The organism is Hydrogenophaga pseudoflava NBRC 102511 (assembly GCF_001592285.1).
Taxonomy (GTDB): domain Bacteria; phylum Pseudomonadota; class Gammaproteobacteria; order Burkholderiales; family Burkholderiaceae_C; genus Hydrogenophaga; species Hydrogenophaga pseudoflava.
The window spans coordinates 221,657-276,058 of record NZ_BCWQ01000003.1; the positions used below are offsets into that span (position 1 = coordinate 221,657).

At 69.1% G+C, this 54,402-nt stretch carries 55 protein-coding genes (2 of these 55 only partly in view); 35 read left to right on the top strand and 20 right to left on the bottom strand.

What is annotated here, in order from left to right; genetic code table 11:
- The 3 genes from HPS01S_RS05865 to HPS01S_RS05875 form a co-directional block, all read left to right on the top strand.
- Window positions 1–492, top strand: partial view of a homocysteine S-methyltransferase family protein gene (locus HPS01S_RS05865; RefSeq protein WP_066152345.1) — the end only. It extends 555 nt beyond the left edge of the window; the window shows 492 of its 1,047 coding nt (coding positions 556–1,047); its start codon lies off the left edge, out of view; it ends in the stop codon at window positions 490–492.
- A gap of 296 nt (window positions 493–788) precedes the next feature.
- On the top strand, window positions 789–1,739 hold the full coding sequence (locus tag HPS01S_RS05870) for a TerC family protein (RefSeq protein ID WP_066152588.1): 951 nt from the start codon (window positions 789–791) through the stop codon (window positions 1,737–1,739).
- Between the two features lie 131 nt (window positions 1,740–1,870).
- Window positions 1,871–3,430 carry a methyl-accepting chemotaxis protein gene (locus HPS01S_RS05875; protein ID WP_084397094.1) on the top strand — a complete coding sequence of 520 codons (1,560 nt, stop codon included), beginning with the start codon at window positions 1,871–1,873 and terminating at the stop codon, window positions 3,428–3,430.
- Window positions 3,431–3,450: 20 nt separating this feature from the next.
- On the opposite strand, the gene HPS01S_RS05880 is transcribed toward HPS01S_RS05875, so the two are convergent.
- The 3 genes from HPS01S_RS05880 to HPS01S_RS05890 are packed head-to-tail and all read right to left on the bottom strand — an operon-like array spanning window position 3,451 to window position 5,869.
- A complete protein-coding gene (locus HPS01S_RS05880) occupies window positions 3,451–4,071 on the bottom strand; it encodes a cyclic nucleotide-binding domain-containing protein (protein WP_066152348.1) in 621 nt (206 codons plus the stop codon).
- Between the two features lie 57 nt (window positions 4,072–4,128).
- Complete coding sequence (locus HPS01S_RS05885; protein ID WP_066152350.1) at window positions 4,129–4,995, bottom strand: pirin family protein; 867 nt, start codon at window positions 4,993–4,995, stop codon at window positions 4,129–4,131.
- A 1-nt stretch (window position 4,996) separates the two neighbouring features.
- Window positions 4,997–5,869, bottom strand: coding sequence for a pirin family protein (locus HPS01S_RS05890; RefSeq protein WP_066152352.1), 873 nt, complete (start codon window positions 5,867–5,869; stop codon window positions 4,997–4,999).
- Between the two features lie 75 nt (window positions 5,870–5,944).
- Here HPS01S_RS05890 and HPS01S_RS05895 point away from each other — a divergent pair, with 75 nt between their 5' ends.
- The gene (locus HPS01S_RS05895; protein ID WP_066152355.1) at window positions 5,945–6,997 is read left to right on the top strand and encodes an RNA methyltransferase; all 1,053 of its coding nucleotides are present in this window, start codon (window positions 5,945–5,947) and stop codon (window positions 6,995–6,997) included.
- 40 nt (window positions 6,998–7,037) lie between these two features.
- On the opposite strand, the gene HPS01S_RS05900 is transcribed toward HPS01S_RS05895, so the two are convergent.
- Both HPS01S_RS05900 and HPS01S_RS05905 read right to left on the bottom strand, forming a co-directional pair.
- A complete protein-coding gene (locus tag HPS01S_RS05900) occupies window positions 7,038–7,424 on the bottom strand; it encodes a hypothetical protein (RefSeq protein ID WP_066152357.1) in 387 nt (128 codons plus the stop codon).
- 77 nt (window positions 7,425–7,501) lie between these two features.
- Entirely contained in the window at window positions 7,502–7,993 is a 492-nt protein-coding gene (locus HPS01S_RS05905; RefSeq protein WP_066152360.1) for a hypothetical protein, read from the bottom strand.
- A 91-nt stretch (window positions 7,994–8,084) separates the two neighbouring features.
- On the opposite strand from HPS01S_RS05905, the gene HPS01S_RS05910 reads away from it, so the two are divergent.
- Both HPS01S_RS05910 and HPS01S_RS05915 read left to right on the top strand, forming a co-directional pair.
- Entirely contained in the window at window positions 8,085–8,486 is a 402-nt protein-coding gene (locus HPS01S_RS05910; protein ID WP_066152363.1) for a transcriptional regulator, read from the top strand.
- 104 nt (window positions 8,487–8,590) lie between these two features.
- Entirely contained in the window at window positions 8,591–9,673 is a 1,083-nt protein-coding gene (locus HPS01S_RS05915; RefSeq protein ID WP_066152366.1) for a Fic family protein, read from the top strand.
- A 6-nt stretch (window positions 9,674–9,679) separates the two neighbouring features.
- Here the strand turns inward: HPS01S_RS05915 and HPS01S_RS05920 are convergent, their stop codons facing one another.
- Window positions 9,680–10,615: an MBL fold metallo-hydrolase gene (locus HPS01S_RS05920; RefSeq protein ID WP_066152368.1), complete on the bottom strand. Its 936-nt coding sequence runs from the start codon at window positions 10,613–10,615 to the stop codon at window positions 9,680–9,682.
- A gap of 228 nt (window positions 10,616–10,843) precedes the next feature.
- Here HPS01S_RS05920 and metH point away from each other — a divergent pair, with 228 nt between their 5' ends.
- Window positions 10,844–13,594: a methionine synthase gene (gene metH, locus HPS01S_RS05925; protein WP_084397096.1), complete on the top strand. Its 2,751-nt coding sequence runs from the start codon at window positions 10,844–10,846 to the stop codon at window positions 13,592–13,594.
- Between the two features lie 112 nt (window positions 13,595–13,706).
- Window positions 13,707–14,564 (top strand): zinc ribbon domain-containing protein, encoded by an 858-nt coding sequence (locus tag HPS01S_RS05930; protein WP_157576113.1) that lies wholly within the window; start codon window positions 13,707–13,709, stop codon window positions 14,562–14,564.
- 4 nt (window positions 14,565–14,568) lie between these two features.
- On the opposite strand, the gene HPS01S_RS05935 is transcribed toward HPS01S_RS05930, so the two are convergent.
- Window positions 14,569–16,122: a YifB family Mg chelatase-like AAA ATPase gene (locus tag HPS01S_RS05935; protein ID WP_066152374.1), complete on the bottom strand. Its 1,554-nt coding sequence runs from the start codon at window positions 16,120–16,122 to the stop codon at window positions 14,569–14,571.
- Window positions 16,123–16,399: 277 nt separating this feature from the next.
- On the opposite strand from HPS01S_RS05935, the gene HPS01S_RS05940 reads away from it, so the two are divergent.
- From HPS01S_RS05940 to HPS01S_RS05980, 9 genes are all read left to right on the top strand, one after another.
- A complete protein-coding gene (locus tag HPS01S_RS05940) occupies window positions 16,400–16,738 on the top strand; it encodes a P-II family nitrogen regulator (RefSeq protein ID WP_066152377.1) in 339 nt (112 codons plus the stop codon).
- 31 nt (window positions 16,739–16,769) lie between these two features.
- Window positions 16,770–18,230, top strand: coding sequence for an ammonium transporter (locus HPS01S_RS05945; protein ID WP_066152379.1), 1,461 nt, complete (start codon window positions 16,770–16,772; stop codon window positions 18,228–18,230).
- Window positions 18,231–18,371: 141 nt separating this feature from the next.
- Window positions 18,372–18,599: a hypothetical protein gene (locus tag HPS01S_RS05950; protein ID WP_084397097.1), complete on the top strand. Its 228-nt coding sequence runs from the start codon at window positions 18,372–18,374 to the stop codon at window positions 18,597–18,599.
- An 85-nt stretch (window positions 18,600–18,684) separates the two neighbouring features.
- The gene (glcE, locus tag HPS01S_RS05955) at window positions 18,685–19,812 is read left to right on the top strand and encodes a glycolate oxidase subunit GlcE (protein ID WP_157576115.1); all 1,128 of its coding nucleotides are present in this window, start codon (window positions 18,685–18,687) and stop codon (window positions 19,810–19,812) included.
- A gap of 7 nt (window positions 19,813–19,819) precedes the next feature.
- Entirely contained in the window at window positions 19,820–21,052 is a 1,233-nt protein-coding gene (gene glcF, locus HPS01S_RS05960) for a glycolate oxidase subunit GlcF (RefSeq protein ID WP_066152388.1), read from the top strand.
- A gap of 195 nt (window positions 21,053–21,247) precedes the next feature.
- A complete protein-coding gene (locus tag HPS01S_RS05965; protein ID WP_066152393.1) occupies window positions 21,248–21,667 on the top strand; it encodes a DUF3597 domain-containing protein in 420 nt (139 codons plus the stop codon).
- Window positions 21,668–21,763: 96 nt separating this feature from the next.
- On the top strand, window positions 21,764–22,141 hold the full coding sequence (locus HPS01S_RS05970) for a VOC family protein (protein ID WP_066152396.1): 378 nt from the start codon (window positions 21,764–21,766) through the stop codon (window positions 22,139–22,141).
- 72 nt (window positions 22,142–22,213) lie between these two features.
- Window positions 22,214–22,819: a DUF6151 family protein gene (locus tag HPS01S_RS05975; RefSeq protein ID WP_066152398.1), complete on the top strand. Its 606-nt coding sequence runs from the start codon at window positions 22,214–22,216 to the stop codon at window positions 22,817–22,819.
- 5 nt (window positions 22,820–22,824) lie between these two features.
- Complete coding sequence (locus tag HPS01S_RS05980; protein WP_066152400.1) at window positions 22,825–23,517, top strand: helix-turn-helix transcriptional regulator; 693 nt, start codon at window positions 22,825–22,827, stop codon at window positions 23,515–23,517.
- Here HPS01S_RS05980 and HPS01S_RS05985 read toward each other — a convergent pair whose 3' ends face one another.
- The 4 genes from HPS01S_RS05985 to HPS01S_RS06000 all read right to left on the bottom strand — a co-directional run bounded on the left by HPS01S_RS05985 (window position 23,518) and on the right by HPS01S_RS06000 (window position 28,905).
- A complete protein-coding gene (locus HPS01S_RS05985; RefSeq protein WP_066152402.1) occupies window positions 23,518–25,056 on the bottom strand; it encodes a SpoVR family protein in 1,539 nt (512 codons plus the stop codon). It lies immediately after the preceding gene.
- Window positions 25,053–26,333 (bottom strand): YeaH/YhbH family protein, encoded by a 1,281-nt coding sequence (locus tag HPS01S_RS05990; protein ID WP_218016587.1) that lies wholly within the window; start codon window positions 26,331–26,333, stop codon window positions 25,053–25,055. Before HPS01S_RS05990 ends, HPS01S_RS05985 begins: the two co-directional genes overlap by 4 nt.
- Before the next feature lie 31 nt (window positions 26,334–26,364).
- Window positions 26,365–28,287, bottom strand: a complete 1,923-nt coding sequence (locus HPS01S_RS05995; RefSeq protein WP_066152405.1) for a PrkA family serine protein kinase — start codon at window positions 28,285–28,287, stop codon at window positions 26,365–26,367.
- Between the two features lie 135 nt (window positions 28,288–28,422).
- Window positions 28,423–28,905, bottom strand: coding sequence for a glutathione peroxidase (locus tag HPS01S_RS06000; RefSeq protein ID WP_066152408.1), 483 nt, complete (start codon window positions 28,903–28,905; stop codon window positions 28,423–28,425).
- Between the two features lie 175 nt (window positions 28,906–29,080).
- Between HPS01S_RS06000 and HPS01S_RS06005 the strand changes: the two genes are divergently transcribed.
- Window positions 29,081–30,115, top strand: a complete 1,035-nt coding sequence (locus HPS01S_RS06005) for a response regulator transcription factor (RefSeq protein WP_066152410.1) — start codon at window positions 29,081–29,083, stop codon at window positions 30,113–30,115.
- On the opposite strand, the gene lplT is transcribed toward HPS01S_RS06005, so the two are convergent.
- The gene (lplT, locus tag HPS01S_RS06010) at window positions 30,112–31,395 is read right to left on the bottom strand and encodes a lysophospholipid transporter LplT (protein ID WP_066152413.1); all 1,284 of its coding nucleotides are present in this window, start codon (window positions 31,393–31,395) and stop codon (window positions 30,112–30,114) included. The genes HPS01S_RS06005 and lplT overlap by 4 nt on opposite strands.
- Window positions 31,396–31,640: 245 nt before the next feature.
- Here lplT and HPS01S_RS06015 point away from each other — a divergent pair, with 245 nt between their 5' ends.
- The 11 genes from HPS01S_RS06015 to HPS01S_RS06060 all read left to right on the top strand — a co-directional run bounded on the left by HPS01S_RS06015 (window position 31,641) and on the right by HPS01S_RS06060 (window position 43,185).
- Window positions 31,641–32,369: a hypothetical protein gene (locus tag HPS01S_RS06015; protein ID WP_218016588.1), complete on the top strand. Its 729-nt coding sequence runs from the start codon at window positions 31,641–31,643 to the stop codon at window positions 32,367–32,369.
- Window positions 32,370–32,375: 6 nt separating this feature from the next.
- Window positions 32,376–33,395 carry a DUF6976 family protein gene (locus HPS01S_RS06020; RefSeq protein WP_066152418.1) on the top strand — a complete coding sequence of 340 codons (1,020 nt, stop codon included), beginning with the start codon at window positions 32,376–32,378 and terminating at the stop codon, window positions 33,393–33,395.
- 115 nt (window positions 33,396–33,510) lie between these two features.
- Complete coding sequence (gene alr, locus HPS01S_RS06025) at window positions 33,511–34,644, top strand: alanine racemase (RefSeq protein WP_066152419.1); 1,134 nt, start codon at window positions 33,511–33,513, stop codon at window positions 34,642–34,644.
- A gap of 95 nt (window positions 34,645–34,739) precedes the next feature.
- A complete protein-coding gene (locus HPS01S_RS06030) occupies window positions 34,740–35,978 on the top strand; it encodes an MFS transporter (protein ID WP_066152423.1) in 1,239 nt (412 codons plus the stop codon).
- 86 nt (window positions 35,979–36,064) lie between these two features.
- The gene (locus HPS01S_RS06035; protein WP_255284166.1) at window positions 36,065–37,192 is read left to right on the top strand and encodes an efflux RND transporter periplasmic adaptor subunit; all 1,128 of its coding nucleotides are present in this window, start codon (window positions 36,065–36,067) and stop codon (window positions 37,190–37,192) included.
- Window positions 37,193–37,201: 9 nt separating this feature from the next.
- Window positions 37,202–40,459 carry an efflux RND transporter permease subunit gene (locus tag HPS01S_RS06040; protein ID WP_066152425.1) on the top strand — a complete coding sequence of 1,086 codons (3,258 nt, stop codon included), beginning with the start codon at window positions 37,202–37,204 and terminating at the stop codon, window positions 40,457–40,459.
- 35 nt (window positions 40,460–40,494) lie between these two features.
- Window positions 40,495–40,722 (top strand): YgaP family membrane protein, encoded by a 228-nt coding sequence (locus tag HPS01S_RS06045; RefSeq protein WP_066152427.1) that lies wholly within the window; start codon window positions 40,495–40,497, stop codon window positions 40,720–40,722.
- 9 nt (window positions 40,723–40,731) lie between these two features.
- Window positions 40,732–41,775 carry an SLAC1 anion channel family protein gene (locus HPS01S_RS06050; RefSeq protein WP_066152429.1) on the top strand — a complete coding sequence of 348 codons (1,044 nt, stop codon included), beginning with the start codon at window positions 40,732–40,734 and terminating at the stop codon, window positions 41,773–41,775.
- 18 nt (window positions 41,776–41,793) lie between these two features.
- Window positions 41,794–42,087 (top strand): metal-sensing transcriptional repressor, encoded by a 294-nt coding sequence (locus tag HPS01S_RS06055; RefSeq protein ID WP_066152432.1) that lies wholly within the window; start codon window positions 41,794–41,796, stop codon window positions 42,085–42,087.
- Window positions 42,088–42,182: 95 nt separating this feature from the next.
- Window positions 42,183–42,416 carry a hypothetical protein gene (locus HPS01S_RS21725; protein WP_133155517.1) on the top strand — a complete coding sequence of 78 codons (234 nt, stop codon included), beginning with the start codon at window positions 42,183–42,185 and terminating at the stop codon, window positions 42,414–42,416.
- A 16-nt stretch (window positions 42,417–42,432) separates the two neighbouring features.
- A complete protein-coding gene (locus tag HPS01S_RS06060) occupies window positions 42,433–43,185 on the top strand; it encodes a sulfite exporter TauE/SafE family protein (protein ID WP_066152604.1) in 753 nt (250 codons plus the stop codon).
- A 7-nt stretch (window positions 43,186–43,192) separates the two neighbouring features.
- Here HPS01S_RS06060 and HPS01S_RS06065 read toward each other — a convergent pair whose 3' ends face one another.
- The 4 genes from HPS01S_RS06065 to HPS01S_RS06080 are packed head-to-tail and all read right to left on the bottom strand — an operon-like array spanning window position 43,193 to window position 45,340.
- Window positions 43,193–43,798: an exopolysaccharide biosynthesis protein gene (locus HPS01S_RS06065; RefSeq protein WP_066152437.1), complete on the bottom strand. Its 606-nt coding sequence runs from the start codon at window positions 43,796–43,798 to the stop codon at window positions 43,193–43,195.
- Between the two features lie 22 nt (window positions 43,799–43,820).
- A complete protein-coding gene (locus HPS01S_RS06070) occupies window positions 43,821–44,231 on the bottom strand; it encodes a hypothetical protein (protein ID WP_066152442.1) in 411 nt (136 codons plus the stop codon).
- Between the two features lie 4 nt (window positions 44,232–44,235).
- On the bottom strand, window positions 44,236–44,625 hold the full coding sequence (locus HPS01S_RS06075) for a hypothetical protein (RefSeq protein WP_066152447.1): 390 nt from the start codon (window positions 44,623–44,625) through the stop codon (window positions 44,236–44,238).
- A 34-nt stretch (window positions 44,626–44,659) separates the two neighbouring features.
- The gene (locus HPS01S_RS06080) at window positions 44,660–45,340 is read right to left on the bottom strand and encodes a Bax inhibitor-1/YccA family protein (RefSeq protein ID WP_066152450.1); all 681 of its coding nucleotides are present in this window, start codon (window positions 45,338–45,340) and stop codon (window positions 44,660–44,662) included.
- A 103-nt stretch (window positions 45,341–45,443) separates the two neighbouring features.
- Between HPS01S_RS06080 and HPS01S_RS06085 the strand changes: the two genes are divergently transcribed.
- Window positions 45,444–46,331 (top strand): LysR family transcriptional regulator, encoded by an 888-nt coding sequence (locus HPS01S_RS06085; protein WP_066152452.1) that lies wholly within the window; start codon window positions 45,444–45,446, stop codon window positions 46,329–46,331.
- A gap of 10 nt (window positions 46,332–46,341) precedes the next feature.
- Complete coding sequence (locus HPS01S_RS06090) at window positions 46,342–47,208, top strand: heme-dependent oxidative N-demethylase subunit alpha family protein (protein ID WP_066152455.1); 867 nt, start codon at window positions 46,342–46,344, stop codon at window positions 47,206–47,208.
- On the opposite strand, the gene HPS01S_RS06095 is transcribed toward HPS01S_RS06090, so the two are convergent.
- From HPS01S_RS06095 to HPS01S_RS06105, 3 genes are all read right to left on the bottom strand, one after another.
- Window positions 47,195–47,524: a YegP family protein gene (locus tag HPS01S_RS06095; protein WP_066152458.1), complete on the bottom strand. Its 330-nt coding sequence runs from the start codon at window positions 47,522–47,524 to the stop codon at window positions 47,195–47,197. The genes HPS01S_RS06090 and HPS01S_RS06095 overlap by 14 nt on opposite strands.
- A gap of 158 nt (window positions 47,525–47,682) precedes the next feature.
- Window positions 47,683–48,018 carry a flagellar basal body protein gene (locus HPS01S_RS06100; protein ID WP_066152460.1) on the bottom strand — a complete coding sequence of 112 codons (336 nt, stop codon included), beginning with the start codon at window positions 48,016–48,018 and terminating at the stop codon, window positions 47,683–47,685.
- A gap of 72 nt (window positions 48,019–48,090) precedes the next feature.
- Window positions 48,091–49,071 (bottom strand): helix-turn-helix transcriptional regulator, encoded by a 981-nt coding sequence (locus tag HPS01S_RS06105; protein WP_066152462.1) that lies wholly within the window; start codon window positions 49,069–49,071, stop codon window positions 48,091–48,093.
- 68 nt (window positions 49,072–49,139) lie between these two features.
- Between HPS01S_RS06105 and HPS01S_RS06110 the strand changes: the two genes are divergently transcribed.
- Entirely contained in the window at window positions 49,140–49,796 is a 657-nt protein-coding gene (locus HPS01S_RS06110; RefSeq protein WP_066152465.1) for a LysE family translocator, read from the top strand.
- Between the two features lie 80 nt (window positions 49,797–49,876).
- Window positions 49,877–50,377 carry an acyl-CoA thioesterase gene (locus HPS01S_RS06115; RefSeq protein ID WP_066152467.1) on the top strand — a complete coding sequence of 167 codons (501 nt, stop codon included), beginning with the start codon at window positions 49,877–49,879 and terminating at the stop codon, window positions 50,375–50,377.
- Here HPS01S_RS06115 and HPS01S_RS06120 read toward each other — a convergent pair.
- Complete coding sequence (locus tag HPS01S_RS06120) at window positions 50,370–51,305, bottom strand: LysR family transcriptional regulator (RefSeq protein ID WP_066152470.1); 936 nt, start codon at window positions 51,303–51,305, stop codon at window positions 50,370–50,372. The two genes, HPS01S_RS06115 and HPS01S_RS06120, sit on opposite strands and share 8 nt — an antisense overlap.
- Window positions 51,306–51,519: 214 nt before the next feature.
- On the opposite strand from HPS01S_RS06120, the gene HPS01S_RS06125 reads away from it, so the two are divergent.
- Together HPS01S_RS06125 and HPS01S_RS06130 are read left to right on the top strand one after the other, a co-directional pair.
- Window positions 51,520–53,184 carry a DUF1302 domain-containing protein gene (locus HPS01S_RS06125; RefSeq protein WP_066152471.1) on the top strand — a complete coding sequence of 555 codons (1,665 nt, stop codon included), beginning with the start codon at window positions 51,520–51,522 and terminating at the stop codon, window positions 53,182–53,184.
- A gap of 14 nt (window positions 53,185–53,198) precedes the next feature.
- Window positions 53,199–54,402, top strand: partial view of a DUF1329 domain-containing protein gene (locus HPS01S_RS06130; RefSeq protein WP_066152474.1) — the 5' portion only. The gene runs 143 nt beyond the window's last position; 1,204 of the gene's 1,347 nt are visible here — the first part of the coding sequence; it begins with the start codon at window positions 53,199–53,201; its stop codon lies off the right edge, out of view.

The following is a 54,402-nucleotide window of genomic DNA, read 5'->3' on the forward strand; positions in this document are numbered from 1 at the left end:
TTCGACACGCTCAACGCCAAGGCCGCGCTGTTCGCCATCGACGAGTTCTTCGAGAAGAGCGGCGAGCGCCTGCCGGTCATCATCAGCGGCACCGTGACCGACGCCTCCGGCCGCATCCTCAGCGGTCAGACCGTCACCGCCTTCTGGGCCAGCGTGCGCCACATCCAGCCCTTGGCCGTGGGCCTGAACTGCGCGCTGGGCGCCACGCTGATGCGCCCCTATATCCAGGAACTGGCCAAGGTGGCGGGCGACACCTTCATCAGCTGCTACCCCAACGCCGGCCTGCCCAACCCCATGAGCGACACCGGCTTCGACGAGACGCCCGACGTCACCAGCCGCCTGCTGCGCGAGTTCGCAGCCGAGGGCCTGGTGAACATCGTGGGCGGCTGCTGCGGCACCACGCCCCAGCACATCGGCGCGATCCACGACGCGGTGGCCACGCAGGCGCCGCGGGCGGTGGGGCGGGCGATGTTCTACAAAGAGGCGGCCTGACCCCGGACTGTGCTGCTGCTGCAGGTCGTTGGGCGATGTTCCATTTTTTTCTGAGTGACCTTCGCCTTGTGAGGGCGGTGCGCCGCCCCCACAATCGCCGCTCCCGTCAAGGGGAGTAACCAGCCCGCCACCGGACGCCCCGTCCGGCCTCGGCGGGTGGGGCGTCCGTCAGTACGCGGTCTTCACCGGAAGGCCGCCGGATGCCCCGGGCCTGGCGCCATGCCCGGTCCCGGCCAGACCTTGGAGGGTGTTCTTCATCCGATCAACACCGTCCTCAAGAAAAGGTCTTGTCCACCATGGAAACCATTGCACCCCTCTGGCTCTGGGGCGTCTTCGTCGCCTTCGTGCTCGCGGCCCTGTTCGTCGACTTTGTCGTGCTCAAGAAGCAGGGCGCCCACGCCGTGGGCGTGAAGGAAGCGCTGAACTGGTCGCTCGCCTGGGTGGCGGTCAGCTTCGTCTTCAACGGCCTGCTGTGGTGGGCCATCAAGGACACCACCGGTTCGACTGCGGTCGCCAACGAGAAGTCGCTGGAGTTCCTCACCGGCTACCTGATCGAGAAGAGCCTGGCGGTCGACAACATCTTCGTCTTCCTGCTGATCTTCACCTACTTCGCCGTGCCGCCGGCCTTCCAGAAGCGGGTGCTGATGATCGGCATCCTGGGCGCCATCGTGCTGCGCACCATCATGATCCTGGTGGGGGCCTGGCTGCTGGAGCAGTTCCACTGGATCCTCTACGTGTTCGGCGCCTTCCTGATCCTCACCGGCATCAAGATGTGGTGGGCTGCGGGCAAGGAAGAGAGCCTGGACGACAACCCGGCGCTCAAGCTGCTGCGCCGTGTCATGCCGGTGAGCAAGCAGTTCGATGGCGAGAAGTTCTTCACCGTCGAGAACGGCAAGAAGATCGCCACGCCGCTGCTGATGGTGATCGCCATGGTGGGCCTGACCGACGTGATCTTCGCGGTGGATTCGATCCCGGCCATCTTTGCCATCACCAAGGACCCGTTCATCGTGCTCACCAGCAACGTGTTCGCCATCCTGGGTCTGCGCGCCATGTTCTTCCTGCTGCAGGCCGCGGCCAGCCGCTTCCACCTGCTCAACTACGGGCTGGCCGTGATCCTGGTCTTCATCGGCAGCAAGATGATGCTGATCGACATCTTCAAGATCCCGGTGGCGGTGTCGCTGGGCGTGGTGCTGGGCATCCTGGCCATCACCATGGTCTGGAGCGCCAAGACCGCCCCGAATACTTGATGCCTACTGTCACGGTCTCCGTGACACCCTGAATGCGGAATCCTGGGGCAAAAAGGATTCAATTTCCCGTCTTTTCAACCGATGCCAGTGTGTCCGGGACCGACACACTGGCCCCATTGAAGGAGACGTGAATGCAACACTGGCTTCGGCGCTGGTCCATCGTGACCAAGCTGCGTTTCATGGCCCTGATGGGCATCGGTGGACTGGTGCTGCTGGCCACCTGGCTGGGGGCCGAGGAATACCGGCGGGCCCAGCAGGCCCGGGCCGAGGCCACGCGCCACACGGTGGAGCTGGCCCACGGCGTGCTGGCCTGGGCCCATGGCCTGGAACGCGCCGGCCAGGTGGACAAGGCCGGTGCGCAGACACTGGCCCGGCAGGCGCTGGCCAGCCTGCGCTACGGCGAGGGTGGGTACTTCTGGATCAACGACATGCAGCCGCGCATCGTCATGCACCCTGAGCAGCCGGCGCTGGAGGGGCAGGACGCCAGTGGCATCCGCGACCCGGACGGGCAGGCGCTGTTCGTCCGCTTCGTCGAGACCGTGCGGCGTGAGCGGCAGGGGTTCGTGCGCTACCAATGGCCACGGCCGGGCAGCGTGGACCCGGTGCCCAAGCTGTCCTTCGTCAAGGGCTTCGAGCCCTGGGGCTGGGTGGTGGGCTCGGGTGTCTACGTGGACGATCTGCGCGACGAACTGGTGGCGTACGTCCAGCGCCTGGCGGTGGTGATCGGCCTGGCGCTGGCGATGACCATCGTGCTCACGCGCAGCATCTGCCGCTCCATCGTCGACGGCCTGAACCAGGCCATCCGGCTGGCGCAGGCCATCGCACGCGGGGACATCGCGCAGGAGGTGGCGCCGCCCGCCGGGCGCGACGAGGTGGGGCTGCTGATGCGGGCCCTGGCCGACATGACGCAGAACCTGCGGCGCATGGTCGGGCAGGTGCGCGACTCGGCCCACCGCATGGACGAAGCGGCCGGCGAGATTGCCGCCGGCAACCGGGCGCTGTCGGCACGGACCGAACAGGCGGCCTCGGCCCTGAAGCAGACCGCGGTGGCCATGTCGGACATCCACGGCACCGTGGCGCGGAATGCGCTGGCGGCGGAGCAGGCCGGATCGATCTCCCAGGCGGCCTCGGTGTCTGCCCGCGACGGGCAGGCAGCGGTGTCCGACGTGGTGGGCACCATGGGCCAGATCACCGCGTCCTCGCGGCGCATCGCCGACATCACCGGCGTGATCGACGGCATCGCCTTCCAGACCAACATCCTGGCGCTCAACGCCGCCGTCGAGGCGGCCCGCGCGGGCGAACACGGCCGCGGTTTCGCGGTGGTGGCGTCGGAGGTGCGGTCGCTGGCCACCCGGTCGGCCGGGGCGGCGCGGGAGGTCCGGGACCTGATCGGCGAATCGGTGCAGCGGGTGGCATCCGGCGGCGCGCTGGTGGACAGCGCCGGCCAGACCATGCAGCAGATGGTCGAGTCGGTGCAGCGGGTGAACGCGCTGGTCGGCACCATGCGCCAGGCCAACCAGGCACAGGCGACGGGCGTGGGCGAGGTGAACCTCGCGGTCGCGAACCTCGATCAGATGACCCAGCAGAACGCGGCGCTGGTGGAACAGTCGGCCGTGGCCGCCGCCAGCCTGCGCGACCAGGCCGCGCATCTGCTGGAAGCGGTGCAGGTGTTCAAGCTGCGCAGCACGTGAACGGCGCGCCGCGCAGTGCCTCAGCGGCGCTGGTCGGGCGTGGGCATCAGCCGGTCGATCTCCGCCTGCATGGTCTGCACCAGCTGGCTGTAGACCTGCAGCTTGTGGCCGCTGTCGCGCAGGCGCTCGGCCAGGCGCTGGGCCACGGCGGTCATGAGTTTGGCGGCGGTGGCGGGCTGCTCGGCGGTCAGCGCCTCCAGAGCATCGCGCGTGAGCACGGCGCAGGCCACATCGGTGCTGGCGGTGCAGGAGGCCGAGCGGGCGCCGCCGTCGACCAGGGCCATCTCGCCGATCAGGCTGCCCGGGCCCAGCACGGTCACGGTGACCGGGTTGACGCGGCGCGCGATCAGCGTCTCCACCGTGATCTCGCCTTCGAGCACCAGCACCATGTAGCCGGTGTCGGTGGCCTCGCCCTGGCGGATGATGGTCGTGCCGCGCTTGAAGCGCCTGGGCCGCATGAAGCCGACCACGGTCAGCGCCTCGGCCTCGCTGAGCTGCATCAGCGCCGTGGGCGCGCGCAGCAGGTGGGCGGCTTCGTGCGCGGCGGAAGAACCGTTCACGGCGGCCTGGCGGTCGGCGGGCAGGCGCGACTCGGGGTACTCCCGGGCGCGCGCGCCGAACAGTCGGTCAAAAAGGGACATGCCGGCATTGTGCCGTGGCCATCCCGCGCCCAGGCGTGACCGAATGCGCGCCGGCCCTCAGGGCAGCGGGATCCACTCGTCGTGGTCGTCGGGCGGCAGCGCGAAGCGGCCTTCCCGCCAGTCGGCCTTGGCCTGCTCGATGCGTTCCCTGCGCGAGGACACGAAGTTCCAGAACATGTGGCGCTCACCCAGCGGCTGGCCGCCGAAGACCATCAGCGTGGCGCCGTCGGGGCCGGCCGTCACCGAATCACCCTCGCCGGTGAACACCAGCAGCTGGCCGGGTTCCGCGGTCGTGTCGCCGTGGGTGACGGCGCCCCGCGCCACATACACCGCCTGTTCGGCGTGGCCACCGGTCAGGGCCAGCGTGGCGCCGGGCTGCAGGCGCGCGTGCAGCGCGAACAGCGGGGAATGTGTGCGCACCGGTGTCGTCTGGCCGTAGGCGCTGCCGGCGAACAGGCGCCACCACACGCCGCCGGTCTCGTGCTCGGGCATCAGGGCCTGCGGGTAGTGGTCGAAGGCCGGTTCGCACTCTTCGTCGGCCTCGGGCAGCGCGACCCAGAACTGCATCAGCTCCAGCCCGCCGCCCGCGAAGGACTCGGGGTGGGTGAAGCGCTCGGAATGGCTGATGCCGCGGCCCGCGGTCATCCAGTTCACGTCGCCGGGTTTGATGTCCTGCCGGATGCCCAGGCTGTCGCGGTGGGTGATCATGCCGCTGAGCAGGTAGCTCACGGTCGACAGGCCGATGTGCGGGTGCGGGCGCACGTCGGCGGCGCGCACGTGCTCGGGCGCCAGCGTCACCGGGCCGGCGTGGTCCATGAACACGAAGGGGCCGACGTGGCGGCGTTTGGCGTAGGGCAGCACGCGCCGCACGGTCAGGCCATGCCCCAGGTCGCCGGGGCGGGCGGTGATCAGCATCTCCAACATGTCAAAGCCTCCCCATGCGGCCGGACTGGAAATCGACAAACGCTTGCTGGATCTCCTGCGGCGTGTTCATGACGAAGGGGCCGTAGCCCACGACGGGTTCGTCGATGGGTTCGCCGCACAGCCACAGCAGCGTGGTGTCGGCCAGCGCGGTCAGCTGCACATCCTCGCCGTCGCGGGTGAAGACGATCATTTCGGCGTCGCCGGCCTCCTGGCCATCGGCGGTTTTCACGCGGCCCTGGTAGACCAGCGGCACCGTGGTGTGGCCCTCGGGCGCGGGCAGGGTGACGGTGTGGCCGGCCTTGAGTTGCACGTCCCAGACCTGCATAGGGGTGAAGGTTCGGGCCGGGCCGCTGGCGCCGTCGAAGCTGCCCGCGATGGGCCGCACCGTGCCGGCGATGGCGCCATGCACGTCGGTCAGCGCCAGCGTCGGGATCTGCGCGGCGGTGATGCCCTGGTAACCGGGTGGCGCCATCTTGTCGCGCGCCGGCAGGTTCACCCACAGCTGCACCATGCGGAAGGGGCCGCCGCTGCGCGCGTAGGCCTCGCTGTGGAACTCCTCGTGCACGATGCCCGACGCGGCAGTCATCCACTGCACCTCGCCCGGGCCGATGGTGCCGCCGCCCCCGGTGGAGTCGCGGTGGGTGACCTCGCCGTCGTAGACGATGGTGACGGTCTCGAAGCCGCGGTGCGGGTGGGCGCCGACGCCGCGCCGCTTCGTGGTCGGTTCGAACTCGACCGGGCCGCCGTAGTCGAGCATGAGGAAGGGCGAGAACGCGGCGGGGTCGTCGTTGTACGAGAACAGGGTGCGCACGGGAAAACCGTCGCCGACCCAGTGGCCTTGCGTGTTGCGCTGGATGAATGACACGGACTTCATCGTGGGGAGTCTCCTGGTGAAAGCGCATTCTGTGCCGGTACTGCGTTCAGCGCGACCCTCAGGGACAATCCCGGGATGCGAATCTCTGACTTGCGCGAACGCCTCACTGCGCTCGGCGCCCTGCCCAAACACCAGCACCGCGTGCTCCGCCTGTGGAGCAACGCCCTGCCGCAGACGGCGGGCAAGCGGCAGATCGAACACTTCCTGCCCGCCACGCTGCGCGCCGCACTGCCGGCGCTGGAGGCCGAGCTCGCGGGCCTCGCGCAGCTCGAATCCGCCCACCCCGGCGACGACGGCTCCGAGCGCCTGCTGGTGAAGCTGGGCGACGGCCAGCTGGTGGAAAGCGTGCTGCTGCTGCCCGACCGCACGCCCGGCCTGTGCGTCTCCACCCAGGTCGGCTGCGCGGTGGGCTGCCGCTTCTGCATGACCGGCACGACAGGGCTGATCCGCCAGCTCGGCAGCGCCGAGATCGTCGCCCAGGTGGCGCTGGCGCGCACGCGCCGGCCGGTGAAGAAGGTGGTGTTCATGGGCATGGGCGAGCCCGCGCACAACCTGGACAACGTGATGGAGGCCATCGAGCTGCTGGGCACGGCCGGCAACATCGGCCACAAGAACCTGGTGTTTTCCACCGTGGGCGACCCGCGCGTGTTCGACGAACTGCCGCGCGGCGCGGTCAAGCCCGCGCTGGCGCTGTCGCTGCACACCACCCGCGCCGACCTGCGCCGCGACCTGCTGCCGCGCGCGCCGCTGCTCACGCCCGAAGAACTGGTGGAGGCAGGCGAGGCCTACGCCCGCGCCACCGGTTATCCGATCCAGTACCAGTGGACGCTGCTGGACGGCATCAACGACGGCGACGACGAGATCGAGGGCATCGTGCGCCTTCTCACGGGCAAGTACGCGATCCTCAACCTGATCCCGTACAACACCACCGAAGGCATGCCCTTCACGCGGCCGAGCTGGGAGAAGGCCGCCGACATCGCGCGCCGCCTGCACCGCCGCCACATCCTGACCAAGCTGCGCATGTCCGCCGGGCAGGACGTGGATGGTGGCTGCGGGCAGCTGCGCGCGCGGGCCGAAAAGCCCGAAAGACCGCCGCGCAAGGTGATCCCGGTCTCTGTGCGACCCTGAATGCGCCAGGTCGTTGCAGCGTCATGAGACCGAAGGTTGATCACCGGTAGGTGGTCGAGCCCCGTTGCGTGCTGAGTGTGAGGATGGCGTTCAGATTCGTGTAGTTGCCGGCCACGTTCATGGCCTCGCATTGTGGGTTCTTCGCGCTGCTGTATGGGGTCGAGATGCAGCTAGACAGGGCGAAGCTCCCTTTGTCCTGCTCGCCAATCACGGTCAGCTGACAAATGCACTTCGTGCCGGTAGGAGAGAACGCATACAGATAGTGCGGCTTGCCGAAGCTGCCACCGCGGATGTCCATCGTTGCGCCTGTTCCATCCTGGGTCCAGATGCTGAACAGATCTTTGGATGGGTCATCGCTTCCGCCGCCACAGGCGGTCAGCAGCGCAATGGTCGAAGCGGCGAACATTTTCTTGGCGAGTTGTTTCATGGAGGTGTTCTCTCAGTTGAGCGGGTGGTTGGAGGGTCCCGGTTCCCGTCGAATCCGTTGACTTGGTTCGAGCGTGGTCAGGGGGGCGCGGCAGCCGCAGTCGCTGGTTTGGCGCCGCGCACCCTGGCTACGAGATCCGAGATCAGGCCCTCCATGACTGTCTTGGGGTTCCTGAATCCGTGCAGGGGCGAATCGGACCATTGGCCCAGGGCAAGCAGTTGTCCCGTCTGAGCGTCGTACAACTGCACGGTGAGGTGCTTGAGATACATCACCAGGTCCCAGCGCCAGATGTCCGTGTAGCTCACCAACGCGTCGATACCGGGGGCGGTCCGGGTACCCGGAGGCAGAGCACCAACGACGGTCAGTTGTTCTTTGAGCAGCGCAGCCTCCAACAGGCTGTTCATTTGTGAGGAGTTGCCATCGCTGGGGACAAGTGCGATCGTGAACAGGTTTTTTTGGACCGCAGCCCCGAGCGTGATTTCTTGTGTTGTGGAACAGCCGGCCAACAACACCAGGGCGATGGCGGCAAGAGCTGACCGAAAGATGGGTGGCAATGACAGGGCAATCATCAATCAAAATTGAAACAAAATTTAAGTAATTGTTGAAATCATAAACAACAAGAAATAGAGCCATTTTTCAAGCGCCACGTAGGTTGGGCGCATGAACGAAAAGATGGAGTTCTCCCAGCGCCTGCGGGACGCGATGGTCCGCATGGGCTACGTCGCCAGCCCGTCGGTGCTGGAGCACGAATTCAATCTGCGCTGGCCGGGGCGCTCCATCAGCAACCAGGCGGCCTGGGGCTGGCTCAACAGCCGTTCGATTCCCACGCAGGACAAGCTGCAGGTGTTGGCCGAGTGGTTGAAGCTGGCGCCCGAGGTGCTGCGGTTTGGTGAGGCGGTGCGGTACAAGGTGCGCGAGCACCAGCGCCGCTGGGACGAGAGCCTCAACCACACCGAGCGCGAGGTGATCGACGCCTACCTGCAGTTGCCTGCGCCACAGCGCAAGGTGGTGCGGGAGGTGGTGTTGGCGTTGGCGCAGGTGCACGTGCCAGGCCAAGGCTGAGCCCGCAGCACCTGCACAGAAACCGCCCCGTTTCTATACACGTGGCGTTTAACATGCATAGAAATTCGCATTTTCTATACATATGAGCCTGATGGAGGCGATGCATGTCCACCCTGACGCCCCTGGAACAGCTGGACCCGGCCCGGTTTGACACGCCAGCCATTCTGAAAAAGCTGGCCAGCAGCAGCCGGCAGCTGGCTGAGCTGAAAGGTCTGGCCGCGTCCATTCCCAACCAGGGCATCCTGATCAACACCCTGGGCTTGCAGGAGGCCAAGGACAGTTCCGAGATCGAGAACATCGTCACCACGCACGACGAGCTGTTCAAGGACGACGTGCATCCGGAGGCGTTCGCCAATCCGGCGGCCAAGGAGGTGCTGCGCTACCGGCAGGCGCTGCGCTTTGGCTTTGAGCAAGTGCGGGCCACCGGGCTGCTGACGGCCAATCATGTCGTGGGCATACAGGGCGAGCTGGAGCGCAACAACGCGGGTTTTCGCAAGTTGCCCGGCACGGCGCTCAAGGACGGCAGCGGGCAGACGGTGTACACCCCGCCGCAGGACCCGGCCGAGATCGTGGCGCTGATGAGCGGGCTGGAGCGCTTCATGAACGATGACGCCCTGTTTCCGGTCGATCCGCTGATCAAGATGGCGCTGATCCACCACCAGTTCGAGAGCATCCACCCGTTCTACGACGGCAACGGTCGCACGGGCCGCATCGTCAACGTGCTCTATCTGGTCAAGGAAGGCTTGCTGGACATTCCGGTGCTGTACCTGAGCCGCCACATCGTGCAGCACAAGGCCGACTACTACCGCTTGTTGCAAACGGTGCGCGACGACGACACCTGGGAGGACTGGGTGCTGTACATGCTGCAGGCGGTGGAGACGACGGCTCGCCAGACCGTGACCACGGTGCAGGCCATCAAGACGGCGCTGTTCGACTACAAGCACCGCATTCGCGATGGGCACCGGTTCTACAGCCAGGACCTGATCAACAACCTGTTCACGCACCCGTACACCAAGATCGACTTTGTGCAGCGAGACCTGCAGGTCTCGCGCCTGACCGCCACCAAGTACCTGGAGGCGCTGGTGGACGGGGGCTTTCTGGCCAAGCAGAAAGTGGGGCGCAGCAACTACTACGTGAACGTCGCGCTCAACAGCATCCTGTCGGCGCCCGCTCCGACCGAGCCTTGACCCGCTTCACTCCCGCTCCAGCTCCAGATACGTGCGGCTCGCGTTGCCCGGGTGCAGCTCGGCCGCATTGAGCAGGTCCATCCACGGCTTCGCGTCGAAGGCCTTGATGGCGGCGCCGATGTCCTCGCCGTTCTCCACCGCCTGCTTCATGTGCGAGCGCAGCGCCTGCAGGTAGTCGCGCGTCTGCGCCTGGGCCTTCGGCAGCTCGCACACCTCGCCGTGACCGGGCACGATGCGCGCAGGCTTGAGCGCTTCCAGCGCCGCGAAGCTGGCCAGCCAGCGGCCGGTGTGGCTGGCCGGGATCACGCCCAGCATGCGGTCGACGTAGACGATGTCGCCGCTGAAGACGATTTTCTGCTGCGGCAGCCAGACCATCAGGTCGCCGGGCGTGTGCGCGCCGCCGCGGTGCTTCACTTCAACGGTCACGCCGCCCAGGTTCAGCGTCTCGTCGCTGCCCGCGAGCCAGCGCGTGGGCAGGGCGGGCACCGTGCCATCCAGCTTGTCCTTCAGCACCGGCTTGAGGGCGGCGAGGTGGTCGCCGCCGCGGGCCAGCAGGTCCGCCTTGCCGCTGGCGTGGGCGATGACCTCGGCGCCTTGGGCGATGAAGTGGCCGTTGCCCAGCCAGCGGTGGTCCTGCCCGCCGGTGTTGATGACCCACTTCACCGGCTGGTCCGTCACCTTTTTCACCGCCGCGTGGATCTTCTGCGCGCCCTGGGCGCTCGCGCCGCTGTCGATCAGCAGCGCGCCAGCCGGCGTCACCACCAGGCCGATGTTGGCGTTCAGGCCCTCGTTGTCGTAGGTGCGGCCCACCTTTTCGCCGATGAAGGCGTAGACGCCGGGCGCAACGGGCTGGAAGCGCACCTCGACGGCGTGGGCCAGGGGTGAGGTGACGGCCCAGGCGAGCAGGCCGGCGGATATGGAAAACAGGGAAGGGAGGCGCATGAACAAACCCAAAACATCAGAAATCAATTATGTTGTGATTGATGGATGTCCCGGTGCACGGGTTTTCCCGGCATGCCCGGCTAAAATCATGGCCTCTCAAGGAGCGCTGCAGCGCCGCCCCTCTGCGGGCCGCGTCAGGCTTGAGTCACCGGGCGTCGACGACGCCCCCGCCGGTCCCGGCGGCCACAACGGCGCTCACCAGTCCCCGAATGTCATCTGGTGAGCCCCATGTCCGTTGCTTCCGTCGCCCCCGTTTCCGCTTCTGCCGTGTCGTCCGTCCCTCCCATGCTGCTGTCCGGCCTGGAGCCGCTGCGCATCGGCGAGGGCAGCCTGTTCGTCAACGTCGGCGAGCGCACCAACGTCACCGGCTCCAAGGCCTTTGCCCGCATGATCCTCGAAGGCCGCTACGAGGACGCGCTGGCCGTGGCCCGCCAGCAGGTGGAGAACGGCGCGCAGATCGTGGACGTGAACATGGACGAGGCCATGCTGGACAGCCAGGCCGCCATGGTGCGTTTCCTGAACCTGATCGCGGGCGAGCCCGACATTGCGCGCGTGCCGATCATGATCGACTCGTCCAAGTGGAGCGTGATCGAGGCCGGCCTGCAGTGCATCCAGGGCAAGGGCGTCGTCAACTCCATCTCCATGAAGGAGGGCGTCGAGGAGTTCAAGCGCCAGGCGAAGCTGATCAAGCGCTACGGCGCGGCCACCGTGGTGATGGCCTTCGACGAAAAAGGCCAGGCCGACACCTACGAGCGCAAGATCGAGATCTGCGAACGCGCCTACCGCGTGCTGGTGGACGAGGTCGGTTTCCCGCCCGAGGACATCATCTTCGACCCCAACATCTTCGCCATCGCCACCGGCATCGAAGAACACAACAACTACGCGGTCGACTTCATCGAGGCCACGCGCTGGATCAAGGCGAACCTGCCGGGTGCCAAGGTCAGCGGCGGCGTGTCCAACGTGTCGTTCAGCTTCCGCGGCAACGACCCGGTGCGCGAAGCCATCCACACCGTGTTCCTGTACCACGCGATCCAGGCGGGCATGGACATGGGCATCGTCAACGCCGGTATGGTGGGCGTGTACGACGAGATCGAACCCACGCTGCGCGAGCGGGTGGAAGACGTGGTGCTGAACCGCCGGCCCGACGCCGGCGAACGCCTGGTGGAAGTGGCCGAGACCGCCAAGAGCGGCGCCAAGGACGAGAGCAAGAAGAACGAGTGGCGCGCTCTGCCCATCTGCGAGCGACTGACGCACGCGCTGGTGCGCGGCATCAACGAGCACATCACCGAAGACACCGAGGAGATGTGGCAGCTCATCAAGGCCGACGGCGGCCGCCCGCTGCACGTGATCGAAGGTCCGCTGATGGACGGCATGAACGTGGTCGGCGACCTGTTCGGCGCCGGCAAGATGTTTCTGCCCCAGGTGGTGAAAAGCGCGCGCGTGATGAAGCAGGCGGTGGCCCACCTGCTGCCCTACATCGAGGAAGAAAAACGCCAGCTCGAAGCGGCCGGCGGCGACGTGAAGAGCAAGGGCAAGATCGTGATCGCCACCGTCAAGGGCGACGTGCACGACATCGGCAAGAACATCGTCACCGTCGTGCTCCAGTGCAACAACTTCGAGGTGGTGAACATGGGCGTGATGGTCCCGTGCCACGAGATCCTGGCCAAGGCCAAGGAAGAGGGGGCGGACATCGTGGGCCTGTCGGGCCTGATCACGCCCAGCCTGGAAGAGATGCAGTACGTGGCCGGCGAGATGCAGAAGGACGCGCACTTCCGCGAGCAAGGCATTCCGCTGCTGATCGGCGGCGCCACCACCAGCCGCGTGCACACGGCCGTGAAGATCGCGCCGCACTACGACGGCCCCGTCGTCTACGTGCCCGACGCCTCGCGCAGCGTGAGCGTGGCGCAGAGCCTGATCGGCGACGGCCGCCAGCAGACCATTGCCGAGCTCAACGCCGACTACGAACGCGTGCGCCAGCAACACGCCAACAAGAAGCAGGTGCCGCTGTGGACGCTGGACCAGGCGCGCGCCAACGCCACGCCGGTGGACTTCGCCAAGCACCCGCCCGTGGCGCCCAAGTTCATCGGTCGCCGCGTGTTCAAGAACTTCGACCTGGCCGAGCTGGAGAAGTACATCGACTGGGGCCCGTTCTTCCAGACCTGGGACCTGGCCGGCCCGTACCCCGCCATCCTCGACGACGAGGTGGTGGGCGAGCAGGCACGCAAGGTGTTCGCCGACGCGCAGGCCATGCTCAAGAAGATCATCGAAGGCCGCTGGCTCACGGCCAACGCGGTGATCGGCCTCTACCCGGCCAACCGGGTGAATGCCGACGACATCGCGCTCTACGCCGACGAAACCCGCCAGCAGCCGGTGCTGACCTGGCACGGCCTGCGCCAGCAGACGGAGAAGGAAACCGTCGATGGCGTGACGCGCCCGAGCCGCTGCCTGGCCGACTTCGTGGCGCCCAAGGGCACGCCCGACTACGTGGGCCTGTTCGCGGTGACGGCCGGCGTGGGCGTGGAGAAGAAGGAGCAGCAGTTCCTGGCCGCGCACGACGACTACAACGCCATCCTGTTCAAGTCCCTGGCCGACCGCCTGGCAGAGGCGCTGGCCGAGTGCATGCACGCCCGCGTGCGCACCGACCTCTGGGGCTATGCGGCGGGTGAAGCCCTGAGCAACGAAGACCTGATCAAGGAAAAGTACCAGGGCATCCGCCCGGCGCCGGGTTACCCGGCCTGCCCGGACCACAGCGTCAAGCGCCAGATGTTCGAGCTGCTGCAGGCCGATGAGATCGGCATGGCGCTCACCGAAAGCCTGGCCATGAGCCCGGCCGCCAGCGTCAGCGGTTTCTACCTGGCGCACCCCGAGAGCACCTATTTCAACGTCGGCCGCATCGGCGAGGACCAGGTGGCCGACCTGGCCGCGCGCAGCGGCGTGGCGGTCAGCGAGCTCAAGCGCTGGCTCGGCACCAACCTCTGACCCGGCAACGCCCGTTCGCCACGGCCGCCCGACAGCCCGTCGGTGCGCCGGGCAGCAGGGCCGGGGCTTGTGCTACAACGCCAAGCCCTTCCAGTTCCACCCTCTGATTGTCATGGCCATCGTGTGTCCTTCCTGCGGCAAGGAAAACCGGGACCAGGCCCGTTTCTGCCGGGGTTGCGCCCGCCCGCTGGACCGGCCGGGCGGGGATGCGGGCTCGGACGCAGTGGCCCGCGAGCGCGCCAGCCGCGCGCTGCGCCGCGCCCGCCGGCGCAAGCGCTCGGGCCAGCGCACCGAACAACAGCCCGCCTGGTGGCGCTGGGCGGGCGCCATGACCGCGGGCGTGCTGGTGCTGGCCATCGGCTGGTGGCTCGGTGCCCACCAGTCCACGCCGGCGCCGGTGCAGGCCGCGCCCCTGGCGGGAGCGCCCGTGGCCTCACCGTCAGCCACGCCAACAGCCGGTACCGCGGCACCGGCCACCGCCCCGCAGACCGCCACGGAACCGGTGGGCGCGGACGCCGCATCGCCGAACACCCCCGAAGCCGCCGCCGCGGTCGACCGGCTGCGCCATTCGGTCGAGCTGCTGGAGCAACAGGACCGGGAGCGCGCAGCCGCCCAGGCCGCGCAACGGCAGAAGCTGGCGCAGGAACAGAAGCGCCAGGAAGACGCACGGCGCCGCGCCGAGGCGACCTCTGCCGCGGCTCCCAGCGCGCATGCGACGGCCCCCGAAACGCCTGCCGTGGCGACATCCGCGCCTGCTGCGCCCGCACCGGTGGCCGCTGCAGCTGCAGCTCCATCAGCGACCCGGCCGGCCGCAGGTGTCGACCAGCTGTGCGCAGGCAGCGACAACGTGTTCGCGCGCGACTTCTGCCGCATCCGCGAATGCGGCAAAGCCGTGTTTGCCAACGACCCCATCTGTGTGCGCTTCCGCCAGATGGACGAGGCGCGGCGCCGCGAGGCCGAGTACCGCTGATCGTTCAGCCCGCTGCCCGCAGCGCCCGCCGGTACTGCACCGCCTCGGCGATGTGCGCCACCCCCACGCTCTCGTTGCCGGCCAGGTCGGCGATGGTGCGCGCCACGCGCAGGGCTCGGTGGGTGCTGCGCGCGCTCCAGCCCAGGCGGGCCGCCGCGGTGTGCAGGAACTTGAGCGCGGTGGGTTCGGCCATCGCATGCCGGTCCAGCGCCTGGCCCGACAGCGCCTGGTTGCTCTGGCCCTGGCGCGCCTGCGCCCGCTGCCGCGCGGCCGCCACGCGTTCGCGCACGGTGGCGCTGGGTTCGCCGGCCGGGCTGTGCAGCAGGTCGTGCGGGGGCAGGGCGGGCACCTCGATGTGCAGGTCGATGCGGTCCAGCAGCGGGCCGGAGAGGCGCCCCTGGTAACGCGCGACCTGGTCGGGCGTGTCGCGGCAGGGCTGGGTGGGGTGGCCCAGGAAGCCACAGGGGCAGGGGTTCATCGCCGCCACCAGCTGGAAACGCGCCGGGAACTCGCTCTGCATCGCCGCGCGCGAGATGCGGATGTGGCCGCTTTCCAGCGGCTCGCGCAGGGCTTCGAGGGCGGCGCGCGGGAATTCGGGCAATTCGTCGAGGAACAGCACGCCGTGGTGTGCCAGCGAGATCTCGCCGGGCCGGGGCGGTGAGCCGCCGCCGACGAGGGCCACGGCGCTGGCGCTGTGGTGCGGCGCGCAGGTGGGGCGCAGGCCCCAGGCTTCCAGCCGGAAGCGCCCGGCCAGCGAGGCCACGGCAGCCGATTCCAGCGCCTCGGAGGTGTCCATGGGGGGCAGCAGGCCGGCAAAACGCTGCGCCAGCATGCTCTTGCCCGAGCCCGGCGGGCCGACCATCAGCAGCGAGTGGCCGCCCGCCGCCGCGATCTCCAGCGCCCGGCGCGCGCCCGCCTGGCCCTTGACGTCGGCCAGGTCGGCGTAGGTTTCGCTGGCCGATACCGGCGTGGGCGACAGACGCGCCCAGCCCGTGTCGTCGGGCGGTGCATCGCCGGTGCCCGCGGCCCCTTCGGGCAGGAACTGCGCCACCACGTCCAGCAGGTGGCGGGCCCGGCACACCTGGGCCTGCGGCACCAGCGCCGCCTCTTCGGCGCTGCCGGGCGGCAGCACCAGCCGTGTGGTCGCTCCCGCGGAACCGTCCCGGTGCAGCGCCAGGCTCATGGCCAGGGCGCCGCGCACCGGGCGCAGCTCGCCGCCCAGCGAAAGCTCGCCCGCGAACTCCCAGCCGGCCAGCTTCGCGCCGTCGATCTGGCCCGCCGCGGCCAGGATGCCCAGCGCGATCGGCAGGTCGAAGCGGCCCGAGTCCTTGGGCAGGTCGGCCGGCGCCAGGTTCACGGTGATGCGCTTGTTGCTGGGGAATTCGAGCCCGGCGTTGGCAATCGCCGAGCGCACGCGTTCGCGCGCTTCTTTCACTTCCGTGTCGACCAGACCCACCAGCGTGAAGCTGGGCAGGCCGTTGGCCAGGTGCACCTCCACCTGCACCGGCCGCGCCTCCAGCCCGATCAGCGCGCGGCTGTGCACCAATGACAAACCCATCCGGTCCTCCATCCCTGTTTCGGTGCATGGCCGGCTGGACACCGGCATGCACGTGTTTGGTGCGGCTCTATGGCCGCGGCGCGGGGATCATGTCATGCCCACGGGGTGGGTCGCAGCCCCCGTCGGGAGGACGTTTTCCCTCGGGGCGGCCGCCTCGGGAGCGGGGTGGATGAGCAGCTGGCACGGTCCCTGCTTCTGGCTGTAAGCGATTGCATCAACCCGTGGTGTCACCCGGCCCCGCCCCGACACCGTCCCACCCTAGAAGAGGTAACACAGCATGAAAATGGTTTCCGCCATCATCAAGCCGTTCAAGCTGGACGAAGTGCGCGAAGCGCTCTCCGGCATGGGCGTGCAGGGCATCACCGTGACCGAAGTCAAGGGCTTTGGCCGCCAGAAGGGGCACACCGAGCTCTACCGCGGCGCCGAGTACGTCGTCGACTTCCTGCCCAAGGTCAAGATCGAAGCCGCCGTCGACGACGCCCTGGTCGACCGCGTGATCGAAGCCATCGAAGGCGCCGCCCGCACCGGCAAGATCGGCGACGGCAAGATCTTCGTCTCCCCCCTCGAACAGGTGGTTCGCATCCGCACCGGCGAGACCGGCAAGGAAGCCCTCTGATCCCCGCACCCGCATCAGAAAGAGCACCCAAATGAAAAAACTGATCGCTTCCCTGCTCCTGGGGGCAGGCCTTATGTTCGGCGGGTTCTCCGCCATGGCCCAGGACGCCGCCAAGCCGGCCGATGCACCGGCCGCCACCGCACCCGCCGCCGATGCCGCGGCTGCTCCCGCAGCGGCCCCTGCTGCCGACGCTGCAGCACCCGCTGCCGCCGAGGCCGCACCGGCTGCGGCAGAAGCTGCGCCCGCCGAAGCCGTGAAGGAAACGGTGGACAAGGGCGACGTGACCTGGATGATGATCGCCACCATCCTCGTGCTGCTGATGGTCGTGCCCGGCCTGGCCCTGTTCTACGGCGGCCTGGTGCGCAGCAAGAACATGCTGTCCGTGCTGATGCAGGTCATGGTCGTGTTCTCGCTGATCGCCGTGCTGTGGGCCGTCTACGGCTACAGCGTCGCCTTCGGCGGCGAGGGCCTGATCTACGGCAACTTCGACAAGCTGTTCCTCAAGGGCGTCACCACCGACTCGCTGGCGGCCACCTTCACGGCTGGCGTGATGATCCCCGAGTTCATCTTCATCGCCTTCCAGTGCACCTTCGCGGGCATCACCTGCGCGCTGATCGTCGGCTCCTTCGCCGAGCGCATCAAGTTCGGTTCCGTGCTGCTGTTCTGTGCCATCTGGTTCACCTTCAGCTACCTGCCGATCGCCCACATGGTCTGGGGCGCGGGCGGCTACCTGTTCGACAAGGGCGCGCTGGACTTCGCCGGCGGCACCGTGGTGCACATCAACGCCGCCATGGCCGGCCTGGTGGGTGCCTATGTCCTGGGCAAGCGCATCGGCTACGGCAAGGAAGCCATGGCCCCGCACAGCCTGACCCTGACCATGGTCGGCGCCTCGCTGCTGTGGGTGGGCTGGTTCGGTTTCAACGCCGGCTCCAACCTGGAAGCCAACGGTGGCACCACCCTGGCCTTCATCAACACCCTGATGGCCACCGCCGCCGCCGTGCTGGCCTGGTGCGTGGGTGAAGCGCTGACCAAGGGCAAGGCCTCGATGCTGGGCGCCGCCTCCGGTGCCGTCTCCGGCCTGGTGGCCATCACCCCGGCCTGCGGCACCGTCGGTGTCATGGGCGCCATCATCATCGGCCTGGTTGCCGGCTTCCTGTGCCTGTGGGGCGTGACCGGCCTGAAGAAGATGCTCGGTGCCGACGACTCGCTGGACGTGTTCGGCGTGCACGGCGTCGGCGGCATCGTCGGTGCCCTGCTGACCGGCGTGTTCTCCGCCGGCTCGCTGGGCGGCGTCAAGGGCGACGACTTCTCCATCGCCAGCCAGCTGCTGATCCAGGCCGAAGGCGTGGTCATCACCATCGTGTGGTCCTCCATCGTCGCCTTCATCGCCTACAAGATCGTCGACCTGACCATGGGCCTGCGCGTGACCGAAGAGCAGGAACGCGAAGGTCTGGACATCAGCTCGCACGGCGAGACCGCCTACAACCGCTGATACAGCGAACGATTGCCTCCTTTGGATGTTCGACCCGCGCGCCGCAAGGCCGCGGGTCTTTTTTCGTCTGGTGAATGCATCACAGACAGGGCCTGGAGCGGGCGCGAGCATGCGCGCTGTCACACACTTCAGGAGGAACCTATGTCTGCACAACCGATGTCGCTGTTTGCCGTGCTCGCACTCACCCTGGGCGTCGCGCTCCAGGCGGCAGCAGCCAGCCCGCCCGCCAAGACCGAACGCCGCCCGCCGGCCCGTGTCAGCTTCATCGAGGCGCCGTCCAGCGAAACACCGGCGGCGCGCGAGAAGCGCCTGAAGCGCGAGTGCCGCGGCCGGCCCAACGCCGGCGCCTGCCTGGGGCACACGCGCTGACGCAGGGGCCAGTGCCGCTGCGATTGCAGCCGGCCGTGCAAAAAATTCAAAGGCTCTTGCAGGGCCCGCCGCTACCATGGCGGCCATGCAGAACAGCCCCACGAACGACACCCCGCATGCGCTGATCGACCAGGTCCGCGCCGCCGTCGCTGCCCGCACGCCGCTGCGCATCCGGGGCGGCGACACCAAGGCCTTCCATGGCGAACCGGTGAGCGGCCAGCCGCTGGACACGCGCGCTTTCAGCGGCATCGTGGCGCACGAACCCAGCGAGCTGGTGATCACCGTGCGCGCCGGCACGCCGCTGGCCGAGGTCGAGGCGGCCCTGGCCGAGAAGGGCCAGCACCTGCCGTTCGACCCGCCCCATTTCGGTGCCGGTTCGACCATCGGTGGCGCCGTTGCCGCCGGTCTCGCCGGCCCGGCCCGCGCCACCGCCGGCGGCGTGCGCGACTACGTGCTGGGCGCCCAGTTCGTCAACGGCCGGGCCGAGTGGCTGACCTTCGGTGGCCAGGTCATGAAGAACGTGGCCGGCTACGACATCAGCCGCGCGCTCGCCGGCTCCATGGGCACGCTGGGCGTGATCACCCATCTGTCGCTCAAGGTGCTGCCGGTGGCGCCGGCCGAGGTCACGCTGGTGTTCCGCATGGGTCAGCGCGACGCGCTGGAGCAGCTGCACCGCTGGGGTGGCCAGCCGCTGCCTTTGAACGCATCCTGTTGGGTGAAGGACGACACCGCACCCGATGCGCCCGAGCTGCTGTTCGTGCGCCTGCGCGGTGCGGCGGCCGCGGTGGAGACCGCCAGCGAGCGACTGGCGCGCGAAGCCGGCGGCCAGCGCATGGACAACGCCCAGGCCGGGCCCGACTGGGCCGCCTGCCGCGACCAGACCCTGCCGTTCTTCAGCGCACCGTCGCCGGACCTGTGCCTGTGGCGCCTGTCGCTGCCGCAGACCGCGCCGGTGCTGGAGCTGCCGTTTGCGCAGCTGATCGAGTGGCAGGGCGCGCAGCGCTGGCTCTGGGCGCCGGCCTCGGCGGCCACGCCGATCCGTGCGGCCGCGGCCAGGATGCAGGGCCACGCGACCCTGTTTCGCGCCGGCGCCGACGGCGCGCCGGGCGTGCGCCGTTTCGATGCCGAAAACCCGGCGCTGCAGGCCATCACGAAGCGCCTGCGCGAGGCGTTCGACCCGCTGGGCCTCTTCAACCAGAACAAGATGGGCTGAACCCACGATGCAAACCAACCTCGCCCCCGAATTCAAAGGCACGCCCGACGGCATTGCCGCCGAGGCCATCCTGCGCAAGTGCGTGCACTGCGGCTTCTGCACCGCCACCTGCCCGACCTACCAGCTGCTGGGCGACGAGCTGGACGGTCCGCGCGGCCGCATCTATTTGATGAAGCAGGTGTTCGAAGGCGCCGAGCCGACACGCGCCACGCAGCTGCACCTGGACCGGTGTCTCACCTGCCGCAACTGCGAGAGCACCTGCCCCAGCGGCGTGGACTACGGCCACCTGGTGGACATCGGCCGCAAGGTGGTGGATGCCAAGGTGCCGCGTCCGGCCGGTGAAAAGGCGGTGCGCTGGCTGCTCAAGGAAGGCCTGACCTCGCCCGCTTTCGGCCCCGCCATGAAGCTGGGCCAGCTGGTGCGTGGCCTGCTGCCCGAGACCCTGAAGAACAAGGTGCCCGCGCAGCAGGACGCCGGCCGCTGGCCCACGACCACGCATGCGCGCAAGGTGCTGATGCTGGCGGGCTGCGTGCAGCCGGCCATGATGCCCAACATCAACACCGCCACCGCGCGCGTGCTGGACGCCGCCGGCATCCAGACCGTGGTCGCACCCGAGGCGGGCTGCTGCGGCGCGGTGAGGTTCCACCTGAACGACCAGGACGGCGGTATGGCGCAGATGCGCGCCAACATCGACGCCTGGTGGCCGCACGTCGAGGCGGGGGTGGAGGCGATCGTGATGAACGCCTCCGGCTGCGGCGTCACCGTCAAGGAGTACGGCCACATCCTGCAGCACGACAGTGCCTACGCCGCCAAGGCCGCGCGCATCAGCGAACTGACGAAGGACCTGAGCGAGCTGTTGCCCGCGCTGGTGCCGGTTTTGCAACCGAGGCTGGCCCGCAAACCCGACGCGAAAAAGCTGATCGGTTTCCACCCGCCGTGCACGCTGCAGCACGGACAGAAGCTCCGGGGCGGTGTCGAGACCCACCTGGCCGCGCTGGGCTTCACGGTGCAGGTGGCGCGCAACGAAGCCCACCTGTGCTGCGGCTCGGCCGGCACCTATTCGGTGCTCAACCCCGAACTGGCCTACCAGCTGCGCGACCGCAAGCTCGGCCATCTGGCCGAGCTGCAACCCGCGGTGATCGCCAGCGCCAACATCGGCTGCATCACCCACCTGCAGAGCGGCACCGCCACGCCGGTGCGGCACTGGATCGAGCTGCTGGACGAGGCGCTGGGGTCCTGACCTGCGTCCGCGGTGCCGTCCGCGCCCGTGGCGCCAGCGGCACAGCCGCGGGCACTGTCGCACGCAGCGGCCCCGGCCCGACCCTTTGCGACGATTTGTCATGCTTTGGTGGCACACAGGCCGTTATGCTGTCCCTCCGAGGCCGAGCGCGTCCGGCCCGCACCTCCCTTCACTCGACGCCACAGGAGCAGCAGCATGGGTTTCTTCAGCAACATCCTCGAAAAACTCGGCATGAAGGACGCGGCCGCCGCGCCGGTCATCATTCCGCCCGCCGCCGCAGCCCCCGCACCCGCCCCGGCCGCAGCACCTGCCGCGGCCCCTGCGGCACCGGCCGCGCCGGTGGTGAATCCCATCGCCATGGTGGACGTGATGGCCCTGCTGACCGAGAAGGCCGCCAAGCATCCCGAAAAGCTCAACTGGAAGACCTCCATCGTCGACCTGCTCAAGCTGCTGGGCCTGGACAGCAGCCTGGCCGCGCGCAAGGAACTGGCCAAGGAGCTGTACTGCCCCGACGAGCTCATGGGCGACTCGGCCAAGATGAACATGTGGCTGCACAAGAACGTGCTGGGCCACATCGCGGCCAACGGCGGCAACATCCCGCAAGAGCTGCTCTGATGTCTTGATGCAACCGCTGACAGCCTGCTGCCACAGCGCTGTCAGCAGGGGGGCCGCAGACTCCGGGTTCTGTTCAACCACCCCCTGGAGTCTTTCATGGCACACACCCTCAACTGGTTCGAGATCCCGGTCGCCGACATGGACCGCGCCGTGCGCTTCTACGAGGCGCTCACCCGCCAGTCCCTCAAGCGCGAAGCCTTTGGCGGCCCCGGCCAGGAGCTGGCCGTGTTCCCCGGCGACCGCGAAGCCGATGTGCGCGGCGCGCTGTTCAAGAGCCCGGCCATGCAGCCTGCCGCACAGGGCACGCTGGTCTACCTCAACGCCGGCGACGCGCTCGACCCGTGGCTCTCTCGCGCCGAATCAGCGGGCGGCCGGGTGGCCCAGCCCAAGGTGACCCTGCCCGAAGGCATGGGCTGCTTCGCCCACATCATCGACAGCGAAGGCAACCGCGTGGGCCTGCACGCGCTGGCGTGAAGACCCGCACCAGAGCGGGAGGGCCTGCGGTTCACGCACAATGAGCCCGCCACGTCAGTACAGGGAGACCCGATGAACACCGCCACCCACCCATTGCGCTGCCACTGCGGCCGCTTGCAGGGCCACGTCACGCTGGAGGGGCGCAACACCCGAGTGGTCTGTTACTGCAAGGACTGCCAGGCGTTTGCACGATTTCTGGACCCCGCCGGGCGCGTGCTGGATGCGCAGGGCGGTTCGGACGTGGTGCAGCTGGCGCCGCACCGCATCCACATTGACCAGGGCGCCGAGCACCTCGCGGTGATGCGCCTGTCTCCCCAGGGCATGTTGCGCTGGTACGCCGCGTGTTGCCGCACGCCCATCGGCAATACCCTGGCCCGCCACGACCGGCCGTTCACCGGCCTGCTGGTGCAGTGCCTCGACAGCGCGCCACTGGAGCCTTCGTTCGGTCCGGTGGGCGCGCGCGTCAACACGCAGAGCGCCATTGGCGAACCCAAGCCCCGGACCTCCGGTCTGCTTCGCACGATGTGGACGATTCTGGGCATGGTCCTGGGCAGCCGGCTGTCGGGGCGTTACAGGAACACGCCGTTCTTCGATGCGGCGGGTGCACCGGTCGCCACGCCCCAGGTGCTGTCGGCGGACGAGCGCGCACGCCTGCGGGCCGCGCCGGGCGGTGCCTGACTGCGATGCGCCGCGCCGACCGGCTCTTTGCCCTGGTCCAGCTGATCCGTGGCCGGCGCCTGTCCACCGCCGCCTGGCTGGCCGGGCGCCTGGAGGTTTCGGTGCGCACGGTCTACCGCGACGTGGCCGACCTGCAGGCGCAGGGCGTGCCCATCGAGGGCGAGGCGGGCGTCGGCTACCGGCTGGGCACAGGCTTCGAACTGCCACCGCTGATGTTCACCGTCGACGAGGCGCGGGCCCTGGCGCTGGCCACCCGCATGGCGCAGCAGTGGCTGGACCCGGCGATGGCGCTGGCCGCGTCGGATGCGATGTCGCGCGTGCTGTCGGTGCTGCCCGCCGGCGTGCGGGCCGAGGTGGAGCGCCAGCCCTTGCTGATCGCACCGGTGGGGCTGGAGCCCGCGCTGGGCCAGCGCCTGCAGGCGCTGCGCGAGGCGGCGCAGGGGCGGCGACGGGTGACACTGCGCTATGTCGACCAGGGCGAGCGGCGCACCGAGCGGCAGGTGCGGCCGCTGGGCTGCTTCTACTGGGGCCGGGTCTGGACGCTGGCGGCCTGGTGCGAGCAGCGCCAGGATTTCCGCAACTTCCGGCTCGACCGCATGGAGGCTCTGCAGGTGGAGGCGTCGGTGTTCCCGGTCGAGCCGGGCCGGACGCTGGCCGACCTGCTGCGCCGCGAAACCGGGCACAGCACCTGGCGCTGATCAGGCCCGCACCGGCACCTCCCGGCGCCGGGTGACCTTCCCCTTGCTGTCGACGCTCTCCAGCTGCACGCCAAAGCCCCACAGCCGGGCCACGTGCTTGAGCACCTCGCCCGCGCTCTCGTGCAGCGGCCGGTCGTTGTGCTGGGTGTGGCGCAGCGTGAGCGAGCGGTCGCCGCGCAGGTTGACGTCCCAGACCTGGATGTTGGGCTCGCGCGAGCCCAGGTCGTACTGGCGGGCGAGCGTCTCGCGCACGCGCCGGTAGCCCGTCTCGTCGTGAATGGCGCTGACCTCCAGCGTGTCCTGCTGGTCGTCGTCGACCAGGGCGAACAGGCGGAACTCGCGCATCAGCCGAGGGCTGAGGTACTGGCCAATGAAGCTTTCGTCCTTGAAGTTGCGCATGGCGTGGTCCAGCGCGGGCAGCCAGGGCGTGCCCGCCAGTTCGGGGAACCACTGCCGGTCCTCGTCGGTGGGGGCGTCGCAGATGCGTTTGATGTCGGTGTACATCGCAAAGCCCAGGGCGTAGGGGTTGAGGCCGCTGTAGCGGCGGTCGCCGACGCCGGGCTGGAAGATCACGTTGGTGTGCGACTTGATCCACTCCATCATCACGCCGTCGGTGAGGAAGCCGTTGTCGTACATCTCGCTGAGCAGGCGGTGGTGCCAGAAGGTGGCCCAGCCCTCGTTCATCACCTGGGTCTGGCGCTGCGGGTAGAAGTACTGGGCGATCTTGCGCACGATGCGCACCACCTCGCGCTGCCAGGGCTCCAGCAGCGGCGCGTTCTTCTCGATGAAGTACAGGATGTTCTCTTCCGGCTCGGCCGGAAAGCGCTTGACGGCCAGGGCGTCGCCGTCGGCCTCGGCGCGCCGCGGCAGCGTGCGCCACAGCTCGTTGACCTGCTGCTGGGCATAGGCCTCGCGGTCCTTGCGCTCGGCCAGTTCCTGCGCCAGCGACTTGCGGCTGGGCCGGCGGTAGCGGTCCACGCCGTGGTTCTGCAGCGCGTGGCAGGAGTCCAGCAGGTCTTCCACGGCGTCGATGCCGTGCCGTTCCTCGCACTCGGCGATGTAGTTCCGTGCGTAGACCAGGTAGTCGATGATCGCGCTCGCATCGGTCCACATGCGGAACAGGTAGTTGCCCTTGAAGAAGCTGTTGTGGCCGTAGGCGGCGTGGGCGATCACCAGCGCCTGCATCGCCATCGTGTTCTCCTCCATCAGGTAGGCGATGCAGGGGTCGCTGTTGATGACGATCTCGTAGGCCAGCCCCATGTGGCCACGCTTGTAGTTCTTCTCGGTGAGGATGAACTCCTTGCCGAAGCGCCAGTGGCGGTAGTTGACCGGCATGCCGACGCTGGCGTAGGCGTCCATCATCTGCTCGGCGGTGATCACCTCCAGCTGGTTGGCGTAGGTGTCCAGGCCGAAGCGGCGCGCGGTGCGTTCGATCACCTCGTGGTAGCGCTCGATCAGCTCGAAGGTCCAGTCGCTGGGGCCGGGCAGGGGCTCGGGCGGCCGGGGCAACATCGGCAGGGGGTGCTGGAGGGCGCTCATGCCGGCACCCCTTCCTTGCGGAACAGGTCGCGGAACACCGGGTAGATCTCGGCCGCGGTCGAGACCTTGCGCAGCGCGAAGTTGGGGTGTGCCTGGCCCAGCGTCTCGTAGGCCTGCCACAGGTTCTGTTCTTCCTCGGTGACCTGGATGTAGGCGTAATAGCGGCAGGCCGGCAGCAGGCGGGAGTCCAGCAGCTCGGCGCACTTGGGCGAATCGTTCATCCAGTTGTCGCCGTCGCTGGCCTGCGCGCCGTAGATGTTCCACTCCTGCGGGTTGTAGCGCTCGCGCACGATGCGGTCCATCAGCTCCAGCGCGCTGGAGACCACGGTGCCGCCGCTTTCGCGGGCGTGGAAGAACTCGTCCTCGGTGACCTCCTGGGCCTGGGTGTGGTGGCGGATGAACACCAGGTCGATCTGGTCGTAGTGCCGGGTCAGGAACAGGTAGAGCAGCACGAAGAAGCGCTTGGCCAGGTCCTTGCGCTGTTCGTCCATCGAGCCAGAGACGTCCATCAGGCAGAACATCACGGCGCGGGCGCTAGGCACCGGCACCCGCACATGGCTGCGGAACTTGAGGTCGATCGGGTCGATGTAGGGCAGGCGTTCGATGCGCCAGCGCAGCTGCCTGAGCCGCGCCTCCAGCTCGGCCACCTGGCTGCGGGTCACCGGGTCGTCGCCGTGGCGGCGCAATTCGGCAATGCGCTCTTCCAGCTCGGCGCACTCGCGCCGCACGGCGCCGCCCAGGGCGATGCGCCGGCCGTAGGCGCCGCGCATCGAGCGCACGATGTGCAGGTTGTTGGGCGTGCCGCTGCTGGTGAAGCCGGCGCGCCGGGTCTTGAACTCGGGCACCTGCGCCAGCTGGGTGCGGACCAGGTTGGGCAGGGCCAGGTCGTCGAAGAAGACCTGCATGAACTCTTCGCGGCTGAGGGCAAAAGTGAAGTCGTCTTCCCCCTCGCCGCTGTCGCTGGCCTGGCCGCTTCCGCTGCCCTGTCCGGTGCCGCCCTGGGGCCGCTGGATGCGGTCGCCGGCCAGGTACTCGCGGTTGCCGGTGTGCACCACCTCGCGCTTGCCGCCGGGGCCGTGGCGGAATTCGGGTTCGGACAGGTCGCGCTGCGGGATGTGGACCTCCTCGCCACGTTCGACGTCGCGGATGCCGCGCCCGCTGATGGCGCGCCGAACCGCCTCGCCGATCTGCTCGCGGTAGCGGCGCAGAAAGCGCTCCCGGTTGCCGATGGATTTGTTCTTGCCCGCCAGCCGCCGATCGATGATGGACTGCAGCATGGGTGTTCCTGGTGGACGCCGGCCCCCGCGGTCAGCTGGACTTGCGCACGCGCAGGTACCACTCGCACAGCAGGCGCACCTGCTTGGGCGTGTAGCCCTTGGCCACCATGCGGGTGACGAAGTCCTCGTGCTTCTTGGCCTCGTCGGCGCTGGCCTTGGCGTTGAAGCTGATCACCGGCAGCAGTTCCTCGGTGTTGCTGAACATCTTCTTCTCGATCACCGTGCGCAGCTTCTCGTAGCTGGTCCACAGCGGGTTGTGGCCGGCGTTGTTGGCGCGCGCGCGCAGCACGAAGTTGACGATCTCGTTGCGGAAGTCCTTGGGGTTGCTGATGCCCGCGGGCTTCTCGATCTTCTCCAGCTCGGCATTGAGCGACTGGCGGTCGAACACCTCGCCGGTGTCGGTGTCGCGGTACTCGTGGTCCTGGATCCAGTAGTCGGCGTAGGTGACGTAGCGGTCGAAGATGTTCTGGCCGTATTCCGAATAGCTCTCCAGGTAGGCGGTCTGGATCTCCTTGCCGATGAACTCGGCGTAGCGCGGCGCCAGCTGCTCCTTGATAAAGCCGACGTACTTCTGCTCCAGCTCCTGCGGGAACTGCTCGCGCTCGATCTGCTGTTCCAGCACATACATCAGGTGCACCGGGTTGGCGGCCACCTCGGTGGAGTCGAAGTTGAAGACCTTGGAGATGATCTTGAACGCGAAGCGCGTGGAGATGCCGCTCATGCCCTCGTCGACACCTGCGAAGTCGCGGTACTCCTGGTAGCTCTTGGCGCGTGGGTCGGTGTCCTTGAGGTTCTCGCCGTCGTAGACCTGCATCTTGGAGAACAGCGAAGAATTCTCCGGCTCCTTCAGGCGCGTGAGCACCGAGAACTGCGCCATCATCTTGAGCGTGCCCGGTGCGCAGGTGGCCTGCGAGAGCGAGGAGTGGCGGATCAGCTTCTCGTAGATCTTCACCTCCTCGGACACGCGCAGGCAGTACGGCACCTTGACGATGTAGATGCGGTCGAGGAAGGCCTCGTTGTTCTTGTTGTTGCGGAAGGCCTTCCACTCGCTCTCGTTGCTGTGCGCCAGCACGATGCCGTCGAAGGGGATGGCGCCGAAGCCCTCGGTGCCCTTGAAGTTGCCTTCCTGCGTGGCGGTCAGCAGCGGGTGCAGCACCTTGATCGGCGCCTTGAACATCTCGACGAATTCCATCAGACCCTGGTTGGCCAGGCACAGGCCGCCCGAGTAGCTGTAAGCGTCGGGGTCGTCCTGCGCATAGGTCTCCAGCTTGCGGATGTCCACCTTGCCCACCAGCGAGCTGATGTCCTGGTTGTTCTCGTCGCCCGGCTCGGTCTTGCTCACGGCGATCTGGCGCAGCACCGAGGGGTGGCGCTTGACCACGCGGAAGCGCCGGATGTCGCCGCCGTATTCCTCCAGCCGCTTGACGGCCCAGGGACTCATGATGCGGTTGAGGTAGCGCCGCGGGATGCCGAACTGCTCTTCCAGCAGGGCCGCGTCTTCCACCGGATCGAACAGCCCCAGCGGTGACTCGTTGACCGGCGAACCCTTGATGGCGTAGAACGGCACCAGTTCCATCAGCTGCTTGAGCCGCTCGGCGATCGAGCTCTTGCCGCCGCCCACCGGCCCCAGCAGATAGAGGATCTGCTTCTTCTCTTCCAGGCCCTGCGCGGCGTGGCGGAAGTAGGACACGACCTGCTCGATCGAGTCCTCCATGCCGTAGAACTCGGCAAAGGCCGGGTAGACCTTGATGACCTTGTTGGCGAACAGGCGCGAGAGCCGCGGGTCGTTGCGCGTGTCGACCATCTGCGGCTCGCCGATGGCCTTGAGCATGCGCTCGGCCACGGTGGCATAGGCCAGAGGGTTGCGCTTGCACTCCGCGAGATAGTCCTCCAGGGACATCTCTTCCTCACGGGTGCGTTCGAAGCGGGCGCTGAAGCTGCTGATCACGTCCATGGCGACCTCCTGTGGAGTTGCAACGTTGGATCACGACGCAGGCCTCAGGTTCACAGAAATTCGGTCGCGTGAAAACCCCGGTGTTGCGTATGGCGCGAATGATCGGACAGGGCGGGCAGAGGCGCTGCCCCGGACTCAGGCCAGTGCGGCCTCGATGTCACCGGCCAGCTTCTGCGGTGCGTCCTGCGGTGCGTAACGTCTGATCACGCGACCGTCCCGGCCGACCAGGAACTTGGTGAAGTTCCATTTGATGGCCTTGCTGCCGAGCAGCCCGGGCGCCTCGGCGGTGAGCCAGCGGTACAGCGGGTGGGCCTCGGCGCCGTTGACTTCGATCTTGCTCATCATCGGAAAGCTCACGCCGTAGTTGCGCTGGCAGAACGTGGCGATTTCGCTGTCGCTGCCCGGGTCCTGGCTGCCAAACTGGTTGCACGGAAAACCCAGCACCACCAGTCCCCGGTCGCCGTAGGTCTGGTGCAGCTGCTCCAGACCGGCGAACTGCGGGGTGAAGCCGCAGGCGCTGGCGGTGTTGACGATGAGCATGGGCTGCCCGCGGTACTTTGAAAGCGGTACCGGCTGGCCGTCGATCGACTGGGCCTGGAAGTCATAAATGCTGGACACCGGAAGTGCTCCTCATGAGGTGGTTGGTGGCGTGGGGCCGTTTCGCGCGGACCTCACAGGCTGGCACTGTGTCACGTTGTGGCGTTCCGCAAGCGGGCAAGGGCAGAGTCCGGGACGACCGAGCGGGCATACTCGTGGGAGTTGGGTAATCCCTTTGTATTCGGTGGAGAGGTGAATGGCAGGCTCATTTTCGTTGGCCCTGGTCGGTTTTCCCGAGAGCGAATCGGCCACGTTCGAGTCGTTCTTCCGGCTGGCAGCGCGTCGCCCGCCGGCCTATGTGGTGCAGGACGAGGTGCTGGATGCGCAGGTGCTGGTGGTCAACGCCGACAACGCCCAGGCCGTGCACCTGGTGCGCCACGCCGAGCTGCAGGGCAAGGTGCTGCTGATCGGTCACAACGATGCGGGCACCGGCTGGCCGCTGCAGCGCAAGCCGGTCAAGCTGGTGGGCGTGCTGGCGGCGCTGGACGAACTGGTGGGCGCGCGGGCGCGGCCGGCCGCAGCGCCCACCGCCCCTGTGGCGCGCACGCGCCGTCGTTCGCCCGACACCGAGTTTCCGCCCACCCGCCCCATGGTTCGTGAGCGCCAGACAGGCTCCGCACCGCCGGTGCTGCGCAAGGTGGCGGCGCCCATGCCGCGGTTGCCGTCGCAGCCGGTGGGTGTGATGGGGGTCACCGATTTCGGGGCGCTGGAGCCGGCGCCCGCACCCGCGCCGTCCTCGCGTGCACCTTCTTCCCGCGCGCCGTCATCCCGGTCGATGCGCTCCAGGAACAGCCGGACGTCGGCGGCGGTGCCGGAGGTGCAGCGCGGCGACGTGCTGCTGGTGGCCGAAAGCCTGGTGGAAGGCCGCATCCTGCACAAGCGCTTCAAGCGCTACGGGCTGAACATCGACTGGTCGCGCGAGGCGCCCCAGGCGCTGGCCCTGCTCAAGGAGCACCCTTACCGTCTGGTGGCGATCGACCGCATCAAGGGTGACGCCGATGCCTACTCGGTCTGCCGCAGCGCCAAGCAGCGCAAGCTGCCCAATGGCAGCGCACCGGTGGTCCTGATGTTTGCGCCCACCGCCGGCAGCATGGACCGCATCAAGGCGGGACTGGCGGGGTGCGACGCCTACCTCTCCCGCTCGGTGGGCGAGGCCGAGTTCTACCGGGTGCTGGCGCAGCACCGGCTGGTCAATCTGGACGGCTTCGAGCCGACCAACATCAATTTCTAGCCGTGCAGGTCGTCCCGGCGGGCGATCTCCAGCAGCCGCTCCAGCTCCACCCCGTGGTGGCGCTGGTTGTGCTGGTGCCACTTCATGATCAGCCACATGAAGCCGGCCACGATCAGGCCGAAGATGGTGATGGCGGCGAAGGCCGAAAGGCCCATGCCGGTGGAGAAGCTGTAGAGCGCGCCCAGGACCAGGATGCAGGCCTGCTCGTTGAAGTTCTGCACCGCGATGGACCGGCCCGCGCCCATGAGGTTGTGGCCCCGGTGCTGCAGCAGCGCGTTCATCGGCACGACCAGGAAGCCGCCCAGGCCACCCAGCAGCACCAGGAAGGGCGCGGCCACCCAGACGTTGTCGATGAAGTTCATGCCGATGACCAGCAGGCCCATGCCGATGCCCAGGGGCATGACGCGCGTGGCCTGGTCCAGCCGCATGCGCAGCGAGGCCACCACCGCACCCACGGCGGTGCCCAGCGCCACCACGCCCACCAGGGACGAGGCCTGGGTGGTGGTGTAGCCCAGTGCGGCGCCGGCCCATGCCAGCACGATGTAGCGCAGGTTGCCGCTGACACCCCAGAACAGGGTGGTGGTGGCCAGCGAGATCTGACCCAGGTGGTCTTTCCAGAGGCGGCCGTTGCAGCGCCAGAAATCAGGCAGCAGCTCCAGCGGATTCCGGGGCATGGGTCGCGGGGTCACGCCGGTCAGCGGGATGCGCAGGTTGAAGGCCGCGGCCAGCGCGTACACGCTCACCAGCACCGCGATGGCGGCTTCGGCCGGGTGGTCGATGCCGGTGGTCAGCCCGGGCGCGTCGACCGATAACAGCAGCGACGACAGGTAGGGGCCGACGAGCTGGCCTCCCAGCAGCACGCCCAGGATGATGGAGGCGATGGTCAGGCCCTCGATCCAGCCATTGGCCTTGACCAGCTGGGAGGGCGGCAGCAATTCGGTGAGGATGCCGTACTTGGCCGGGGAGTAGGCGGCAGCACCCAGGCCCACCAGGGTGTAGGCCAGGAGTGGGTGCACACCCATCAGCATCAGCAGGCAGCCCGCCACCTTGATCGCGTTGCTGATGAACATCACCTGGCCCTTGGGCCGCGCATCGGCAAAGGCCCCCACGAACGGGGCCAGGGCGACGTAGAACAGGGCGAACAGGGGGACGAGGGCGGCGCTCTGCCACTCGGGGGCGTGGCGGCTGCGCAGCAGCTCGATGGCGGCCACGAACAGCGCGTTGTCAGCCAGGGAGCTGAAGAACTGCGCCGTCATGATGGTGTAGAAGCCGCGCTTCATCAAGGGTCTTGTTGTGGCCGGCGTTCGGTGTCCGGGGGGTGGCGGCTGCGGGGGGCCTCTGGCTGTCTCCAACGATCCGGCGGTTATAGCACGCCACCCTGACCGTCCCGCCCCGGTGCGGGACGGTGTTGCGCCTAGTGGCAGGGGCGCCGGCAGGCTTGGCGCCGGGTGTGTCAGTTTGGCGCAAGAAAGGGGTGGAACGGGTCTTGCGGCCGGCTCCGAAACCGACAAGAGGAGACACCCACATGATCAGCATCGACAAGGCGCTGCTGCGGCAGCTGCTGTTGATAGAGCGCCCCTGGGAAGTTCGCGACTACCGCCTGGACGTGCGCAAGCGCCGCTGCGATGTCTGGATCGGGCAGGAGCCCGAGCGCGGCTGGTTCGGCCGGCCCAAGGCGGCGCCGGCGGGGGAGATGGCGGTCTGGCAGCACCTGGCGATCGGGCCGGTCCGTTTTCATCTGCACGTGACCGTGCCGCACGGGTTCGAGTCCAGGGGCATCGGCTGGATGGGCGATGCCGGCATGCCGTTCACCCGGGCGCTGGCGGCGCGGGTGTTCGCGCTGTTTGGCGAGGGTGTGCCGCTGCAGTCGGTGTGCACGCTGCTGGACCTGAGCCTGCAGGACGTCTGGCGCTACCGCTATGCGCTGGACACCGGCCGCGCCGGGGGCGCCGAGCCGGTGGCGCGCCCGGCGGAACCAGCGCCAGCACCGGCGGCCACGCGTGCCGGGCCGGCCCCGGCCAGCACCGCCGTGCCCGATGTGACCGACCCGGTCTGGCTGCGCCTGCTCGACGGCGACCTGAGCCTGGACATCAAGGTGCTCAGCCTCAAGCTGATGCTGACCAAGCTGCGCTCGCAGCTGGACCTGATCCACGACGAGGAGGTGCGCCTGCTCAAGCTCAAGGAGCTGCACCGCTATTTCGTCAAGAACGAGCGCGTGCTCACCCACGAACTGGACCAGCTGCGGCTGGGTTGACCCGACATGAACGCATCCCGAACCCCGCCGGCACGCCCTGTCAGCGGCACGCTGATGGACCTGCAGGACGCCCTGGTGGCGATCCGCAGCGGCGCCTACCTTTCGATCGCGGCCGACGAGGCCCTGCTGCGCCGGCTGCCGCCGGGCAACTGGCTGGCCGGCAGCATCCCGTACTTCATGGCCCAGGACGGCGGCGAAACCTCGCGCCAGAAGCTCTTCGTCACCGAGCTGCCCACCCACGCCGGTACGCCGCAGCTGCGCTGGTACGACGCCGCCAGCCTGCACAAGGTGGCGCTGGACGCGCCGGCCCACGGGCTGACGGTGCTGATCGTGCCGGCCTTCTCCGACGTGCATTCGCGCTTCGCCCGCGAGGCACCGGCCTTCGAGGACATGTACATGAAGCCCCTGGTGGGCTGGATCGCGGGCGTGCACCTGGACGACCTGGGCCAGGCCGCGCCGGTGGTGGCCAACGGCCAGACCCTGGTGTTCAGCCACGACAAGGCGCTGGCGGTGCACATACCGCTGCCGGAGTCCATCTACCCGCGCATCGACATCCTCAACCTGTTCCAGCCGGGCGGCGGCGACGCGATCCGTTTCCCGTCCACCGGCTTTTCGGCGCAGGAGTGCTTCGTCAACGGGCAGCTGGTGAACCTGGCGCAGTACCTGGCGCAGAAAGGCATCGACACCCGGCTGCCGCTGGTGGCCGACTATTCGGGCGCGATGATCAACGTCTCGTTCAAGGCGGTGGACGCGGCGGCCGGGCGCGTGGACTTCTACGCCCCGGTGTTCGACGACGTGGAGTACCGCATCGCCGAACCGGTGCCCGACTACGCCCGCTCGTTTGCGCAGTCGCTGCCGGGCGATGCCCTGGGGGCGCGCTGGAGCTGCAACTGCATCCTCAACTACCTGTACGGCGGGCTCGAAGGCCAGCGCACCGGGCCGATCACCGGGCCCATGACCTTCGGCGAGATCGCCTACCAGCTGCTCAACCAGACCATGGTCTACGTGAACCTCGAGAAGCTGTAGAAGCGGCGCTGCTCCGGCATGAATCGCCTTGGGCAGCGGTGGTGGCGAGACGGGTTTGTGCGACAGTCGGCGCTTTCCGCCGACTTTTGCTTCCTCCCACCTGTCCGGTTCTGCCATGCCCCGCCCGATCCTCGCCACCGTCCACCCCGAAGCGCTTGAACACAACTTGAACCAGGCCCGCGTGCGCGCGCCCGACGCCCGCGTCTGGGCGGTGGTCAAGGCCAACGCCTACGGGCACGGCATCGAGCGTGTGTTCCCGGCCCTGCGCAGCGCCGACGGCTTTGCCATGATCGACTTGGCCGAAGCCGAGCGCCTGCGCGCGCTCGACTGGCGCGGCCCCCTGCTGCTGCTCGAAGGCGTGTTCGAGCCGCGCGACTTGGAACTGTGCTCGCGCCTGAACATCTGGCACGCGGTGCACTGCACCGAACAGATCGACTGGCTGGCCGCGCACAAGACGCACACGCCGCACCGCGTCTTCCTCAAGCTCAACAGCGGCATGAACCGCCTGGGCTTCCGGCCCGACGCGTTCCGCGCGGCATGGGCGCGGCTGAACGCGCTGCCGCAGGTGGAAGAGATCTCGCTGATGACGCATTTCTCCGATGCCGACGGTCCGCGCGGCATCGCCCACCAGGTCGCCGCCTTCGAGGCCGCCACCGCCGACCTGCCCGGTGAGCGCAGCCTGTGCAACAGCGCGGCCATCCTGCGCCATGCGCAAAGCCCGCTGCGCGGCGTGGGCGTGAGCACGCTGGCGGCCGACTGGGTGCGCGAAGGCATCGCACTCTACGGCGGAGCGCCCGACCACCCCGAGAACACCGCGGCCGGCTGGGGCCTGCAACCCACCATGAGCCTGACCACCAAAGTCATCGGTGTGCAGAGCCTGCAGCCCGGCGACACCGTGGGCTACGGCTCGGCCTTCACCGCGGAGCAGCCCATGCGTGTCGGCGTCATCGCCTGCGGCTACGCCGACGGCTATCCGCGCCACGCGCCCACCGGCACGCCGGTGCTGGTGAGCGGTGTGCGCACCCGCACCGTCGGCCGCGTCAGCATGGACATGATCGCCGTCGACCTGGCGCCGCTGGACGCCGCCGGCGTGCCAGCCGGCATCGGCAGCGAGGTCGTGCTCTGGGGCGTCTCGCCGTCCACGGGGGCGCAACTGCCGGTGGACGAGGTGGCCCGTTCCGCAGGCACCATCAGCTACGAGCTGCTGTGCGCGGTCGCGCCCCGGGTGCCGTTCGCCGATCCGGCGTAGAACCCGGTTACCACACAGGTTCATTTGCAGGCCCCGCCGGGCGCCGGAGTGGTTCCCGGCAGACAATCGATTGCATTCCCGATTGAAAGCCTGATGTGAACCCCGTTTCCGCCTTCCTGGCCGCCCCGCTGAAAACCCTGCGCGGCCTGCCCTATGTCGCCTGGATCATCCTGTACTGCGCCCTCACCTGGGGCATCTTCGGGGCGCTGCTGGGGGCGGTGACGCCCAACCTGCGCGCCCAGATGGGCGTGTCCTTCCAGCAGATGGGCTGGCTCATGGCGATCTGGAGCGCCGGCGGCGCCGTCGGCTCGCTGCTGGGCGGCGCCATCGCCAAGCGCTTTCCGCCGCGCCGCCTGCTGCGCGCCTACACCGCGGCCGTGGTGGTGGCGCTGGCGGGCGTGCTGCTGGCACCCAGCTTCGGCTGGCTGGCTTTCTTCATGGTGACCATCGCCACCTTCGAGACCGCGCTCTTCACCGTCGGCCACGGCCTGCTGGCCGAGCTGAGCGACGAGCCCGAGCAGCGCGCCCGCATCATCAGCCTGGTCGACGTCGGCTACAGCCTGGGCACCATGTTCTCGCCGCTGATGGCGGCAGCGGTGCTGGCGGCCAACCCGAACTGGCGCGGCCCTTATGTGGTGTTCGGCTTCATGGCGCTGGTGATGCTGCTGATGACGCTGCAGCGCCGCCACCTGCGCAGCGTGGCTTTTCGCAGCGACCACGCGCACGCCGAAGCCACCGGACAAGTGCACCAGCCGCTGGACTACGGCGGCCTGCTGCGCCAGCCGGTGGTGCGCTGGGTGCTGTTCGCCGGCGTGTGCAGCGGCCTGTGCGAATGGGGCCAGTACTTCTGGTTCGTGAGTTTTGCCACCGAGGCGCTGGGCGAGAGCGACCAGGTGGCCCGCATGGCCCTGGGCTTCCTGATGGCCGGCATGGTCACCGGCCGGGTCTGGCAGGCCTTCGTGCACAGCCGCTGGAGCATGGAGCAGAAGATCCAGGGCCTGGGCGCGCTGGCGGCGCTGGCGATCACGGGCGTCTGGCTGAGCCCGGCCGATGCGCCCTTCGTCTGGCTCGCGCTGTGCAACTACCTCACCGGCCTGGGCGTCTCGGTGGGCTTCCCCATCCTGCTGGGCATCGCGCTGCGCGGATTCCCGCAGGAGGCGCCGCGCCTGTCGGCGCTGCTGATGATCTCCTTCACCGTCGGGGCGCAGATCGCGGCCCTGCTGATGGGCGAACTGGCCGAACACTTCGGCCTGCGCGCGGCCTACGCGGTGCTGGTGGCGGCGGCGCTGAGCTTCTTCGGGGCGGCCTGGGTGCTGGCGCGGCAGCGCCGCTGAGGCTCTGCCGCCGATGAACGGCGGTCGAAGATGTCTTGTACCCCTGGGGGTATGTGTGTATACTGCGGCAGGTATAGGAGATCGCCATGCCCGTCCATGCACACGCCCCGTTGTTTCTGTCCCTGAACCCGGTCCGCACCGCGCGCCTGCTGCTGGCTTCCGGCCTGCTCGCCATGGGCGCTGCACAGGCCGCCGATCCGGCGCCCGCTTCGGCGGGCCCCCAGGTGCCCGTGGTCGCCGTGGGTGCGCAGGCGGTGGCGGGCAGCGCCGAGTTCGACGGCAGCCTGCAGGCGGTGCGCCAGAGCGTGCTCTCGGCCCAGGCCAGCGGACGCATCGCCACGCTGTCGGTCAAGGCCGGTGACCGCGTGAAGGCCGGCCAGGTGCTGGCCGTGATCGACGATCGCGCGACCCAGGCCGGCGTGGCGCAGGCGCAGGCTGGCGTCGCGCAGGCCCAGGCCAGCCTGGCCAACGCCAGGGCGGCCTACGAGCGCACGAAAGAACTGCGCGCGCAGGGCTTCATCGCCCAGGCCGCGCTGGATTCGGCACTGGCCCAGTACCGCGCCGCCGAAGCCGGCGCCGCCGCCGCCCGCGCCGGCCAGACCCAGGCCAGCGTGGCCCAGGGTTTCACCCGCCTGACCGCGCCTTACGACGGCTGGGTGCTGGCGACGCACGCCGAGGCCGGCGCCCTGGCCATGCCCGGCGCGCCCATCCTCACCGTCTACGCGCCGCAACCGATCCGTGCCGTGGTGCATGTGCCGGCCTCGCAGCAGCCGCTGGCGCTGGCGGCCTCGCAGGTCGAGGTGCAACTGCCCGGCACAGACAAGTGGGTCAGCCCCGCCGCCAAAACCACCGTGCCCGCCGCCGACCCGGTGTCGCAGACGGTGGAGTGGCGCCTGAACCTGAGCGACGCCGATGGCGCCGGTCAGGTGCCCGGCCGCCAGGTGAAGGTGCGCTTCGTCGGCAGCGCCGCCCAGACCGCGCCGCAGCGCCTGGTGGTGCCGGCCACAGCCCTGCTGCGCCGGGGTGAGCTGACCGGCGTCTACGTCGTGACCACCAAGGGCGACGCCGCGAAAGGCTTCGCGCTGCGCGCGGTGCGCACCGGTGCCACACACGGCGACGGTGTCGAGGTGCTGGCGGGCCTGAAGGCGGGCGACCAGGTGGCGCTCGATCCTGTGCGCGCCGGTCTGGCCGGCGCAACGCCCGTGACGAAGTAAGGGGCCACCATGAGCCATCCCAACGAGTCTTCCCCGCTGGAGAAGCTGGGCTTCTCCGGTTCCGTGGCGCGGGCCTTCCAGGCCAACGCCATCACGCCGCTGCTGGCGCTGGTCGCGCTGCTGCTCGGCCTGTTCGCCGTGCTGGTCACGCCGCGCGAAGAGGAACCGCAGATCAACGTGACCATGGCCAACGTGATCATCCCCTTCCCCGGCGCCTCCAGCGCCGATGTGGAGAAGATGGTCGCCGCCCCGGCCGAGCACGTGCTCTCGCAGATCCAGGGCATCGAGCACACCTATTCGGTCGCGCGCCCCGGCGTCGCGGTGCTGACGGTGCAGTTCAAGGTCGGCGTGCCGCGCACCGAGGCGCTGGTGCGCCTGTACGACGTGCTCAACGCCAACCAGGACTGGCTGCCGCAGGGCCTGGGCGTGCTCACCCCCATCGTCAAACCCAAGGGCATCGACGACGTGCCGGTGCTGGCGGCCACGCTGTGGACGGTCGACGCGCAGAGCGCGCACGACCTGGAGCGCGTGGCGCACGCGGTCGAGACCGAACTCAAGCGCGTGCCCGGCACGCGCGAGGTGGTCACCATCGGCGGCCCCGGCCGCGCGGTGCACGTGTGGCTGAACCCCAACCAGCTGCGCGAGCGCGGCGTGAGCGTGCAGCAGCTGCACGGCGCCATCGCGGCGGCCAACCAGGCGCTGCCTTCGGGGGCGGTGGTCAACCCCAACCCGGCCCCCGGCGAGCCCGGCATGCTGTCGGTGGAAACCGGCGAGTTCCTGCAGAACGAGCAGGACGTGGGGGACATCGTGGTTGGCGTGAACGCGGGTCGCCCGGTCTACCTGCGCGAGGTCGCGCGCGTCGAGGCCGGCGCCCAGCTGCCGCAGCGCTATGTGTGGTTCACGCCCGGCGTGGCGGATGCGGCGCACGCCGCCCAGCAAGGCCAGAACCACCCGGCCGTGACCATCACCGTCACCAAGAAGCCCGGCGAGAACGCTGTGGACGTGGCGCGCGGCGCCGCCGAGCGGCTGGACAACCTGAAGAACACGGTCATCCCGGACGACGTGCAGGTCAGCATCACGCGCGACTACGGCCAGACCGCGGCCGACAAGGCCAACAAGCTGATCCAGAAGCTGATCTTCGCCACCGCCAGCGTGATCGTGCTGGTGGGGCTGGCGCTGGGCCGGCGCGAGGCGGTCATCGTCGGCGCGGCGGTGATTCTCACGCTCACGGCCACGCTGTTTGCCAGCTGGGCCTGGGGCTTCACGCTCAACCGCGTGTCGCTGTTCGCGCTGATCTTTTCGATCGGGATCCTGGTGGACGACGCGATCGTGGTGGTGGAGAACATCCACCGCCACCGCATGCTCACGCCGCACGATCCGCTCAGGCTGATCATTCCGCGCGCGGTCGACGAAGTGGGCGGCCCCACCATCCTAGCCACCTTCACCGTCATCGCGGCCCTGCTGCCCATGGCCTTCGTGTCCGGCCTGATGGGCCCGTACATGAGCCCGATCCCGATCAACGCCAGCATGGGCATGGCGATCTCGCTGGCGATCGCGTTCACGGTCACGCCCTGGCTCGCACTCAAGCTCACCAAGACCGGTGAAGGCCACGCGGCGCACGGCCCCGGCAAGCTCACCAGCGCGCTGCAGAACACCTTCACCCGCATCCTCACGCCCTTCCTGCAGAGCGCGCGCAAGCGCTGGCTGCTGCTGGCCGGCATCCTGGCCGCCCTGCTGCTGTCGGTGGGCCTGGCCGTGGTGCAGTGGGTGGTGCTGAAGATGCTGCCCTTCGACAACAAGAGCGAGTACCAGGTGGTGCTGGACATGCCCGCCGGCACCCCGCTGGAAAGCACGACCGCCGCACTGCAGGACATGACCGCCTTCCTCGCGCAGCAGCCCGAGGTGGCCAACGTGCAGGGCTACGCCGGCACGGCCAGCCCCATCACCTTCAACGGTCTGGTGCGCCAGTACTACCTGCGTGCCGAGGCCGAAGGTGGCGACCTGCAGGTCAACCTGATCGGTGCGCACGACCGCAGCGAAAAGAGCCACGCCATCGCGCAGCGCCACCGCCCCGCGCTGGAGCAGATCGCCGCCGCGCACGGTGCGCGCGTGAAGGTGGTGGAGGTGCCGCCCGGCCCGCCGGTGATGTCGCCCATCGTGGCCGAGGTCTACGGCCCCGACCAGGACGGCCGCGCCGAGCTGGCGCAGCGCGTGGCCAAGGCCTTTGCCGCCACGCCCGACATCGTGGGCGTGGACACGTCGTTGAAAGAGAACGCCCCGCGCGCCTTCCTGCGCATCCAGCGCCAGCGCGCCGAGTCGCTGGGCATTCCGGTGCAGGTGATCGCGCAGACGGTGTACGCCGCGCTCTCGGGCAGCGACGCCGCCTACCTGCACGACGGCCACGCCAAGTTCGCGGTGCCGGTGCGCATCCAGCTGCCGCGCGAGGCGCAGGTCGGTCTGGACGCCGTGCTGGCCCTGCCCCTGAAGGCCGCCAACGGCGCGATGGTGCCGCTGTCCGAGCTGGTCACCGTCGAACGCGGTGTGATCGACCAGCCGCGCTTCACCAAGGACCTGCTGCCCGTCACCTACGTGTTCGGCGACATGGCCGGCCAGCTCGACTCGCCGCTGTACGGCCTGTTCGGCATCCGCCCGGCCATGAAGGACGCCGCGCTGCCCAACACCGGCGAACTCGGCGAGTACTGGATCAGCCAGCCCAAGGACCCGTACCGCCAGTACGCCGTCAAGTGGGACGGCGAGTGGCAGATCACCTACGAGACTTTCCGCGACATGGGCGCCGCCTACGGCGTCGGCCTGGTGCTGATCTACCTGCTGGTGGTGGCGCAGTTCAAGAGCTACGTCACGCCGTTGATCATCATGGCGCCCATCCCGCTGACCATGATCGGCGTGATGCCCGGCCACGCGCTGCTGCAGTCGCAGTTCACCGCCACGTCCATGATCGGCATGATCGCGCTGGCCGGCATCATCGTGCGCAACTCCATCCTGCTGGTGGACTTCATCGAGCTGGAAACCCAGCGCGGCGTGCCGTTCGCGCAGGCCGTCGTGCAGTCGGCCGCGGTGCGGGCCCAGCCCATCGCGCTGACCGGCCTGGCCGCCATGATGGGCGCCTTCTTCATCCTCGACGACCCGATCTTCAACGGCCTGGCCATTGCGCTGATCTTCGGCATTGCTGTGTCCACGATGCTGACCCTGGTCGTCATTCCCGTTCTCTACTACGCCATGTACCGCAAGAAGTACGAAGCGGCGTGATCCTGTGTGCTTCCATTTTTTTCAAGGAGTCTGAAATGACCGTCGAACGCCTCATCCGCATCATGGCCGGCACCGTCGTGCTGATCTCGCTCGCCCTGGGTTACCACGGCAGCCCCATCTTCGTCAGCGAGTGGTTCCTTGCGCTGACCGCCTTCGCTGGTTTCAACCTGGCGCAGTCGGGCATCACGGGCTTCTGCCCGCCGGCCATCCTCTTCAAGAAGATGGGCATCCGCGAAGGCGGCAGCGCCTGCTCCACCAAGTAAGCCGGTGACATGAGCAGTCCTACGCCCCTCAAATTCCTCATGCCCGGCTGGTTCTCGCTGGTCATGGGCCTGTGCGGCCTCGCGCTGGCCTGGCACCGGGCCGGGCCGTTGCTCGGCGAGATGGCCGGGGGGCTGGCGCTGGTGGCGGGGCTGGTGGCGCTGGTCGTGTTTGCCGTGCTGCTCGTGGCGTCGCTGCTGCGCTGGCAGCGCTATCCGGCGGCGCTGGCCGAGGACCTGAAGCACCCGGTGCGCCACGCCTTCGTGGCGGCGTTCCCGGTGTCGCTGCTGCTGCTGGCGACGGTCGGGGTGGCGCTGGGCGGTGCCTCGGGCGAGCTGGCGCCGGTGTGGCGCGCGCTCTGGTGGACCGGCAGCCTGATGCAGCTCTGGGCCACGCTGTGGGTGCTGGGCCGCTGGCTCGCGCCTGCGGTGGGTGCCACGCCGGGCAACACCGGGCTGTGGCCTTCGGTCACGCCGGTGCTGCTGATCCCGGTGGTGGGCAATGTGCTCGCGCCGCTGGCGGGCGTCCCGCTGGGCCATGGCGACTGGGCCGCGGCGCAGTTCGGCATCGGGGCCTTCTTCTGGCCGGTGGTGCTGGCGCTGATGCTGGCGAGGCGCATCGCGCACAGCCCGCTGCCCGACCGCCTGCTGCCGGCCTGGATGATCACCGTCGCGCCGCCGGCCGTGGTCGGTCTGGTGCTGGCGCAGCTGGTCGAGCGTGGGCAGGCGCCGCTCGGAGCGGCGCAGGCGATGTGGGGCATCGCGCTGTTCTTCCTGCTGTGGGTGGCGCCGGTGCTCAAGCGCGCCGTGGCCCAGCCCTTCGGCATCCCGTTCTGGGCCCTGTCGTTCCCGCTCGCGGCCTTCACCACCCTGACGCTGCGCCTGCTGGCGCTGCAGGAGCAGCCCGGTGGTCTCATGCAGACCGCGGCGGTGCTGCTGCTGGCCGCCACGTCGATGGTGGTGCTGTGGCTGGGCTTTGCCACCGTGCGCGGCCTGCGCGACGGTTCGCTGCTCGCGCCCGAGCCGGTGGCCGCCATCGCGCCGGTTTCCGCCTGAGCCGGACCGGAGCCGTCCATGACCGCGCCGCGCACCCTGGCCACCGAACGCAAGGCCGAGCTCATGCACCGGCTGCGCCGCGCCGAGGGCCAGGTGCGCGGCCTTCAGAGGCTGCTGGAAGAGGGGGCCGACTGCGCCAAGATCGCCCAGCAGCTGCTGGCCACGCGCCACGCACTGGACAGCACCTATGTGCGCCTGAACCTCTCGCTGGCCGAGCAGGAGCTGACCGCCTGCGGTGGCACCACCGCCGACCCGCAAACGGTCAGCGAGGTGCTGGGACGCCTGCAGGACAAGCTCGGCCGCTCGCGATAGGCCGCCCGCCCGCGGGGCGATGCATCTGGTTGCAGCTCGGGGACGGGGGGCTTTGGTATGCTGGCCTCCCTCTGAAAACCGACCCCGCCCCATCCATGAAGACCGTCTTCGCCGCCGCCCTGCTGCTGTCCCTGGTTGCCTGTTCGTCCACCCCCAAGGCCGAGTGGGTCAAGCCCAAGGCCAGCAAGGACGACACCTACACCCAGCTCTCCGATTGCCAGTACCAGGTCGGTCTGGCCAAGGTGCCCGAGGACGAGCGCGAGCAGATGGTGGCCCACTGCATGCGCGGCAAGGGCTTCCGCTACGTGGCCATCCCCGCTGCCAAGTGAGCCCGGCCTGGACCTCCTGAGTTCCGCGCCGCTGCTGGCGGCCGCCGCGTTCGGCGCGGGGGCCCTCAATGCCATCGCCGGCGGCGGCAGTTTCCTCACCTTTCCCGCGCTGGTGTTCACCGGCGTGCCGCCCATCGTCGCCAACGCCACCAGCGCGCTGGCGGTGAGTCCCGGCTATCTCGGCAGCACGCTGGGCTTCCGGGCCGAATTGCGCGAACTGCCGGCGCAGCGGCTGCGGCGCGAGACGCTGATCGCGGCCATCGGCGGTGTCGTGGGTGCGCTGCTGCTGCTGGTCACGCCCGCCAAGCTGTTCACCGGCATCGTGCCCTGGCTGCTGCTGTTCGCCACCGTGCTGTTTGCGGCCGGTCCGGCCATCGCCCGCCGGGCGATGGCGGCCTCGGCCAGTGGTCATGGCCTGGCGCGCTGGCGCGAACCCGGCCTGATGGCGGTGGCCATCTACGGTGGCTACTTCAACGGCGGGCTGGGCATCCTGCTGATGGCGCTGTACACGGTGGCTGGCGAGACACGGCTGAACACCGTCAACGCGCTCAAGAACCTCAACTCGCTGGTGCTGTCCTGGCTGTCCGTGGCGGCCTTCGTGGTCGCGGGCGCGATCGCCTGGAAGGAAGGCCTGCTGATGATGGTCGCGGCCACGGCGGGTGGCTACTTCGGCGCGCGCTGGTCCAAGGCGCTGCCGGTGGCCTGGGTGCGCAGGGGCGTGATCGTCACCGGGCTGGTCATGAGTGCCGTCTTCTTCTCACGCCTTTGACCGGGCGTCACAGTCCGAACCACGCTCCCATGTGCTGCCAGGCCGCGAACGCCAGGTGGCCGACCGAAATGGCGTAGCCCACGCCCACCGCGCCGGTGGCCGCGGACAGCAGCAGCGCGATGCCGTCGCGGAACAGCCAGCCCAGGCTCAGCAGCATCAGGCTGGTGCCGGGCAGCACATTGCCCAGCGGCAGCGGCAGGAAGATCAGCGCGGCCATCAGCGCGATCCACAGCGCCCACCAGAACCTGGCGCGGGCATGGCACAGCGCCTGCCAGCGCGGGCACATCCAGCGCTCGGCGCGCTCGTAGGTCCAGGCCAGCCCGTGCAGGCAGCGGCGCGTCCAGGTTTCGTTGAGGGTCAGCCGCGCCAGCCGTTCGGGCAGGGGCAGGGTGTCGCGCCCGCGCAGCCAGGCGCCGGCCAGGGCGAAGATGCCCAGGCTGAGCACCGTGCCCGCGCCGGCGATGGGCACCGTGCTCAGCAGCGCCATCAGCATCAGCAGCACCGCGCCCGATCCCTCGCCGTGCAGCTGCAGCAGCTCCCGCAGCGACAGGCGCAAGGCCTGCGGTCCCTCGGAGGCCGCGCCGCGCAGGCGCTGCGCGATGCCCTCGTTCACCGGACGATCCTCCGGATGGCGCTCATGCGCCCACAGGCCTCGCACCGGTCTGCTGCGCCGTGGTGCGCCCGACCAGCCAGTGCAGCAGGCCGGCGATGGCCAGCATCGGCACCAGCACCATCGCCCAGCCCACCCACAGCAGCGGGCCGACCCAGGCCATCAGGGCGTCGCCGGAGGGCATCACCGCGCCCAGCCATTCCACCAGCGACACCACGAACGACTGCAGGGCGGCGATCGACGCGGTGTCGATCCAGGGCTCCAGCCAGGCGGGCACGGGCGGCAGCGCCAGACCACCGACCGTGCCCGCCGCGCCCTGCAGCGACCCGGTGTCGATGGCCGACAGCAGCCAGCCGGTGAGCTGGTGCACGGCGGCGATGAAGCCGGTCCACAGGGCCGCCAGCAGCGCGGTGAGACTCCAGATGAGGGTCTTCATGGCGTCACACCAGCACCGGCCGGCGCCAGGCCGCGCTCAGCGCATCCAGCAGCTCCACCTCGCCATCGGCCAGGTGACCGTCGGACAGCATGAGCGTCTCGCACTGCAGCAGGATCAGGTCCTGCAGGCCGCGGTCCGTGACCTCGCTCATCAGCTGGTCGCGGATGGCGGGGTCGACCGCGCCGGTCCATTGCCCGCCGCCGGCCAGCAGCAGGTCCTGGCAGAAGTCGTCCACCACTGCCTTGAAGGCTTCGGGGCTCAGGCCCAGGCGCTCGGGCGCCTGCTGCCGGTCCAGGGCACGGATCTCGGTCATCGAGTACTGGCCGTCGGCCAGCATGGCCATGGCCAGCACGCGGGCAGCGGCTTCGGGGCTGTTGACGGAATAGGCTTTCATGCGGGACTCCTGGTGGGTTGGGTTGCAGAAACGCTCAGTCGTTGCCGCCGATGCCGAACAGGCTCAGCAGGCTGGTGAACAGGTTGAAGGCCGAGACGAACAGGCCGACCGTGGCCAGCACGTAGTTGGTCTCGCCGCCGTTGACGATGCGGCTGGTCTCGAACAGGATCAGTCCGACCGACAGCAGGGCCACCATGGCCGAGACTGCCAGCGCCAGCGCGGGCATGGTGAAGAAGTAGGCCACCAGGGCCAGCACGATGGCGATCACCATGCCGGCGAACAGGAAGCCGCCCATGAAGCTGAAATCGCGCCGCGTGGTCAGCACATAGGCCGAGAGGGCGACGAAGGTCGCGCCCGTGGCGGCCAGCGCGGCCACGATGGTGTCGGCGCCGCCGGGCAGTTCCAGCGTGCGCGAGAGCAGCGGGCCGAGCGTGTAGCCCATGAAGCCGGTCAGCGCGAACACGGCGGGCAGGGCCCAGCCGCTGTTCTGCAGCTTGTGCACCGCGAACAGCAGGCCGAAGTAGCCCACCAGCGTGACCACCAGCCCGGGTGCGGGCCAGCTGTTGGCGACCGCCAGGGCCGCGATGCCGGCCGCGAACAGGATCGTCAGCGACAGCAGGGCGTAGGTGTTGCGCAGGACCTTCGCGGCCTGCGGACGGTCCAGCGACAGGGAGCTGCCGGTGGACAGGGAAGGGATGCGACGGACTTGTGCCATGAGGGTTCTCCTGGGAGGGAACAAAGGGAGGCTGAAAGATAGGGTTTCGCGTTCTTCATAAAAAGCAGACAATGGCGAAGAATTTCTCCCAAAAAGGCGAAGAATGAATCAGGAACTCAATTACAAGCACCTGTATTACTTCTGGGTCACGGCCAAGGAAGGCGGCATGTCGCACGCGGCGGCCCGGCTGGGCATGGCGGTGCAGACCATCAGCGCGCAGGTGCGGCTGCTGGAGCAGTCGCTGGGCCACGCGCTGTTCAAGCCGGCTGGCCGTGGCCTGGCCCTGACGGAGGCGGGCCAGGCCGCACTGCAGGTGGCCGAGCAGATCTTCCATCTCGGGGAACACCTGCACGCGGCGGTGCGCGACGCCACCAGCCAGACCTCGGTGCGGCTGGTGGTGGGCATCTCGGACGGGCTGGCCAAGCTGGCGGTGCGCGAGCTGCTGGCGCCGGCGCTGGAGGAGCCGCGACTGCGTCTGGTCTGCCACGAGGACGAATTCGACGATCTGCTGGCCGACCTCGCGCTGCACCGGCTGGACGTGGTGCTGTCCGACCGGCCTGCGCCGGCCAACCCCAACCTCAAGCTCTACAGCCACGCCATGGGGTCGTCGCCGCTGGGCTGGTACGCGCCGAAGGAATGGCTGGCGCAGGCGCGCAAGGACTTCCCGCGCTGCCTGTCCGAAGTGCCGGTGCTGCTGCCCAGCGCCCACGCCTCGGTGCGCATGCGCATCGACCAGTGGTTCGAGCAGCAGGGGGTGCTGCCCAACGTGGTCGGCGAGTTCGAGGACAGCGCGCTGCTGGTCACCTTCGGGTCCTCGGGCATGGGCGTGTTCCCTGCCTCCGAGCGCATGCGCGAGAAGCTCTCCAGCGGCTACGGCCTCGAGTGGTTCGCGCCCTGCGAGGGCGTGCAGGAGCACTTCTACGCCATCGGCACGGCGCGCAAGGTGCAGCACCCGCTGGTGCAGCAACTGCTGGCGTCGGTGGTGCCCTGAGGCCCGCGCGATGAACCCGCGTGTGCTCACGCCGGCCGCCGAGGTGCCGTGGGCGGTCGGCACCCCGTTCCGCATGCGGCCCGGGCTGTCGCGGCTGGCCGTGGCGGGAGAGGCGGCCTTGGCGCCACCGTTGTTCGTGCGCGATGCGCAGGCCGGCGCCTACGCCGACCACAAGCGGGCGGTGCTGCGGGCGCAGACCCACAGGGCACCGGTCGGTGAAGCCGACCCCGCCGTGCTGGCCGCGATCGCTCAGGCCTACGCCTCGCAGACGGGCGTGGTCCTGGCGCCCGACGCCGATGCCCTGGCCGAGGGCCTGCAGGAGGACTTCGTGATCCTGCACGACGAGCCAGGCGACGGCTTCCGGGCGCGTTTCCTCTCGGTGTGTTTTCCTTCGAACTGGAACCCGGCCGAGAAGCTGGGCCTGGACTTCACTGCCATCCACGCACCGGTGGCCGACAACGCGCTGCTGCAGGCGGGCGCGCGTGGCATCGTCGACATGGCCTTCCGGCAGGCGCCGATGTTGCGCCATGTCTGGCTGCTCACGCCCAGCGGCGACCTGGCCCAGCACCCCGAGACGCGCCGCGCCCGCTGGGAGGACGCGCTCGCCGCGGCCGACGCACCGGACGCCACGGGCCGGCTGATCGACCAGGTGTTCTTTCGCGTCGAACGCCAGACCACACTGCCGCTGCCCGCGCTGCGGCGCGGCGTGTTCTTCATCCGCGTGGTGGTGGCGCGGCTGGTGGACGTGCTGGCCGTTGCGCCCGGGCGCGCAGCCGAACTGGCCGACGCACTGGCCTCGATGAGCGAGGCCGTGGTGGCCTACCGCGGCATGGCCGCGGTGCGCGAGCGGCTCTGCGCCGAACTCAGGCTTTCTTGACCGTCGTGCTCGGCCCGTGGGCCTGGACCGACTGGATGCCGTTGTCGCGGCCAGCGGCGTCCTTGTACAGCTGGCTGGTGCCGATGACCTGGTGGTTGCCCGCCTTGAGGTTGAAGTAGAAGCGGCCGTCCGAAGCGTCCTTGCGCTCGTAGCGCGCTTCCTGCGGGCTGTTGGTCTGGACGGACTTGATGCCGTTTTCGGCCGACGCCTGGGCGTCGTACTGCTCGCTGCGCAGGATCACCTCGCCGTTGTCCGCTTTAAGGACGAAGGAAAACATGCCCTTGTCGTTCGAAGAGAGTTCGTACCAGCCTGCCATGTCAGCTCCTTGAGGTGGGTGGAAAGAAGGAATGTGCCGAAGCGGTGCCATCGTAGGCGGCTGGGGCGCTGGTGGGAAGCCGGCGCCCGCGCCTTGGTGGCCTTGGGCTGCTGGCTGTGGCGACCCCGGTCGCCTGCCTGGCCCGCAGACCTCGGAGCTCAGGCCTTGGCGTCGAACAGTGTGCCGAGCATGTCCTGCTCGGTCTTCACGACCTGGAGATTGGCTGCGAAGCTGTAGAGCGCCATCTTGCCGCCGACCAGGTCTTCGGCGAGATGGCCCAGGTCGCCACCTTCTGCGGCGGCCTGGGTTTCGCGCTCGACGCGCGCGCTCACGCCACCCGATTCGGGGTTGGCCGTCTGCACGACCTGCTGGCGCTGGAAGCCGGGCGTCTGGGCGTTGGCGATGTTGTGCGCGCCCACGTCCAGCCGCAGCTGCGCGGCGCGCAGGCCGCTCAGGCCGATGGTGGAGGCGGAAGAGGCGATGGGCGACGACATGGTGCGGGCCTGCTGCGAGTGTCCGGGCGATCTCACCCAAGGGGTTATCGGCACCTGACGGGCCGGCTTGAGTCAGCCGCCGTACCGGGTGTGCAGCCGGGCCAGTTCGGCCTTCACCGCCCTGACCAGGGCCGGGGGCGCGAGCGCCTGGGCCTCGGCGCCGAAACCCAGCAGGCGGCGGGCACCGTGCTCGACCGACTCGATCGGCAGCCGCACCACCACCCAGCCCTCGGGCAGGGGCGCCGGGGACGCGGCGGTGGGCGGGTGGTCATCGGGCGTGAACGGCGTGAGGGCGTTGCGCAGCCAGCCCAGCGCGCGCGGCGACACCGCGACGCTCGCCCGGATCGGGTGCAGCTCCGCCTCGAAGCGCGCGCTGGTGGCGCGCCACCAGGCTGCGAGGTCGAAGGCCCTGGGCCTCCGGAAGCTGCTGTCCCGCACGCGCAAGGTCTTCACCGCGGAGAGCCGGTAGGTGCGCACCGCATCCTGGCCGGCCGTGCGCGCCGCGAGGTACCAGGTGCCGCCCTTCATGACCAGCCCCAGCGGTTCCAGTTCGCGCTCGCTCGGGCCGCGCCAGCTCTCGTAGCGCACGGCGATGCGCCGGCCATGCCACACCGCTTCGGCCGCCGCGCGCAGGCAGGCCGGTGTCTCGCTGCTGCGGTACCAGTCCAGCGGGTCGATGTGCAACCGTGCCCCGACGCGGTCGGCCTGCTGGCGCCACTCGGCGGGCAGGGCCGCCACCACCTTCAGCCGCGCCGAGGCGGCGGCCTCGCCCAGCCCGAGGTCCGTCGCCGCAGCCGGCAACCCGGCCAGCAGCAGGGCCTGCGATTCGGGTTCGGTCAGACCGGTGAGCGTGGTGCTCCAGCCCTCGCGCAGCTGGAAGCCGCCCGCGCGGCCCGGTTCGCCCCAGACGGGCACGCCCGCGGCCGACAGCTGGTCGATGTCGCGCAAGATGGTGCGGGTCGAGACCTCCAGCAGGCGCGCCAGCGCCGGCGCGGTCAGGCGGCCGTGCGACTGCAGCAGCATCAGGATCGAGAGCAGGCGGCTGGCTTGCATGGTCGTCCGCATCATGCCCGCAAAACATGACATTGGTTGACATGGTTTGGGGCGCAGCATGCGCAGCCATGGAACACCTGACCTTCACCCTCACACAAACCACCCAGCTCTGGCTGTTCTTCGTGCTCGTGCTGGGCATCATCGCCTTGCCCGGCATGGACATGGCCTTCGTGCTCGGCAGCACGCTGGTCGACGGCCGGCGCGGCGGCCTGGCGGCGCTGGCCGGCATCGTCGCGGGCGGCGTGGCGCACACCGCCATGGCCGCGCTCGGGGTGGGGCTGGTGCTGCGGGCGGTGCCCGCGCTGCTCACGCTGATGCTGGTGGCGGGGGCGCTGTACCTCGGTTGGATCGGCTGGTCGCTGTTGCGCGGCGCCTCGGCGCTGGGCGAGGTTCGCGCGCCGGTCTCGCGCCCCTGGCCGGCCACCTTCCGGCAGGGCCTGCTGACCTGCCTGCTCAACCCCAAGGCCTACCTGTTCATGCTCGCGGTCTGGCCCCAGTTCGCCCGGCCGGAACATGGGTCGATGCCGGCGCAGGCGGTGGCCATGGGCGCGGTCATCGCGCTGACCCAGGGGGCGGTGTACGGCGCGGTGGTCATCGGTGCCGACCGCGCCAGGGCGTTTCTGCGCGGCAGCGGGCGCGCGCAGGTGCGGGCGGGACAGGCGGTCGGCCTGCTGCTCATTGCCGGGGGCCTGTGGATGCTGTGGGAAGGCCTGGGCAGCGGCTGACCCTTCTGCCAGCCAAAGGACAGCCAGAACTGGCACGATGGCTGCTACGCTCCGCCTCCCAGCCTCCACCCCCAAACCCCATGGAACTCCCCGCCCACCAGCTGAGCATGACCGTGCTCATGACGCCCGACACCGCCAACTTTTCCGGCAACGTGCACGGCGGCACCATCCTCAAGCTGCTCGACCAGGTGGCCTACGCCTGTGCCAGCCGCTACGCCGGCACCTACGTGGTCACGCTGAGCGTCGACCAGGTGATGTTCCGCCAGCCGATCCACGTGGGCGAGCTGGTGACCTTCCTGGCCTCGGTCAACCACACCGGCACCTCGTCCATGGAGGTCGGCATCAAGGTGATCGCCGAGAACATCCGCACGCAGGACAAGCGCCACGTCAACAGCTGCTTCTTCACCATGGTCGCGGTGGACGAGGACCGCAAGCCCACGGCCGTGCCGCCACTGCGGCCCTTCACGCCCGACGAGCGCCGCCGCCACGCGGGTGCCGAGCTGCGCAAGGCGATGCGGCGAGAGATGGAGCAGCGCTTCGCCGCCATCCGTTCGCAGGACGTGGCGGGCGCCTCTAGCTGAGGCCTGCGGACCCGGCGGGATCGTCCAGGCGCGCGGCCGCTTCCTTGAGCAGGCCGCGCAGCCAGATCAGTCCCGGGTCGCGCGTGAGGTACTTGTGCCACTGCATGGCCTGGCTGAAGGCACGCATCGGCAGGGGCACCGGGCGGATCTCGATCGGCAGCAGGGGCAGCAGGCGCTGCGCCAGCCGGGCGTGCACGGTGCCGATCAGGTCGGTGCCCACCACCAGGTGCGGGATCGCGCCGAAGCTGTAGGTGGCCAGGCCGATCTCGCGGCTGAGGCCGTGGTCGCTGGCCAGCCAGGTGTCGAACACGGGCTGGCCGCCACCGGGCGGGCGCATGGTGACGTGCCGCGCCCGCTGGTAGCGCTCCTGCGTCAGCTCGCCCTGCGCGAGTGCGCTTTCGCGCCACACCACGCAGACGAAGCGGTCCTCGAACAGCACATCCACCGGGTGGTCGGGTGAGCAGAAGGTCTGCGGAATGATGAGCAGGTCGGCCTCGCCCCGCTCCAGGTGTCGGTAGGGCTGAGTGACTTGGGGCTCCAGGTTGAAGCGCACCCGGCTGCCCTGCGCACTGGCCAGCGCCAGTGCGCCCGGGATCAGCACCTCCATCGAGTAGTCAGAGACGAAGAGCGTGAATTCGCGGTCCGACTCGGTCGGGTCGAAGGCCGGCTTGGCGGCAATGGTGGTGTCGATGCGCACCAGCACGTCGCGCACCGCGTCGTGCAGCAGCACCGCGCGCGGCGTCAGTTCCATGCGCCCGCCCACTTGCACCAGCAGCTCGTCGTCGAAGTACTGGCGCAGCCGCGCCAGCGCATTGCTCATGGTGGACTGGCTCAGGAACACGCGCTCACCGGCCCGTGTGACGTTTTTTTCGGTCAGCAGGGCGTCGAGCGCGACGAGCAGGTTGAGGTCGAGTTTCTTGAATCGCATGGTCGGCCGGTGGCGCAGTGTGCCTCAGGGCAGAGGGGCCTAGGCGGGTGCAGCCGGGGTCATCAAGGGTTTGCCCTGATATTTCGAAATCCGATTTCGGAGATTCGAACAATCCATTTCCCAGGGTATTGCCCGCTCCATAAAGTCGCGGCTCGTTTGATCTGGATCAAGTGGTCCAGGTCGGCGACAGCCCACGACAACAAGGAGACAAGCCATGCCGAATCGAGCGAATGCCCGGCCCGCCGCCCCGCGCCGGGCGCACGGACGCCGCACCCTCACGCCCCTGCTGCTCGCGCTGCTGGCCGCCCCCGCGGCCCAGGCGATCGAGATCGACACGGGGAACCCCGACTGGACCCTGCGCTGGGACAACACCGTCAAGGTCAGCCTGATGCAGCGTCTGAAGGACGCCTCGCCCGCGCTGTCGGCGCAGCCGCCGCTGACCGTCAACCAGGACGACGGTGACAACAACTTCAGGAAGGGCCTGGTCTCCAGCCGGCTGGACCTGCTGACCGAGCTGGACCTCGCCGGCCCGGGCTACGGCGCCCGCGTCAGCGGCGCGGCCTGGTACGACAGCGTCTACAACGGCAAGAACGACAACCGCGGCTTCACCGCCAACCACCGGCCTGGCACCGCGTTTGCCCCCGAAACCCGCGACCTCATGGGCCGCAAGGCCGAGCTGCTTGACGCCTTCGTCTACGGCAAGTTCGACCTGGGCGACCGCCCCGCCTCGGCCCGGCTGGGCCGCCACACCCTGCTCTGGGGCGAGAGCCTGTTCTTCGGTGCCAACGGCATCGCGGGAGGCCAGGCGCCGCTGGACCTGATCAAGCTGCTGTCGGTGCCCAACGCCACCTTCAAGGAAGTCGCCATGCCCACCGGCAAGCTCTCCGGCCAGGTGCAGCTGACGCCCGACGTGTCGCTGGGGGCCTACCTCGCCTACGAGTGGGAGAAGACCCGCCTGATGCCGGCGGGTGCCTACCTCTCCACCAGCGACTCCATGGGCCCGGGCGCCGAGCGCATCCTGGCCGGCCCCACGGCCAGCTTCGAGCGCCAGCCCGACCTGGACGCCAAGGACAGCGGGCAGGGCGGGGTGCAGCTGCGCTTCCGCGCACCGTCGCTCGACACCGACTTCGGCCTCTACGCCATCCGCTACCACGCCACCACGCCCAGCAACATCAACACCGTGCTCAACGGCGTGCCACCGGCGCTGGTGCCCAGCAGCTACCGCTGGATGTACCACGAGGGCGTGCGCGCCTTCGGCGCCAGCTTTGCCAAGTCGGTGGGCGAATGGGGTCTGGCCGGCGAGGTCTCGGTGCGCCAGAACACGCCGCTGGCCAGCTCGGGCCAGGCCTCGCTCGCGACCATCCGCGTCAACACCGGCCTGAACAACAACAGCAACCCCGGCTACGCGGTGGGCGAGACGGCGCACGCGCAGCTCTCGTGGATCGCCTCGCTGGGGCCGTCCTTTCTCTCGCGCGAAGCCTCGTTCGTGGGCGAGGTGGCCTGGAACACGCGGCTGAAGGTCACGCGCAACGAGCAGATGCTCAACCCCAATGCCGACAAGTCGGCCGTGGCCACGCGCATGGTGTTCTCGCCCAGCTACCGCCAGGTGCTGCCGGGCCTGGACCTCTCGCCCACGATCGGTCTGGGCTACACCAAGGGCAAGTCCTCGGCCGTGGGGCCGGGCTTCGGCGTGGACGGGGGCGGTGACCTGAGCCTGGGGCTCAACGCCGTCTACCTCGGCGCCTGGAACCTGGCCATCAACTACGTGCACTTCCTGGGCAAGGCCGCGCCGACGCTGGACGCCGCCAACAACGCCGTGTACCGCCAGGCGCTGAAAGACCGGAACTACCTGACCGTGTCGCTGCGCACCACCTTCTGATCGAGGAGACCACCATGAAACAACCGCAACTGTGGACAGCGGCGGCGCTGCTGCTCGCCCTGGGCACGGCCCAGGCCGGCGTGACCGCCCAGGAGGCCGCGCGCCTCAAGACCGACCTGACCCCCCTGGGCGCCGAGCGCGCCGGCAACAAGGACGGCAGCATCCCGGCCTGGACCGGCGGCTACACCACGCCCATTCCGGGCTTCAAGAACGGCGGCCGCCGAGGCGACCCGTTTGCGAACGAGAAGCCGCTCTACAGCATCACGGCCGCCAACATGGCCGAGCACGCGGCCAAGCTGACCGAGGGCACTCAGGCCCTGCTCAAGAAGTACCCGCAGACCTTCCGCGTCGACGTCTACAAGACCCACCGCACCGCGGCGGCGCCGCAATGGGTGTACGACAACACCTTCAAGAACGCCACCAGCGCGAAGATCGAGAACGGGGTCGTCACCGGCGCCTTCGGCGGCATTCCCTTCCCGGTGCCCAAGACCGGCGAAGAGGTCATGGCCAACCACGAGCTGCACTGGCGCGGCGAGGCCTGGCAGGCCGACTTCCGTGGCTACCTGGGCACGGCCAGCGGCCAGCGCGTGCTGTCCGTTGAAGGGCGCGGCGACTTCCAGATGCCGTACTACGCCAACGGCGAGGCCGACAAATTCAATGGGGGGTACTGGTCGATCCGCCTGGTCAACAGCGGCCCGCCCGTGCGCGCCGGCGAGGCCATCACCGGGGTGCTGAACCTCGACCAGGACAAGAGCGCCTCCTGGGTCTACCTGACCGGGCAGCGCCGCGTGCGCAAGCTGCCCAATGCCTGCTGCGACACGCCCACCCCCGCCACCGCGGGTGTGGCCAGCTTCGACGAGGTCGACGTCTTTGGCGGACGCAGCGACCGCTTCGACTGGAAGCTCGTGGGCAAGCAGGAGATGCTGATCCCCTACAACAGCAACCGGCTGCACACCCCGGCCAAGGACAGCGACGTGCTGCTGGCCAACCACCTCAACCCCGACCACGTGCGCTGGGAGCTGCACCGGGTGTACGTGGTCGAGGCCACGCTCAAGGCTGGCCAGCGCCACCAGGCACCCAGGAGCCGCTACTACGTGGACGAGGACACCTGGGTGGCCGTGCTGGGCGACCGCTGGGACGCCAAGGGCCAGCTGTGGAAAACCATCTGGTCGCACCCGGTGGTGATGCCCGACCTGCCGGCCACCACGCCGCAGCAGC

What these genes read in the sequence shown, in the direction of transcription:
- HPS01S_RS05870 (WP_066152588.1), top strand. Translation starts at nt 789, where the DNA reads ATGGAAACCATTGCACCCCTCTGGCTCTGGGGCGTCTTCGTCGCCTTC.
- HPS01S_RS05875 (WP_084397094.1), top strand. Translation starts at nt 1,871, where the DNA reads ATGCAACACTGGCTTCGGCGCTGGTCCATCGTGACCAAGCTGCGTTTC.
- HPS01S_RS05880 (WP_066152348.1), bottom strand. Translation starts at nt 4,071, where the DNA reads ATGTCCCTTTTTGACCGACTGTTCGGCGCGCGCGCCCGGGAGTACCCC.
- HPS01S_RS05885 (WP_066152350.1), bottom strand. Translation starts at nt 4,995, where the DNA reads ATGTTGGAGATGCTGATCACCGCCCGCCCCGGCGACCTGGGGCATGGC.
- HPS01S_RS05890 (WP_066152352.1), bottom strand. Translation starts at nt 5,869, where the DNA reads ATGAAGTCCGTGTCATTCATCCAGCGCAACACGCAAGGCCACTGGGTC.
- HPS01S_RS05895 (WP_066152355.1), top strand. Translation starts at nt 5,945, where the DNA reads ATGCGAATCTCTGACTTGCGCGAACGCCTCACTGCGCTCGGCGCCCTG.
- HPS01S_RS05900 (WP_066152357.1), bottom strand. Translation starts at nt 7,424, where the DNA reads ATGAAACAACTCGCCAAGAAAATGTTCGCCGCTTCGACCATTGCGCTG.
- HPS01S_RS05905 (WP_066152360.1), bottom strand. Translation starts at nt 7,993, where the DNA reads ATGATTGCCCTGTCATTGCCACCCATCTTTCGGTCAGCTCTTGCCGCC.
- HPS01S_RS05910 (WP_066152363.1), top strand. Translation starts at nt 8,085, where the DNA reads ATGAACGAAAAGATGGAGTTCTCCCAGCGCCTGCGGGACGCGATGGTC.
- HPS01S_RS05915 (WP_066152366.1), top strand. Translation starts at nt 8,591, where the DNA reads ATGTCCACCCTGACGCCCCTGGAACAGCTGGACCCGGCCCGGTTTGAC.
- HPS01S_RS05920 (WP_066152368.1), bottom strand. Translation starts at nt 10,615, where the DNA reads ATGCGCCTCCCTTCCCTGTTTTCCATATCCGCCGGCCTGCTCGCCTGG.
- metH (WP_084397096.1), top strand. Translation starts at nt 10,844, where the DNA reads ATGTCCGTTGCTTCCGTCGCCCCCGTTTCCGCTTCTGCCGTGTCGTCC.
- HPS01S_RS05930 (WP_157576113.1), top strand. Translation starts at nt 13,707, where the DNA reads ATGGCCATCGTGTGTCCTTCCTGCGGCAAGGAAAACCGGGACCAGGCC.
- HPS01S_RS05935 (WP_066152374.1), bottom strand. Translation starts at nt 16,122, where the DNA reads ATGGGTTTGTCATTGGTGCACAGCCGCGCGCTGATCGGGCTGGAGGCG.
- HPS01S_RS05940 (WP_066152377.1), top strand. Translation starts at nt 16,400, where the DNA reads ATGAAAATGGTTTCCGCCATCATCAAGCCGTTCAAGCTGGACGAAGTG.
- HPS01S_RS05945 (WP_066152379.1), top strand. Translation starts at nt 16,770, where the DNA reads ATGAAAAAACTGATCGCTTCCCTGCTCCTGGGGGCAGGCCTTATGTTC.
- HPS01S_RS05950 (WP_084397097.1), top strand. Translation starts at nt 18,372, where the DNA reads ATGTCTGCACAACCGATGTCGCTGTTTGCCGTGCTCGCACTCACCCTG.
- glcE (WP_157576115.1), top strand. Translation starts at nt 18,685, where the DNA reads ATGCAGAACAGCCCCACGAACGACACCCCGCATGCGCTGATCGACCAG.
- glcF (WP_066152388.1), top strand. Translation starts at nt 19,820, where the DNA reads ATGCAAACCAACCTCGCCCCCGAATTCAAAGGCACGCCCGACGGCATT.
- HPS01S_RS05965 (WP_066152393.1), top strand. Translation starts at nt 21,248, where the DNA reads ATGGGTTTCTTCAGCAACATCCTCGAAAAACTCGGCATGAAGGACGCG.
- HPS01S_RS05970 (WP_066152396.1), top strand. Translation starts at nt 21,764, where the DNA reads ATGGCACACACCCTCAACTGGTTCGAGATCCCGGTCGCCGACATGGAC.
- HPS01S_RS05975 (WP_066152398.1), top strand. Translation starts at nt 22,214, where the DNA reads ATGAACACCGCCACCCACCCATTGCGCTGCCACTGCGGCCGCTTGCAG.
- HPS01S_RS05980 (WP_066152400.1), top strand. Translation starts at nt 22,825, where the DNA reads ATGCGCCGCGCCGACCGGCTCTTTGCCCTGGTCCAGCTGATCCGTGGC.
- HPS01S_RS05985 (WP_066152402.1), bottom strand. Translation starts at nt 25,056, where the DNA reads ATGAGCGCCCTCCAGCACCCCCTGCCGATGTTGCCCCGGCCGCCCGAG.
- HPS01S_RS05990 (WP_218016587.1), bottom strand. Translation starts at nt 26,333, where the DNA reads ATGCTGCAGTCCATCATCGATCGGCGGCTGGCGGGCAAGAACAAATCC.
- HPS01S_RS05995 (WP_066152405.1), bottom strand. Translation starts at nt 28,287, where the DNA reads ATGGACGTGATCAGCAGCTTCAGCGCCCGCTTCGAACGCACCCGTGAG.
- HPS01S_RS06005 (WP_066152410.1), top strand. Translation starts at nt 29,081, where the DNA reads ATGGCAGGCTCATTTTCGTTGGCCCTGGTCGGTTTTCCCGAGAGCGAA.
- lplT (WP_066152413.1), bottom strand. Translation starts at nt 31,395, where the DNA reads ATGAAGCGCGGCTTCTACACCATCATGACGGCGCAGTTCTTCAGCTCC.
- HPS01S_RS06015 (WP_218016588.1), top strand. Translation starts at nt 31,641, where the DNA reads ATGATCAGCATCGACAAGGCGCTGCTGCGGCAGCTGCTGTTGATAGAG.
- HPS01S_RS06020 (WP_066152418.1), top strand. Translation starts at nt 32,376, where the DNA reads ATGAACGCATCCCGAACCCCGCCGGCACGCCCTGTCAGCGGCACGCTG.
- alr (WP_066152419.1), top strand. Translation starts at nt 33,511, where the DNA reads ATGCCCCGCCCGATCCTCGCCACCGTCCACCCCGAAGCGCTTGAACAC.
- HPS01S_RS06035 (WP_255284166.1), top strand. Translation starts at nt 36,065, where the DNA reads ATGCCCGTCCATGCACACGCCCCGTTGTTTCTGTCCCTGAACCCGGTC.
- HPS01S_RS06040 (WP_066152425.1), top strand. Translation starts at nt 37,202, where the DNA reads ATGAGCCATCCCAACGAGTCTTCCCCGCTGGAGAAGCTGGGCTTCTCC.
- HPS01S_RS06045 (WP_066152427.1), top strand. Translation starts at nt 40,495, where the DNA reads ATGACCGTCGAACGCCTCATCCGCATCATGGCCGGCACCGTCGTGCTG.
- HPS01S_RS06050 (WP_066152429.1), top strand. Translation starts at nt 40,732, where the DNA reads ATGAGCAGTCCTACGCCCCTCAAATTCCTCATGCCCGGCTGGTTCTCG.
- HPS01S_RS06055 (WP_066152432.1), top strand. Translation starts at nt 41,794, where the DNA reads ATGACCGCGCCGCGCACCCTGGCCACCGAACGCAAGGCCGAGCTCATG.
- HPS01S_RS21725 (WP_133155517.1), top strand. Translation starts at nt 42,183, where the DNA reads ATGAAGACCGTCTTCGCCGCCGCCCTGCTGCTGTCCCTGGTTGCCTGT.
- HPS01S_RS06070 (WP_066152442.1), bottom strand. Translation starts at nt 44,231, where the DNA reads ATGAAGACCCTCATCTGGAGTCTCACCGCGCTGCTGGCGGCCCTGTGG.
- HPS01S_RS06075 (WP_066152447.1), bottom strand. Translation starts at nt 44,625, where the DNA reads ATGAAAGCCTATTCCGTCAACAGCCCCGAAGCCGCTGCCCGCGTGCTG.
- HPS01S_RS06080 (WP_066152450.1), bottom strand. Translation starts at nt 45,340, where the DNA reads ATGGCACAAGTCCGTCGCATCCCTTCCCTGTCCACCGGCAGCTCCCTG.
- HPS01S_RS06085 (WP_066152452.1), top strand. Translation starts at nt 45,444, where the DNA reads ATGAATCAGGAACTCAATTACAAGCACCTGTATTACTTCTGGGTCACG.
- HPS01S_RS06090 (WP_066152455.1), top strand. Translation starts at nt 46,342, where the DNA reads ATGAACCCGCGTGTGCTCACGCCGGCCGCCGAGGTGCCGTGGGCGGTC.
- HPS01S_RS06095 (WP_066152458.1), bottom strand. Translation starts at nt 47,524, where the DNA reads ATGGCAGGCTGGTACGAACTCTCTTCGAACGACAAGGGCATGTTTTCC.
- HPS01S_RS06100 (WP_066152460.1), bottom strand. Translation starts at nt 48,018, where the DNA reads ATGTCGTCGCCCATCGCCTCTTCCGCCTCCACCATCGGCCTGAGCGGC.
- HPS01S_RS06105 (WP_066152462.1), bottom strand. Translation starts at nt 49,071, where the DNA reads ATGCAAGCCAGCCGCCTGCTCTCGATCCTGATGCTGCTGCAGTCGCAC.
- HPS01S_RS06110 (WP_066152465.1), top strand. Translation starts at nt 49,140, where the DNA reads ATGGAACACCTGACCTTCACCCTCACACAAACCACCCAGCTCTGGCTG.
- HPS01S_RS06115 (WP_066152467.1), top strand. Translation starts at nt 49,877, where the DNA reads ATGGAACTCCCCGCCCACCAGCTGAGCATGACCGTGCTCATGACGCCC.
- HPS01S_RS06120 (WP_066152470.1), bottom strand. Translation starts at nt 51,305, where the DNA reads ATGCGATTCAAGAAACTCGACCTCAACCTGCTCGTCGCGCTCGACGCC.
- HPS01S_RS06125 (WP_066152471.1), top strand. Translation starts at nt 51,520, where the DNA reads ATGCCGAATCGAGCGAATGCCCGGCCCGCCGCCCCGCGCCGGGCGCAC.